Consider the following 57,671-nt stretch of genomic DNA (forward strand, 5'->3'; position numbering starts at 1 on the left):
AAAAGAAATTAAATAACCTGAGTCCATATAAATATAGAACTCAGGTTGCTTAGTTGCGCTTTTTAAATACTGTCTACTTGACAGGGGTCACTGCAGTCGGCATTCTCTTTTTTATTAAGCTTGTGGCTTACGGCTATGATGTTTTCTTTCGCCGCGTCCATTTGAAGATCCAGGGCGACCTTGACCTTCACCTCTACGGCCACGGTTGCCATCACGGCTACCATCACGATTGCGGTCACGGTTACCATCGCGATTACGACCATCACGGTTACGATCACGGTTACGACCATCGCCACCGCCGCGTCCATCACGACTACGGTTACGGTTACCATCACGGTATCCGCCTCCGTTGCCGCCGCGTTTTTTAGAACCGCCACCTCTTGAAACAACTGGTGGTTCTGATGTTAAAGCGATTGGAGTTGTATCTGGCTCTTTTGTCATCATTTTTAAAGCAGCAGCTACTACTGTTACAGAGTCATTCTCTTCTAACATTTCTTCTGCAATACGCTTGTAGTATGATAAGTTTTCATTTTCAATTGTGCTTTGAAGTTTTTCTGCGATTAAACGTTGTTGACCTTCTAGTGCCTCGTCAAGTGTCGGTGCATCCATGCGATCCATTTTACGTTTTGTTGTACGCTCGATATTTTTTAATTGTCCTGATTCACGTGGTGTTACAAATAGCATTGCAATACCTTTTTTACCCGCACGACCTGTACGACCAATACGGTGAACATATGATTCTGGATCTTGTGGAATATCGAAGTTGTATACGTGTGTTACACCTGAAATATCAAGACCACGTGCAGCAACGTCTGTCGCAACAAGAACTTCGATAGAACCTTCTTTAAATTTACGTAATACAGACATACGTTTCGCCTGAGTTAAATCACCATGAATACCTTCTGCTGCATATCCACGTAAGTTTAATGCTTCTGATAATTCATCAACACGACGCTTTGTACGACCGAATACAATCGCAAGCTCTGGAGATTGAATATCTAGTAAGCGTGTTAACACGTCAAACTTTTTCTTTTCTTGCACTTCTAAATAGAACTGCTGAATGTTTGGCATTGTTACTTCTTTTGCTTTTACTTTAATATGTTGAGGCTCAGTCATGAAACGCTCAGCAATGCGACGGATTGGGTCTGGCATTGTTGCTGAGAATAGTAACGTTTGATGTGTTTCTGGCACATCTGTTAAAATCGCTTCAATATCTTCAATGAAGCCCATGTTTAACATTTCATCCGCTTCGTCAAGAACAACAGTCTCTACGTTTTGTAAACGAAGTGTTTTACGGTTAATATGATCTAAAATACGACCCGGCGTACCAACAATAATGTGTGGGTGTTTTTTTAGAGCGCGAATTTGGCGGTTAATATCTTGACCACCGTAAATTGGTAAAATACGAACACGCTTATGTTTACCAATTTTGTATAGTTCTTCTCCAACCTGAATTGCTAATTCACGCGTTGGCGCGATAACAATACCTTGAACTGTTTCTTTACGAGTATCTACTTTATCTAATAGCGGTAATCCAAATGCTGCTGTTTTCCCTGTACCTGTTTGTGCTTGCCCAATAATATCTTTACCTTGCAATGCATGTGGAATTGTTTCAGCTTGAATCGGCGTAGCCTCTTCAAAGCCCATACTTTCAACAGATTGCAGTAAAGAATCACTTAATCCTAATTCTCGAAATGTTGTCAATGTTACTTCTCCTTTTCTATCCTATACTTATCATTTAAAAAAAGGCATTTTCCGAATTGGCGGAAAAGCCCTTTTCCTGAATGCTCACGTATATAAACGGGCGTATATTCTACACGAAAATACTTCTAAACGTTATTACACTTTATCAATTATAAGTTTTGTATGTGTAAAAAGCAAACCCAACTGTTACCTTATTTTCATATTCAGAGCTTTTTTCTTCACTTTTATTTTTTAATGTTTACTGTAAGCGCTTATTATAAGTTTCCACTATTTTCGTAGCTATCATCCCTATTTATATACACCAATTATTTCAACATCGTAATAACTTCTTCTAATTTCATGCCACGAGATGCTTTAACTAATACAACATCTTTTTTACTAACTACTTTTTGTAAATCTTTTACAAGTTCTTCTTTATTATCATACGCCTTTACGCGTTCTACAGGGAAATTAATTTTTGCTCCTTCAGCAATTTGAGCCCCTAATCTACCGAATGTAAATACATATGCGATCTTTGCTGGGTCAATTAATTTCCCTACTTCATAATGAAATTGAACTTCTTGATCTCCAAGCTCTAGCATATCACCGAGTACAACGATTTTTTGAGCAAATCCATCTAAACCGTTCATTAAATGGAATGCCGCCTCCATAGCTGTTGGACTTGCATTGTAAGCATCATTGATAATTGTTAATCCACTATCTGTTTTTACAATTTCCATACGCATACCTGTCATTTGAAGTGTTACTAAACCTTGTTTCATCTCTTCCCATGTTACACCAAAATGTTTCGCAATTGCCATAGAAGCTAGGGTATTATACACATTATGTTTCCCTAACACTGGTAAATAGAATGAAATATTTTCATCTCTATTCATTTTAAAATGTGTACCAGTCGCCTGTAATGTTACAGCAGTTGGATAATAATCATTTGCTCTCGCATCACCAAATGTAACTGTTTCAGCTACTAAATTCATTCCAGGAACACGATTCGTTAATAACGGCTCATCTCCGTTATATACAAACACTCCACCTTCTTGTAATCCTGTAACAATTTCTAATTTCGCCTCAGCAATTGCCTCACGAGATCCTAAATCCATTAAATGCGCCTCACCAATATTCGTAATGATAGCTGCATTAGGACGAGCTAACTTAGATAAGAATTCAATTTCTCCTCGGCTTGACATACCCATTTCTAACACAGCAACTTCTGTATTTTCTTCTAGGTTTAAAATAGTAAGGGGTAAACCAATATGATTGTTGAAATTTCCTTCTGTTTTTTGAACTTTGAATTTAATTGCAAGAAGACTTGTTACAATATCTTTCGTAGATGTTTTACCGTTACTTCCCGTTACACCTACAACTTTAACATCCAGTTGATCACGATAGTTTTTCGCTAACATTTGTAACGCTGATAACGTATCTTCTACAAAAATAACAGGAAGATTCTCAGGCGGATTTGCTACATCTTTCATCCATAATGTAGCAACAGCTCCATTTTCAATAGCTTTATCTACAAAAGCATGTCCATCGAAACGGTCACCTTGAATCGGAACATATAAATTTCCCTTTTCGATTTTTCTCGTATCAATAGACACTCCTTGTATAGTAATGCCCTCATACTGCTCTGCTAATCCAGTACCATTTACCATCTGTTCTACTTGTTTTAACGTTCGCTTTATCATACAAACACTCCTTACATAGAGGAAGCACTATTCCTTCGAATAGTGCTTCCTCCTTTTTTGTTAGATTGTATATTTAATTTTTTGTTTTTCTTCGTGACGCTCAAGCGCTAGGCTAATTAGCTCTTCAATTAATTCCGGATACGGTAATCCAGTATGTTGCCATAATAGAGGGAACATACTAAACGGTGTAAACCCTGGCATTGTGTTTACTTCGTTAATATATACTTCTCCATCTTTCGTTAAGAAGAAATCTGCTCGTGTTAAACCCGCACCATCTAAAGATTGGAATGCAATAATTGCATCTCGCTTAATTACATTAGATTCTTCTTCTGTCATTTCAGCTGGAATAATTAACGCTGTGTCACCATCAATATATTTCGACTTGTAGTCATAGAAATCTTTTTTCGGTACAATTTCACCTACAACTGAACATTTCGGCTCATCATTACCTAATACACCAACTTCAACTTCACGACCTACGATATTTTCTTCTACAATAATTTTGCGGTCGAATTGGAATGCCTCTTCAAAAGCACTCTCAAGTTCTTCACGATTTTTACACTTATTAATACCAACACTTGAACCAAGGTTTGCTGGTTTTACGAAGCAAGGATATCCTAGCTTCTCTTCTACTTTATCATAAGCTTCTTCGCGATTTTTCTCCCATGCACTACGTATGAAAGATGCATATTTCGCTTGTTTTAAACCAGCTTCTGCAAAGATATTTTTCATAACAACTTTATCCATACCGGCAGATGATGCTAGAACACCATTTCCTACATAAGGAATGTTCATTAATTCTAATAACCCTTGAACTGTTCCATCTTCACCGTTTGGTCCATGTAGTAATGGGAAAATAACGTCGATAGCATCTTCCTCAGAAGCTGCAGATGGAATAATTTCCGTGCTTAATGATAACGGAGAAATTGCATTTTCTGCACCGCTCATTTTTAAAGCTTCAACATCTGTCACTTCACCTTCAATACGCTCACCGCGTACCCATTGACCTTGTTCTGTAATATAAATCGGATGAATCTCGAATTTATCTTGATTTAACGCTTTAATAGCAGCAAGAGCCGTCTGTAACGAAACTTGATGCTCAGCTGATTTTCCACCATATAATAAACCTAATTTAATTTTCGTCAATGAAATCACCCTAACCAATTGTTTTCATTTTTCTATTTTAGCACTTTTTATAAAAATAGGTAGTTCCTATTTGAAATAAAATGTAACTTCCACAAATAATTAAATGACACCACTTATTGGTTTTCTACACTTTTTTATTTCATTTTCTTCCTAACTACACAAAATGAAATTGCAATCTAATCTAGTTATGTACCTAAAATATGTAGAAATCTCCTTTTTGTGTATGTCATCTATTATTAAGAAGATTGTTTGGTTAAAGTATCTTTTTGTCTTTGTTCAACAAGACGGTCTAAAGAGACATATACAAGCCCTGCCACTACACATCCTACACTTAAAATTGTAAATAGAAGATGTCCAAGCAATCGATCCAATAAAAAACCACCAAGAAGTGGACCGAACGCACTTCCTGTAATCCATTGCAAACTTGCCGCCCCCATGTAAGTTCCTCTTAAATGTTCTGGAGCCAAATTTGCTACAAACGTCATCTGTACAGGCGACATAATCATCTCACCTAACGTATATATGGCATAAACGAACAGTAACGTCATTAAAATAATCGTAGCATTCGCATCGAATTCTCCAAACCACTTCGGTAGCCATCCTATAAAAAACAAACCAATCCCGAACAAACACGCACCGTATAACATTGTCTTTCCGACAGGTTTATCTGTCGCCCATTTTGAAATTTGAAATTGAAATAAAACAACTAATAGTCCATTTAACGCCATTAAATACGGATATGGATTGTTAGTTCCAAAAATACCCTTCATTTCGTTATCAAAGTGGAGCGGCAACATTCCTTCCGTCTGAGAAAAGCCCATAGAAATAACGATTCCTGCTAATAAATAAATCATCAATGCCTTATCTCTCATTACAATTTTCCAAACCGCGCCAGATTCTTTTTCTTTATTCTCTTCTTTATTAATTCCCTTTGGCATTGTCTCTTGAATAAGCAGTAATACGAGTAATGCATAAAACAACATCGTAGACGAGGCAATAATAAATACAAGGTTCTTTGACAAAACAACTACCGATGCCCCCATTATTGGACCAATCGCAGCACCTATATTGTGTCCCATTCGCAATAAACCATATGCTTCTGTTCTTTTTTCCGGTGCCGTTACATCCGCGACCATTGCTGATGCTGCGGGATGAAATAGAGAATTACTTAGTCCTAAAAAAATTGATAAAATGGCGTATGGAATAAACCCTTCTATAAACAAAAAGCCAAGCATTAATACAGCATTACTCGCCATCGAAAATATCATAATTGGCTTTCTTCCATATATGTCAGCAATTCTCCCCCCTATAAGTGATCCAAAACTTGCAGCAATTGGAGAAAGCGCCATAATAACACCAACTTGCAGTAAAGAATCTACCTTATCTTTTAAATACAATGCAAAAAAAGGCATTAACATCATCATCGCAATTCCATTTAACGTCTCTCCAATAAATCGAATCCATACGTTACGATCCATCTCCCTTAACTCACGCCACGTATTTTTCATCATTTCACCCCTTTGGTTAGCCAACAATTATCTTACAATACATTCTGAAAAATGTAAATTTTCAGAACAAAAAATCCATCCTAATAGAATTAGAATGGATTTTCCCACTTATAAATTCGCTACATCATCTTCTTTTTTACTATTATTTAAAGCGCTATGTTTTCGACTATATAAGAAGTAAACCACAATGCCGATAACCATCCATACTCCAAAACTAATCCACGCTGTCCCTGATAATTGAAGCATTAAATATAAACAAAAAATTACTGTTAACGCTGGTAAAAATGGTACAAGGGGCGCCTTAAATGCTCTTGGTAAATCCGGATGAGTCTTTCTCATTACAATTACCGCAACAGCTACGAGCGCAAACGCTGATAATGTCCCCATATTTACAAGGTGCGCTAAAACATTTAAATCTATTAATCCTGAAATCAGTGCCGCAATAATCCCAGTTGTCCATGTATTTAAAAATGGTGTTTTAAATTTAGGGTGAACTTTAGCAAGACGCTTTGGCAACAAACCATCACGGCTCATCGCATATGAAACACGAACTTGCCCATACATCATAACTAGCATTACTGTTGTAATTCCTGTAATTGCTCCTACTGAAATTACCCCCGCTAAACTATCTTGTCCAATAAATTGAAGTGCGAAAGCAACCGGATCTGATATATTTAGCTGTCCGTATGGAACAATTCCTGTCAAAATAAGTGAAACAACGATATAAAGTATAGTACAAATTAATAAAGATGCAATAATGCCGATTGGTAAATCACGTTGCGGACGTTTCACTTCTTCTGCAGCTGTCGAAACTGCATCAAACCCTATAAAGGCGAAAAATACCGTAGCAGCTCCAGCCATTACACCGTCTAAACCAAATGGCATAAAAGGCGTCCAGTTTTCAGGCTTCACATAATTAAAACCAGCAAAGATAAAAATAAGAACAACTGCTAGCTTAATAAATACCATAATATTATTTACACGTGCACTCTCACGAACGCCCCGAGATAAAAGAACTGTCATCACTAAAATAATTAAAACTGCAGGTAAATCAATTATCCCACCTTTCCCTGTACCAGGGGCCGAAGAAAGAATCGTCGGAATATGAATTCCAAATCCCTTTAATAAAGATTGAAAATAAGCGGACCAACCGTTTGCTACAGCAGAAGTAGCAAGTAAATACTCAAGCATTAAGTCCCATCCAATTAAAAATGCGAATACCTCTCCCATCGTCGCATATGTGTACGTATACACACTGCCTGAGACAGGAACTGAAGAAGCAAATTCAGCATAACAAAATGCAGCAAAGGCACAAGCTAACGCGGCTATTGCAAATGATAATATAATAGCTGGCCCAGAATGTTTTGCTGCTACCACGCCCGTTAGAACAAAAATACCCGTTCCAACAATTGCCCCAATTCCAAGCATAGTTAAATCCAGTGCACCCAATGTTCTTGCTAACGTCTTTTGCTTACTCTCTTGCATTAACTTTGCAATAGGCTTCTTTTGAAAAATTTGCTTCATAACATGCTCCTCCAAGTTTTAAATTTTCTGAAAATTTTTAATTCGCTTTTTCATTTTACTCACTACGCTTTTTACAGTCAATACTTTTGTCGAAATAAGTAGAAACCTTTCGGAATATACAATATCCTTATTATTCTTTCTGCGAATCTTCCCATCACCTTTTTTGGTATTATTATACATACAAAAGAGGCATGCTCCCTTATTGAGCATGCCTCTTTTTACTTATTTTACAGTATATGATCCTTCTTCAATCCAGCTATACATATACTTTTCATCTTCCGTTTCATGTGCTTGTTTTACAATACGAAGCGGACGGAATGTATCTATCATAACGGCTAATTCAAGTGTTTCTTTTTTCCCTATACTTGCCTCTGTCTTCCCAGGATGCGGCCCATGGGGAATCCCACTTGGATGTAGTGTAATAGAGCCTTCTTCCACACCTTTTCGGCTCATAAAGTTACCTTCTACATAGTAAAGTACTTCATCACTATTAACATTACTATGATAATATGGTGCTGGGATTGATTCTGGATGATAATCGTATAAACGTGGTACGAAAGAGCAAATAACAAAATTATGTCCTTCGAATGTTTGATGTACTGGCGGTGGCTGGTGAATGCGCCCTGTAATTGGTTCAAAGTCCTCTACATTAAAGACCCATGGATATAAGTAACCATCCCATCCAACAACATCTAACGGATGGTGCCCTAAAATATGTTTATGCATATAGCCTCTTGATTTTGTCATTACGACAAATTCGCCTTTTTCATCATATGTCTCTAATTTTTCTGGGCCACGAATATCTCTTTCACAAAACGGACTATGCTCTAACAATTGCCCATATTCATTGCGATAGCGACGCGGCGTTGTAATTTGGCTATTCGCCTCTACAACAAGAAACTTAGTCTCTCCCTCATCTGGAATAACACGATAAATCGTTCCAATTGGAATCGTTACATAATCACCTTTTCGATAATGAATCGTTCCAAACATCGTTTCAATTTTTCCTGTTCCATAATGAACGAATAACATTTCATCGCCGTCACCATTACGGTAGAAATAGTCCATTTTTTCTGTTGGAGTCACTACTCCAATTAATAAATCCTCATTCCCAAGCATAAAGTTTCTTCCGCTTATCGCATCACCAGTTTTTTTATTTTCTTTCGTACGAAAATGACGATGTGCAAGAGCTACATCTTCTTCATACTGCAACTGACAAGAATGAGATACTGCCGCATGGCCTACTTCCGTTGGCATATAATGATGGTACAAAATAGACTGCGTACCAGAAAAACCTTTCGTTCCCATTACCTGTTCACGATAAAGCGCTCCATCTTTTTTACGAAATTGTACATGTCGTTTATGAGGTAGCTCCCCCATGTGACGATAAAACATGCCCATCACCTGCTTTCATGTCTTTTTTGACCGTATTACGTAACGTACCTAAACCAGTAATCGACAGCTCTACAACATCTCCATCTTGTAGCCACTCTTCTGTACCAAGTTCTAAAATACATCCTGTTCCTACTGTTCCAGAACCGATCACATCTCCCGGATATAAGGTCACGTCTTGTGAAGCACGTTCAATCATTTCAGCAAACGTATAGTAAATATCTTGGAAATTTCCCTTTGATAATAGTTTCCCATTCACGTGAGCAGTCATCTCTAAATCATATCGATTACCATTACGATAAATGTCTAATTCCTCTTTCGTAACGAGATACGCTCCTAATGAAGTTGCAAAGTCTTTTCCTTTTGCTGGTCCAAGCCCTACCTTCATTTCTGTTGCTTGTATGTCCCTTGCACTCCAGTCGTTCATAATACAATAACCAAAAATATATTCCTCTGCTTGCTCACGAGAAATATTTCGTCCTTCTTTTCCGATTACACAAGCAATCTCTAATTCATAATCAAGCTTTTTAGACTTCTTCGGACCAATTACAAAATCATCTGGACCAATAACAGCACGATGGTTAGTAAAATAAAAAACCGGGACATCATACCATTCAGGTACAACATCTAGTCCTCTTCGTCCGCGAGCTGTTTTTACATGCTGTTCAAATGCGTAAAAATCTCGAATGCTACCCGGATTAGGAAGAGCAGCTGTCAATTGTACTTCTTCTAAGGAATATATACCCCTGTTTGGATTCTTACTATTACGCAGCAATTCTACATACTCATCCGCTTTCTCTAAAAAGGCGAGCATAGAGGAAGGGACTTTTCCGTCACTAGCAAGATTCATATCGATTACTTTGTCACCTTCAAGCCACCCAGCTCGCATTTCTTTCGAAGGGAGACGAAATGTAACAAATTTCATCATAATTCCTCCCTATGAAAATGAAATTTCCACCAGCAAAAGAATTCTTGCTGGTGGATACAAATCTTATAAGTTTCCGCGACGCTCTTGTTCTCTTTCAATTGATTCGAATAATGCTTTAAAGTTCCCTTCACCAAATCCACGAGAACCTTTACGTTGAATGATTTCAATAAATAAAGTTGGACGGTCTACAATTGGTTTCGTAAAGATTTGCAGTAAATAGCCTTCATCATCACGGTCTACTAAAATCTTTAATTCTTTTAACTTATCAATTTCCTCATCGATTTTTCCAACTCGCGCAGTTAACTCATCGTAATAAGTATCAGGTGTATCTAAAAACTCCACACCATTTGCACGAAGCGCTTCAACTGTTTTAACAATATCACTCGTTAATAAAGCAAGATGTTGTACACCTGCTCCATTATAGAACTCTAGATATTCCTGAATTTGTGATTTTCTCTTTCCATCTGCTGGTTCGTTAATAGGGAACTTAATACGACTTCCATTCGTCATAACTTTTGACATTAACGCCGAATACTCTGTACTAATATCATCATCATCGAAATGGATCATTTGTTTAAAGCCCATAACATTCTCGTAATAACTAACCCACTCTTCCATTTTCTCAACGTTACCAACTACATGGTCTACAGCAATTAAACCAGACTCTTCAAATGGAATATTAAACTCCACCTTTTGGAATCCAGGCATAAATGTTCCTTTATAATTTTTACGCTCTACAAGCGTGTGAATTGTATCACCATACGTACCAATAACTGCTTTTTTCAATGTACCGTCCTCATCTGTTAACTCCTCAGGTGGAGCAATTGCGACGGCACCACGCTTTACTGCTTCCGAGTATGCTTTATCAACGTCATCGACAAGTAATGCAACATCTTTTACGCCATCACCATGAGTCTTTACAAACTCTGCAATACGGTTATCGCTACTTAAAGCTCCAGACACAACGAAACGCATATTTTTTTGCACAAGAACATAAGATACCTTTTCACGATTTCCAGTTTCTAATCCAGAGTAAGCCACAATTTTGAATCCGAATGCTCTCGCAAGATAATAACTTGATTGCTTTGCATTTCCTACGTAAAACTCCAAATGATCTACATCACGTACCGGAAAAAAGTCCTCCATTTGTGCAGCTAGCGTATCCATAGATTTTTGTTTCATAAAATCCTCATCCCCCTGTAAATAGATTAAATGGTTCATACTTAAACCTAACCGAAAACGCTTCCAACATCGATTAATAGAAATTAGTTAGCAAGCTAACAAATTCTGACTTTTAAAATTTTCTATCTTTTCTGTCAAATTCCTCTTTTTTTCTTACATATAAAATTCGACTTTTTTCTCTTTGAAGTAAAATCAACAGTGGTTTTGTTCAGCCTCATTTTGAGGCGGGAGTCTACTGCCCGCAAATAGCGGGATAAGGGAATAATATTAACACTTAAAGATATATAGGGAGAAAATAAAAAAGACCCTAACATATTAACTACTTATCAATACGTTAGAGTCTTTATTTTTTTTGAATAATTGTATTTATATGTTTCATACTAATACATTTGCAAGGAATAGAATAAATGATGTTAATATTACTGCTCCACCTAATGATCCTAATAAATCTGTTTTTGTTACTTGTAACACTTGTTCACTGTTCATATTCCTCATTCTCCTTTCATTATTTGTATGATTTAAAACTTCTATTATACTAATACGCTTGATAGAAATACGATTAACGCTGTTAATACTACTGCTCCGCTTGCTGATCCTACAAAATCACCTTTTGTTACTTGTAATACTTGCTCTTTCATATCTTTCATTCTCCCTTCTTTTTCTTTTGTTACAAAACTTCTATTATACTAATACGCTTGATAGAAATACGATTAACGCTGTTAATACTACTGCTCCACTTGCTGATCCTACGAAGTCACCTTTTGTTACTTGTAATACTTGCTCTTTCATATCTTTCATTCTCCCTTCTTTTTCTTTTGTTACAAAACTCTTATTATACTAATACACTTGATAGAAATACGATTAATGCTGTTAATACTACTGCTCCGCTTGCTGATCCTACGAAATCACCTTTTGTTACTTGTAATACTTGCTCTTTCATATCTTTCATTCTCCCTTCTTTTCTCTTTTGTTACAAAACTTCTGTTATACTAATACGCTTGATAGAAATACGATTAATGCTGTTAATACTACTGCTCCGCTTGCTGATCCTACGAAATCACCTTTTGTTACTTGCAATACTTGCTCTTTCATATCATTTATCCTCCCTTTGAATAAGTTATCTATATGTAATTTCTAAGAAATGTTTATTTCATAGTTTTTATGTTATCGTTACATTGAAGTTAATAACGTAACGTTTGTAACATTAATGTAACATAACTATTATTACGTTGCAATATAATTACGTAAATTTTATTACACTTTTTTTACGTTTTTTTATAACTACCTCGAAAAACCTTGTTTTAATGCATTTTCTACTAGATTTATGTTTGTAACATTAATGTAACATTACAGACATGAAACGAAATATAATCGTATCCCTTTCTATTTTTGTTATAAACCGAAGTAAAACCCTAATGAATAACGTTGAATTTATTGAACTTTTACTGACAGTTAATGCAGGATAAAATCCTCTCTTTCCAAGATAAGTTTATATGTTTCCTCTATATAACTATGTATAATGAAGACAAAGAGGTGGTCATTTTGAAATTAATCGCATTAGATATGGATGGTACACTACTATCATCTAACCTTGAAATCTCCAAAAGGAACTTACAAGCAATCCAAACTGCACAAGAAGCTGGACATATTGTAATGATTTGTTCTGGCCGTGCGAAAGAGGATGCTTTAAAACTATTGGAAGAATATCAATTATCTCTTCCAGTTGGAGCAAGCAATGGGGCAATTGTTTATGTGGATGGAAAAGTAATTAACTCGCAGTGTATACAAAACGATAAAGTGTACAAGCTTGCAAAATTACTAGAATCTGAAGGTTTTCCATATAAACTATATACGAATAAAGGGGTTTATTCTCCATATACATGGCAAGATCAAGTTATGCAGGCGTTCGAAGAAAACAAGCATGCGCTAGATGTTACGTTAGAAGAGCTTGAGCGGATTACAGAAAAGCAAAAGAAATCCAACCTAATTACAGATTTCCAAAAAATCGAAGATGTTGTAAATAACCGAGAACTAGAAATATCTAAATTCTTCATTTTAACATTTAATGCAGGGCATCGCGCACAGCTATTACGTATATTACAAGAAGACACTGACATTATGGTTACCGCATCGGCTCCTACTAATTTAGAAATTATGGATAGGAACGGACATAAAGGAAATGGACTAAAGCAAATGGCAGTCCATTTTAACATTCCAATTGAAGATACAGTTGCTATCGGTGATAATTTTAATGATGTACCAATGTTAGAAGTTGCTGGTTTATCTATAGCAATGGGGAATGCTGAAGAAGATGTAAAAAAACTATGTGACGTTGTAACATTAACAAACAATGAACATGGTGTTGCCCATGCAATCGAGCAATTTGTATTAAAACAACCTTCATCTAGTAAATAAAGCGAAACTTTAATCAGAGGATGGTTGTCCATCCTCTCTGATTATTAGTTGAACCAATCAGGCTTTTACGAGCAGTTAATGCGGGATAAAAAAGGACTCTTTCAAATTGAAAGAGTCCTTTTCTTTTATACGTGATGACAAGCAACAAAATGATCATCACCAACATTACGAAATTCTGGTACAATTTTTTTACAAACATCTGTTGCAAACGGACAGCGTGTATGAAAACGACAACCTGAAGGTGGATTCGCTGGACTTGGAATATCCCCCTCTAGTATAATTCGTTCTCGCTTCACTGTTGGATCTGGTATTGGCACAGCTGATAACAATGCTTTTGTATACGGATGAAGCGGGTTCATAAATAACTCATCACGCGGTGCCGTCTCCACAATCGTTCCTAAATACATAATCCCGATTTTCGTACATAAATGCTCCACTACACTTAAATCATGTGAAATGAATAAATAAGATAATCCCTTTTTCTCCTGTAATTCACTAAATAAATTAATGATTTGTGCTTGAATAGATACATCTAGCGCTGCCACAGGTTCATCAGCTACAATAAATTCCGGATTTAATACCATAGCTCTTGCGATAACGATACGCTGACGTTGCCCACCAGAAAACTCATGAGGATACCGGTCAATATGATATGGAGCTAAGCCACATAACTCCAACACTTCTATCACTTTTTCACGAGCATTTTCTTTCGTCGCTAGTCCGTGCGCCAACATCGGCTCACCAAGCGCTTCTCCAATTCTCATTCTTGGATTTAATGAGCTAAATGGGTCTTGGAAGACGAGCTGCATATTAGGGCGATGCTTTCTCAATTCCTCCTTAGATAAAGAATAAACATCGTGCCCTTTAAACCTCACTTCCCCCTCCGTTTTTTGGACGAGACGTAAAATTGTTTTCCCTATCGTTGTTTTTCCACTTCCTGATTCTCCAACGAGGCCGAACACTTCGCCTTTATTAATAGTAAAACTTACTCCATCAACTGCTTTTACATGTCCAATCGTTCTACTAAATATGCCACCTTTAATCGGAAAATACGTCTTTAAGTTTTTCACTTCTAATAATGGTTCACTCATTGTTCCGCACGCTCCTCATATAACCAGCAAGCCACTTTATGGTTCTCATCATGTACATTCAGATTTGGTGCTTCTTCTTTACATATTTCCATACAATGCTCACAACGACCGCTAAAATAGCAGAATTCACCTAAGCCAACTAAATTCGGAACTTGCCCTGGAATAGAATATAGTTTATCTATTCGTTTTCCCATTACCGGCTTTGATTTCAACAAACCTTTCGTATACGGATGTTTCGGATTTTGAAATATCTCTAGTACTGGAGCTTCCTCAATAACTTTTCCACCATACATAACAACAACGTAATCCGCCATTTCGGCTACAACGCCTAAATCATGTGTAATTAATAAGATCGATGTTTTAAATTCCTCTTTTACTTGTCTTAGTAAATCTAATATTTGAGCTTGAATCGTAACATCAAGAGCTGTTGTCGGTTCATCTGCAATTAATAATTTAGGATTACAACTAAGCGCAACAGCAATCATAATGCGTTGTAACATGCCTCCACTCAGTTCATGCGGATAAGAATGGACAATTTCATCAGCGCGAGCTATGCCAACTTTACGAATTAATTCAATTGCCTTCTTATATGCTTCATTTTTACTAAGTAATTCATGTTCCCTTAACGTTTCTACAATTTGTTCCCCTACAGTGAAGACAGGATTTAGCGATGTCATCGGTTCTTGGAAAATCATTGCAATATCATTGCCTCGTAAACTACGAAGTTCTTTCTCTTTCATACCTAAAAGACTTTTTCCTTCATATAAAATATCTCCACCTACTACACTTCCTGATTCAGCAATAAGCCCCATAATAGATAAAGCCGTTACACTCTTCCCGCAACCCGATTCACCTACAACACAAACTGTTTCCCCTTCTCGAACTGCAAAGCTAACATGATTAACAGCCTTTACTGTCCCTTCTTCTGTCTGGAAGTGTGTTTGTAAATCTTTCAGCTCTACTACTGCTTTACTCATATTTCCTCACCTACCGTCTCATCTTTGGATCTAACGCATCACGAAGTGCATCACCAAGTAAATTAATTGATACAACTGTTATAAAAATTGCAAAACCGGGCGGGATCCATAACCACGGACGCTTTTGGAAGTCGATTAATGAGTTAGCCGCACTAATCATGTTCCCCCATGATGGTGTAGGTGGGACGACTCCGAGACCTAAGTAGCTTAGTGCGGACTCTCCTAAAATGGAACCTGCTACACCTAATGTGGATACCACAATTAATATCGGTAAAACATTGGGGATTAAATGATATATAATTTTCCGGTAATCTTTTATTCCTAAAACATCGGCAGCTTGCATAAACGCTTGCTCTCGAAGAGATAAAATTTGACCTCTTACAAGACGTGCAAGTCCTGGCCAACCTACTAAACTTAAAATAATCATAATGACATAAAGACGATAATCAGACGGTACTTTCCATTCTGATAAAATAGCTCCCATTATAATAAGCAACGGTAATCCCGGCATCGACATTAAAATATCTGCAAGACGCATAATAATATTGTCTACAATACCACGATAAAAACCTGCGATAGCTCCTAATAAAGCTCCAAGTATAACTGATAAAACCATTGAAGCTAGGCCAATTGTTAATGAAATACGCCCCGCTTGCATAAGTCTCGTTAAAATATCTCTTCCTAATTGATCTGTACCGAGCCAATGAGAAAAACTAGGTGGTTTGTTAATTAACGCAACTTGTATTTTCCCCGATGCATATGGCGAAAAGAATGGACCGATAAAACAAAATAAAAACATAAAAGTTAATGCATAAAATCCTACGAGCGCCATCTTATTTCTCTTTATCCTTTTAAGAGCTTGTCGCCATGGCGACGATTCATTTCTTCTCTTTTTTTCTTTTTTCTCTGTAATTGCTGTAACAGTCTCCATTTCTTTCCCCCTTTACTTCAACCGAATTCGCGGATCAACAACTGCATATACGATATCTGCTAAAAAGTTTGAAACGATTGTTAAACAAGAAAGAAACATCGTAAATGCCATCAATACTGTATAGTCACGAAAATTTAATGCTTCTAATTGAATACCGCCAATCCCTGGCCAGTTAAAAATTTGTTCAATAATAATTGCCCCAGAAAACAATCCAGGTAACTCAAACGCAAGCAATGTAATAGCCGGTAAAATGGCATTTTTTAATGCATGCTTATAAATAACAGTCTTCTCTTTTAACCCTTTTGCTCGTGCTGTTCGTATGTAATCTTGCCTTACAACCTCTAACATACTGGTTCTAAAGTAACGAGTTAATGAGCCCACACCAAGAAGAGTCAAAATAAATACCGGTAACACCATATGCTTTGCAACTTCTATCACATAAACAAACCCGGTTGAATTACTACCAACATCAATCATTCCACCTATCGGTAATAACTTAAGATCAACTGCAAACACCTTAATTAGAAACAGGCCTATAAAAAATGAAGGAAATGACATCGCTGCAAAGATACCAATTGTTACAAGCTTATCGAATAAAGAATGTTGTTTTGTCGCTGAAAATACACCGATAATAAGTGCAATTAGCCAAATAAAAAATAACGCAATAACTGCTACACTGAAAGAATTCCAAATAAATTTATTTAATAATGACGTCACAGACTCTTGATATTGAAGTGAAAAACCGAAATCCCCTTGCAATGCATTACCTAACCAATGAAAATAACGCTCAATAATTGGCTTATTTAATCCATACAATTCCCGAAGCTCTGCCGCCCTTTGCGGTGTAATCTTAGGATTCGAATCAATATAATCTCCTGGAAGAAGTGCGAACAGGAAGAAAATAACAACTGATGTTCCAAAAAGTGTAGGAATCATTTGTAACAACCTACGAACGATATACGTTTTCACCCTTTTTCTCTCCAATCTTATGCTTAAAATAGAAGAACATTTTTTCGAATCAGCATATTACTAGCCGAATGAAAAAATGTCTTCTACTTATACATTCTTCTCGTTATTTTTCAATAGATAATGCTGGCGAGTTCGAACTAATACTGTCATACTTCTCAGGATCAATTCCTTTAATGTTTCCATTGTAAGCTGTGATGATTCTACGATAATTCAATAAAATTACTGGTGGATCATCACTTAGTTCTTTGTACAGTTCTTTATAAATCGGTTTACGTTTCTCAATATCTACAGTTTCAATTCCTTTTCTAATCAATGCATCTACTTTTTCATTTTTATATCCTAGAGTATTATCATCACCTTCTGAGGAGTAACCGCCTACAGTTTCACTGGGATCTGTTGTAATTGGTGTTGCAACAGAAGCTAAATCATAATCTCCTTTTTTCACTTTTGACAGCATCGTATTAAAATCCATAAATTCAGGGTTGAATTCAACACCTAATTCTTTATAGTTCTCTTTTGCTATCGGAATAAATAAATCACCGTCTTTTGCTGAGCTTGCACCATAATACGTTAATTTAAGTTTTTGACCATCCTTTTCACGGATCCCGTCTGAACCAACTTTCCATCCAGCTTCATCTAATAATTTCTTTGCCTTATCTAAGTTATATTCATACTTATTAATTCCCTCTTCTGTATAAGCCCAAGATGTTGGGTGAATTGGAACATTAGCTACTGTACCGTATCCTTTGAAAGCAGTATCTACATATTTTTTACGATCCAATCCATAAATAAGGGCTTGACGAACTTTCTTATCTTTTAAATATGCTTTTTTACTATTCATTCTTATATAACTAAATGAAGCAGCCGTCTCTATTTCAACATTTGCAAACTGTAAACTCTTCACTTGTTCTAAAATTTCATCCCCGTACCCTACTCCTGTATAATCTATCTCACCTGTTTGGAATAATTGGAATTTTGTATCCGGTGAAGTAATCTTATAAATAAAGTTTTGGATTTTTGGTTTACCTGCATAATAATTTTCATTTGCTATAAAACGAACTTCCTGCCCTGGGATATACTTTTCGAACTTATATGGCCCCGCAGCTATCGGTTTTCCATATAACTCTTTTAAGTAATCAAGACTAGTATTTTGTTTATACTCTTTTCCATAATAAGCTTTCGATAATACTGGACCACCTAAAGCAATTAGCGCTTGTGAGTTAACTTTTTCAGTCGTAATTTTAATTGTTTGTGGATCAACAACTTGAATCCCTTCAATAGACGTCGCTTTTCCTTCTTTATATTCTTTTCCACCTTTAATTGCATATTGTGAAATATCATCGCCGCCTTCATACGCTTTATCATGTAGAAGTGTTAATGTAAATGCTACATCGTCAGCAGTTAATGGCGATCCATCACTAAATTTCAAGTCTTTACGTAAATGAAATGTATATGTTAATTGGTCTGAAGAAACATCCCACTTCTCAGCAAGATCTGGTACCGGTTTTCCTTGTTTATCTGTTGTAACAAGGGAAGCAAAAATAACCGATGTCACATTGCCATCCCAACCATTCTCTTGAAAGTAAGGTAAGAAAACTCCTCCAGGCTTTGAGATACCAGAAATAAAAGTATCTTTTCTATTCTTCGCTTTATCTGGTACTTTCGTTTTATCTGTCGCAGCGATCTTTTCAATTTTTATATTTTTTAAATCTTGCTGTTTAACCGGTTCTGTAGAAGCCGTATCCTCCTGTCCCCCACAAGCAGATAACACAAGCGAACTACTCATTAATACCGAAAATACACCAGCCCATTTTTTTGTCTTTTTCTTCATTGTCCCCACCCTAACTTTTTTTAATAATTACACCTTATGAACTGCTTGCCCTATGTATGCCTCCCACAGCAACATTTTATAGCCAATCGGAAAAGTCGGTTTTAACCGTAAAAAAATAGATGTTTTTGAGGGGTAACAATCTTATTCCGACCTTTCCGGTAGACTTTATGGTTATTAGCTTATATCTTCCACTATATTTTGTCAATTCTTTCTATATAAAAATTTTGAGAATTTTTTAAAAATATTGTTTTATCTTTAATTTAGGTAAACTCATCTACATATCGTTTTAGTTATCTTCACTCAACTCCTGATATAGCTTTTTATAAATCTCTTTTCGTTTCTAATGTTTACTTAGTTAATGCATCCACATTTCGTATTAAAAAACATAAAAATTCACTTCTATTTGTTCATCATGAAACATAGAATACTATTAACCAATTACCAAAAAGGGGGCGAAAACATGGACAACCTATTCCAATACGTCCTGCACTACGTATTATTAACAATTATGATAGTCGGGGCGCTATTACTATTCCCGTTCTTCCCAAAGTTCGTCCTCTTTTTAGCCTTTTTTATTATGTTCGGGATCGCTATTATAATTTCAACGAGGGAAGATACCAAACAAAAAGAAAGCAGAGCTCAGCGCGTAAAGCTGTAACTCTGCTTTCTTTTTTCAGTCGTAACGTATTCTTGTTAAACCGATTATGAAAAATACTCCTGCAAATAAAATGAGTATACCAATATATCCTCCTATATCTGCTAATGTACCTCCCCTTACAATTAACTCCGTAAAGCCACGCATCGCCCACGTTTGCGGAACAAAATTTGCCACCGTTTGCATCCACGTCGGTTCAACTTCAATCGGCCAATAAAGACCACTAATCATACATGTTGAAATTACAACGATATTACCTAGTGCTGACTGCTGTTCTGTTGTTTTTACGATACTTGCTAATAATAAGGCTAAACCAATGACAGCTAATAATAATACTGAAACGAGTGTAATAACCCCTAATAAATTCCCCCACTGCACATCAAATAATGAATGCGTTAATATCATTAAAACTCCAAATTGAATCCACCCTATTAAAAAGAAGGAAAGGATATATCCTGCTAGTATTTGAACTTTTGAAACTGGTGCCCCTAATAAACGAGACCAAACACCAAGTTGTCTAGCTTTCAAAATAGTTCCCGTCGCACTTAACATGACAATCATAACGAATAGAATTGAAAAACCTGCAGCTCGCCCTGTAACGTTATTTAACTTTTGATCATCATGTAAAATTGATTCTTTTTGAATCGAAACAGGATCTACTTTTGTATAGATTTCTTTATACATCGGTTCCCACGAAGTGTTACTTTTCTTCTCGAAATCTCTTGCTGCACTAACTTCTATCTCCATCTTTTTTAACGCACTTGTCAATACTTGCTCTACAGAAGTTCCACCAGTAAAATCAGCACTAGCTTGAAATTCGATATTTTCTACCTTTCTATCTAGCATACTCTTTTGAAAGTCTTTCGGAATGATAACTATACCCGATGATTTTTTGTTTTCAATCTTCTGTTTCCCTTCCTTATACGTTACTTTCTCTATAGAAATTAAGTCACTCTTCTTTATTTCCTCATAATACTTGCTAGATACTACAGAACCATCTTCATCTACTAAGCTAACATTTACTTTCTCATTCCCACTTCCACCTAAAAGTCCGCCGAAAATGAGTGTGAAAATAATAGGCATTCCAAACATGAGTATATAACTTTGTGGCTTTATTAAAATTTGTTTTAACTCTAGCCAACAAAGCGCCCAAACCTTCTTCATCATTTCCCCTCCTATCTCGTACGTAAACGTAACGTTCCAATCATAACGGAGATAATTCCTGTACTACATAAACTTAAAATAACAGGGAGCAGCACATCCCAAGATGTTCCCGACATAATATTTAAGAAGCTCGTAAGTGCCCATTTATTCGGAGCAATATTCGCAACTGTTTGAAGTGTATCGGGAAATACATAAATCGGTAACATTGATCCCCCTAATATAGCTAGTATTTGAATACCGATTCCCCCCATTAAATCTGCCGTTTTTTCCTCACGAATAAAGGCTGCAATTAACATAGATAAACCAGAAACACAAATTGCATAAGAAATTCCCAACACTACTATTTGAGGCACGTCTTCGCCCCATTCCACATGAAACATAAAGTGTGTAGCAACTATAAACATTCCAAATTGTATGCAGGCAAATAGTAATGTACCTAAAAACTTCCCGAATAAAATTGAAAATGAGCTCGTCGGTGTACTGAACAAACGCGCCAACGTTTCAGTTCGTTGCTCTGTTACAACTGACTTTGCACCTACTGTTATGTTATATAGTAAAAACATGACTAACATTGCTGCTGCATAATATTGCATCGCTGCAACTGTTTTTTTACCTATCGTTCCTCTTTCAATGTTATCCGCACTTGTAGTTGCTATCGTCTGTAGACTTCCACTTACCTCTTTTGCAACTTGTGCTACATCACCCTGCTGAGATTTTGCTAATTCTGTTACAACACTTTTAGTAGATACTGCGACCGTTTGAACACGTTCTGAAAAAGAGCGGATCATTGACTCTGCAATTTTTGCTTGTATATCTTTTGATGGGTCTATAAGCACCTTTGGTTCTTTTAATTTTCCATCTTGTACTTGTTCGCTCCATTTATTTGGGATGATAATTCCTACATCGATTTTCTTTTCCTTTAACATATTTTCAAGCTCTTCTTGGGAGTTAACTATCTTTACTTTCACATCATCTTTTATTTCTTTAGATTGCAATACATCTTTTTGAAAGACATCTGCAAACTCATCCGTTCCCTCTTGATAATAGCCAATTACTGTTTTCGGTAGTCCACCACTATCAAATACATTACTTAACGCTGAACCTAAAATCGCTGTTAATAAAAGCGGCATAATTAACATCATCATAAATCCGCGGCGATCAATTAAACGGATTTTTAAATCTTTCCATGCAATAATGAAACTTTTCATCTCGCACTAACCTCCTTAATCACGCAGTGAACGTCCTGTTAATTGTAAAAAGAGTGCCTCTAAATTCGGTTCTTGTACTTCCAGTTTTAAAATTTGAGCGTTGTTCTCAACAACTACCGAAACAACTGTGCCAATTGCCTCGCCACCATTTAGTCCAATATCAATCGTGCTAGTATCTTCGTCAAAAATAATCCGTTCAACAATAGGTAGTGCCTTTAGCTTGTGCAGCAGTTCCTTACTATAACGATTTAATTGCAATTTCACTATAAACCCATCTGTCAGACGATTACATAACTCTCTTTTCGTCCCTAGTGCAATTACCTTTCCGTGATCAACGATGGCAATTCGCTCACATAGATACTCAACTTCTTCCATGTAATGACTCGTATAAATGACCGTCATACCTTTTTCATTTAATTTTTTAACAGTCTCTAAAATATGATTTCTCGATTGTGGATCAATCCCGACTGTCGGTTCATCCATAATTAATAACTCTGGTTCGTGCATAAGTGCTGCACCAATATTAATACGTCTTTTCATTCCACCTGAAAATGTTTCAATTTTATCTTTTCCACGGTCCTGTAAACCGACGTAAGCTAACACTTCTTCTGCTCGCTTTTTGGCAACTCTCCCATTTAAACCGTACATCTTCCCCCAGAAAATCAAATTTTCCTTTGCTGAAAGTGTCGGATACAGCGCAATGTCTTGCGGGACAATACCGATTTTCTTTTTCGCTTCTAATGGATACTCTTTTACAGATTTCCCACCAACTTTTATATCACCACTATCGTATGGAATTAACCCGCAAATCATTGATATCGTCGTTGATTTCCCCGCTCCATTTGGGCCAAGCAATCCAAATGTTTCACCTTTTTTCACTTCCAAAGAAACATTCTTTACAATTTCCTTCTTGCCAAATGATTTCGTAATATGATCTATGACTAACATATTGATTCAGCCCCTTTGCATTCATCTACACTTTCATTGTAGAAAAATTCCTTCTTCTCTCCATCACCCTTGAGATAGAAATACAAAATAAAAAAAGCAGCAAATTCTGCTGCTTTTTTACACTTATATATGCCAAAAGTCATGTGTACATTGTGACGCCATACCTTACTGCGTATATCGCTGCTTGCGTTCGATCTCTCAGTTCTAGCTTACTAATTAAATTAGAAACATGATTCTTAACAGTTCCCTCTGTAATAAATAGCTTTTCGGCAATCTCTTTATTATTTAACCCAAGTCCAATTTCTCTTAAAACATCTACTTCTCGCTCAGTTAACTGTTCTAATTGTTCTGGCGGAGGGCACTCTACTGCTACTTTTGTCTTTTTCAATTCCTTTACAATTTGTGCTGTTATATCTTGAGGAAGCACAGCACCTCCACCGTGTACCGTTAAAATAGCCTGAACGATTGCATCCGTCTCCATGTCCTTCAATAAATATCCGCTCGCTCCTTGCTCTAATGCTTCAAAAATAAGCTCACTATCACTAAAAGTCGTTAACATAAGAACCTTTATATGAGGGAACTGTTCTCTCACTAAACGTGTTCCTTCAACACCATTCATACGAGGCATTCGAATATCCATCAAAATAATTTCAGGATGTAACTCTTTCACTTTTTGTACCACTTCGTCTCCATCAGTAGCCGTTCCCACCACTTCAAGTTCCGGACGTAAATTTAATAACATCGCTAAACCATCACGAATGAGTGATTGATCATCAACAATCATAATGCGAATCATACCGTTCCCCCTATTACCCACGTTTTCTCCTGAAGTGGAAATTCAACCTGTAAACGGAAGCCTTTTTCTATCTCGCTCTCAAATTGAATAGTCCCACCATGTTCCTCTACACGTTCTTTCATATTAAGTAAACCAAAACCTGGGCTTACCTCGTTGACGCCCACACCATTATCCGAAATACATAGTGTAACTTGTTTCGTTGAACAAGTTACACTCACTTCATATAAACTCGCTTTCCCGTGACGTTTCGCATTTGTTAAAGACTCTTGCATAATACGAAGCAACGTAGGCTGTAGTGACAACGGAATCAAAACCGGGTCCCCTTGTAATTGAAAAGATACTTGTACTTTCGTCGCTTTAGAATATCCATGTAACATTTCACGTATATTCTCTATTATGTTCCCTAGTTTACTTTCCTCTTTTAAGGCATGCACAGAAGCTCTCACTTCTTGAAGTGATTTTCTAGCTAACCCATGACATGTATGTAAAACTTCTTCCGTAGCGTCCGATTTTTGTTTCCATAAAGCCTCTGCTAGTTGTAACTGAACAAGTAAGGCAGTCATATTGTGACCAACTATATCATGAATTTCTCGGGCAATATCATTTCGCTCCCGAACAGCTGTCAATTCTTCCACCTCTTTGGCATATAGCCTTAATTGTTCATGTGCTTCTTTTAAAGCTGTATGAGATAATGCTAATTTTCCATATTGCTCATCTACCATTTGCCGAGCAGCCGTAAGTTTTTTTATTAAGTTTCCAGCTAAAGCACTGAAAACGATGAACATAAAGTTAATTGCATTACCCTCCAATTCCAGACCTCCTGTATGTTGGTACGTATGCATTATATTTATAAACCAACAAAGAAAGAAAAAAACGATAAAAAAATAAGTCATGCTTTTACGCCAATCACGAATAAATAATCCTACCGCATCAATTCCAAATATAATTAAATACAAACATGTCTCGGGAAATAAAAATCCTAATAACGCTGTGACAATACCGTTTGCGAGCAAGGTATAAAAAATGAGTTTCCTACTCCCTTTTGCTTTTACAAGCAAAATATGATTCACAATATAAATAAAAAGTGCAATGCCGACAAAGATTTGTAAATTTGCTGTTTCACGTGAAACATGATTTGCGTAAACTAAACAAATCATGACAATTGTAGCAATCCGCGCGTATCCTAACATAAAATTCCCCTCACGTTTCCGTAGCATAAAGCTCATTTTCTTATCATGATAACAAGAAAATTATACCAATATTTATCACTTTGTTATACAAAAAAGAGCAAGCCCTCCCTCAAAATATGAGAAAACAACTTGCTCTTTTTCATTCTATTTTCTTTACTCCACAATATTCTCTAACTCATTATATAAATCTGCTCGTAACAACTCTTTTTTCGTTTTTTCTTCATACAATTGTTCAAGCATTTCAACATCAACTACATTTTCCATTTTACATTCAAGGGCATATATATCTTCTTCTATATGCATTAAATCGTTTTCAACTTTCTCTAAATTTCTAGACTCCTGCTTTTTTATAGGTATCACTTCTAACGCTTTACTCCCTTGCTGCTTCTTTTTCACTACTTGTTTCTCAATTCTTTCTTCCCACTTTTGACGAGCCCATGCATAATTCCCTGCAAACTCAAATAATTTGTGCTCATCAATCCAATATGTCTTTTCAAATAATTTATTTAAGAAATAACGATCATGTGAAACAGCTAAAATAGTCCCATTATATTGTTCAAGTGCTTCCTCTAAAACTTCCCTTGATTCAATATCAAGATGGTTTGTCGGCTCATCTAAAATCAAAAAATTGATGTCTTGATACATAAGTTGCGCAAGCCTTAACCTCATTTTTTCCCCACCACTAAGTTGCGTCACTTTCTTAAAAACAGCTGGACCATAAAATAAAAACCGAGCTAATATGTGTCTTGCTTCCCCCTCTGTTACAGCTACACACTCTCTGAAAGCTTCCAATACATTGTCCTTCATATTCCCATACGTATGTTGCGATAAATAACCGATTTTCACACTACTACCAATCCGAATTTCTCCAGCATCTTGCTGGATTTCTTCTAGTAGTAATTTTAATAACGTAGTCTTTCCTGTACCATTACGTCCAACGATGGCTGCGCGCTCCTGAAAACGAATATGCAAATTTGCTTTCTCGAATAAAGATCGGTCAGCAAATCCTTTACTAACTTCTTTCATTACAACGACATCTTTTCCACTTCTCTCTTGCCCTTCAAACTGAAGTCCCATCTGTTTTCTTTCCAAAATAGGCTTCTTTAGTTTCTCCATGCGCTCTAACGCACGTTCCATATTTCTAGCTCTCTTATGCAATCCTTCATTCGGAGGATTCGCTTGATTTGCCCATTCACGTAGACGCTTAATTGCTTCTTTCATTTTCTTTATTTTCTTTTGCTGTTCTTGATAAGCTTGAAATTCCTGAAGCAACCTTTCTTCTTTTTCCTCAACAAACTGTGAATAGTTCGTATGATATACGTGAATTTCTCCATCTTCTAAATCTAAAATTTTCGTTACAACTTCATCAAGAAAATACCGATCATGCGAAATGACCATAACCGTCCCAACATATTCTTTTAAAAACTGCTCTAACCATTCAACTGCAAATAAATCTAGATGATTTGTTGGTTCATCTAATAAAAGTAAATCTGGTTTCTGCAATAGCATATACGCAAGACTTACCTTTGTCTGTTCCCCGCCACTTAATTCCGTAAATAATCGAGAGAATAGTTCTGTCACTTGTAGGCCATTTGCTACCTTCATAATATTTGCTTCTATTTCGTAACCACCGAGGAATGCGAATCTTTCTTGAATTACTCCGTATCTCTCCATTAACTTTTCTAAAGCAAATGGTTCCAGTTCTTCCGCCATATTCTTTTCTAAAGCATGCATTTCTCTTTCTAATTCCTTTTCTGCTTTAAAAGCAGAACTTAATACATCATATACGGTTATTCCATCATCAAACTTTGGAATTTGTGCCACATGACCAATACGTGTTCCTTTCTTCATATGGATAGCTCCTACATCCACACTCTCCATCCCTGTTAAAAGCTGAAAAATCGTCGTCTTCCCACTACCGTTACGACCAACTAACCCAACACGTTCACCATTCTTTATTTCAAACGATATATTTTCAAATATGATGTTTCCACCAAAAGATTTCGTTACATTATTTACACTACAAATTGTCATTTTCCGTACTCCTTTCAATATAAAAAACCATGGGAAAGAAACATTCCCCATGGTTTTCGGCATAGAAAAAGGAAGCCAAATAGCTCCCTTTTCACACGTTTATTAAAAATGGGTGAAGAGATTTCTATCGTTCAATAGCCACTATGCAATTGTTAAAAAAGGGCATACGTATCCCGTTAACAACCACATCATGAAAAATCGCACGACAAAAATAGATAAAATCTAAAAATTTGGCACGTGCAGCTAAAGAACGTTTCATCTCATTCACCCCTTTCGTACGGAATTTAATACTTACTTCTTTATTATACTTCCCTATTTCATGTTTGAATAGTCATTTTTCTGAAAATAATGAAGATAGACTAAACATTTCAATAAGTGACACCAAATCTTACAAAACTGTTATGTTCACGTAATGGAAAGCGATAGTACGAAAAGATGCCTCCCTATACAATAAAGATGTAAACAAGAGAGACAAACAAAAGGAGGAAACAATCATGATGAAAGAAATCGTAAAAGAAATCTTTGAGGTATTAGTGAACGGACAAGCAGTTGTAAAGGAACTAAATGAACTATAAAAAGGAGTGAAGAAATATGATGAACATGGTAAAAATGATTTTACACGCTTTAGTCGATGCAAAAGCAGTTAGCCAAGAATTAAACCAACAATAAAAAGGGGTCCATGAATATGAAGAAAGCCATTATTGTAATCGCAAGTACAGCAATCGCCTTATACACAATAAAAAATAGAAAAAAGAAAAATAATAAAACTGCTCTATATTATCCATACACATTATTAAAAAGAAAATAAAAGACAAGGTACCCTACTGTAATGAGGATATCTTGTCTTTTATTTTTTTCCTATTCCCTTTAAAGGATTTCCTTCTCCTTTTCCCGAATGTATTAAGCGGGATTTTTACACATATTTTAAAGGGGCATATATACAAATGGATACACAACAACTATATTTTTTAAACGATATCGGTAAACAGAAACCAGAAAGCATTCGGAACCGAAGCGCTGCATGTCCTTTTTGCGACAGAGAAAATTTAACGGATATTTTAGCAACTGAGAGTTCTATTATTTGGCTGAAAAATAAATTCCCTACATTGAAAGATACATTTCAAACGGTGTTAATCGAAACAGATAATTGCGAAGATCATATCGCAACATATACAGAAGAACATATGAGAAAACTAATGCACTTTTCCATTCAACATTGGTTACACTTACAGGACAACGAAGAGTTTGCATCTGTGATTTTATACAAAAATCATGGTCCATTTTCAGGTGGAAGTTTGCATCATGCACACATGCAAATTATCGGTATGAAACATGTAGATTATCTCGAAAATATTGAAGAAGAAAATTTCCAAGGGGTAATTGTTCAAAAAAATGAACGCATTGAACTTAATATTTCAGAGCGTCCTATTATCGGTTTTACTGAATTCAACATAATCATTGGTGATACTACATATATAGATGAAATGGCAAGTTACATTCAGCAAACTGTACGTTACATTCTGACAGATTTCCATAAAGGATGTAGCAGTTATAACTTATTCTTCTATCACTTAAATGGAAAAATTATTTGTAAAGTTGTCCCACGCTTTGTAGTTTCACCATTATATGTGGGGTATAAAATACCGCAAGTTTCTACAAAGTTAGAAGATGTGAAAATACAACTAGCGCAGTACTTCATAAGACAAGAAGGCGAAATTATTTATAAGAAAACAGAGTAGGTGTCGAAAACCTACTCTGTTTTCCCTCATTAACGACCAGTAAAAGCCCGATTGGTTCAACTATTAATCAGCGAGGGATGAATAAACTCCCTCGCTGATTAAAGTTTCACTTTATTACGCCTTTATTTCGATAGTATACATCCTCTAATCCGACGTTATACTTCATATTGTTATCCGTCCACTCTGGCCCTAAATTTCCTGGCCATCCAGATGTATTCGCTATATATTTTAGTAATGCAAAATCAGTCAAACCTTTTTGAACCCCACGTTTGTACCCTTTCACTAAATGCGTCATTGCAATTTGTGCATTTGTACGTGGATCTTTCAACTCTTCATCTGTTAAATGATCTGGTGCAAGCCCACCACCGCGATGTAATTGAAACAACCCGAATGAAGTCCCGTTATCTCCAACGCTTCTTGGATTTAACCTACTTTCATGTTCGGCAATTGTAAGAGGTATCCATTCTGGAAGATTTACTTTCTTTGCTTCCTCTATAATGATCTGTTTCATCTGTTTTGCTTCTTCTGAATCAACATAGCTTGTCTCATTCATTAGCTTACCCATTCCTTCAGACTTACCTTGGAAATATAAATACACTCCAAGAACAACTAAAAATCCTACAAAGAATTTCTTCACTACCTCTACCTCTTTCTCCGCTGAAATTTGTCCCCTTTCAGCCTTCCCTCTACAATTACCCACATTCTATCATTCTCTTACTCTTTCATCATAGCAAATAACTATACATATTATCATCATGCTTTGGACCGATTTTGTGAAAAAACATATGGTAAATACGTGCAAAGATGTAACTTTCATAGACTATAACTTATTTTTTGTATATAATTGTAAGCTGAATTCTAAATATAAACTAGGAGAATAATAATATGAAAAAATGGCTATTACTCTTATTCAGTTTACTACTATTAATTCCTGTCCCTATTTCCGCACATAAAACCGAAAAGCCGAAAGTCCTTATTTTATACAGTTCAAATGATGATCAAATTACAAGTGATATCCAAATACTTAATACACAAGTAGGGCATTTTACTAATAATATAACAATTAAAAACATAAAACAGTTAGCTGAAATAACCGATAAATCTTCGTATACACATGTTATTTACGTGGGTGAAAAACAAGAAGAACTTTCTACTGAGGCAAAAGAATTTCTAGAAAGCTTCCCGGGACCACTACTAGTTTTAGGTCAAAATATAGAACAGTTATCTAATCGTTTTTCGTTTATCACACTTAAAAATGAAGATATAAACTCTGATACAATTGAATATCCAACACGTAAACTAAAGAATACATTAGAGGAAGAGAGAGCAATTAAACAACTTGATACAAATGGAACAATTCTCGCCCATGCTTTAAGAGGAAATAATACTTATCCATTAATTGTACAGCAAAACAATTCTTATTATGTTGCAACTTCCAACCTCTTTGATTGGATATCTTATTATATTGGCGAAAGCTTATTTTCTTATTTTCAACAAAAACCTGAAACTAATAAAAATTTAGCCTATTTACGTCTTGAGGACGTTCACCCAGCTGCAGATATAAACCAATTACAGGACATTGCTGAATTATTAAAGAAAAAAAAGATTCCTTATATGATCACTGTTATTCCTGTATATATAGATCCAGAGACAGGTAAAACGCTACATTTAAAAGATAAACCTGAACTAGTCGATCTTTTACGCTCTATGCAAAATGATGGTGCAGCGATTATTATGCATGGTTATACTCACCAATTTTATGACAGCGAAACTGGTGAAGGCTTTGAATTTTGGGACGTAAAAACAGATCAACCAATTCGCCAACCGAAGCATGAAAAACCAAAAACAAAGGATGACTTCCCCAATACAGAAGCATATAACCAGTACATAAAAAAAGGAGAAGCATTTGAAGAAAAATATACGACAGATCATATTGAAAAAGGTATTCAAGAACTTGTAGATGCTAAACTTTATCCTGTCGCATTTGAAGCACCTCATTACACGATGTCCCAAAAAGGATATGAAATATTATCACGATATTTTTCAACTTATGTAGGACAACTACAGTTAAGCGATACAACTTGGAAATCCATGCACTCTCCAGCATACAGAAGTACACCATCATTTTTACATGGAATGAAATTAATGCCTGAAACAGTTGGATTTATTGAAGAAGATAAACCACAAGCTATTGCCCAAATGAAAGAACGTGCTTTATCTGTCGCTAAATTATCCAATGGAGTTATTGGTGCATTCTATCATCCATACTTAGGAGTGAAACCATTAAAAGAAGTATTAAAAGATCTAGAAAGCATTCCAAACATAGAATGGATTGATTTACAAAAGGAAACGAACGAAGTAAGAATGAAAGATATTCATATTACTACTAATAAAGACGGCATTCGCGTTGAAAAAACAACAAGTACAGATGACGTAATTGATTACATAAAACAATATGGATTTTTCCTTATACTTGGCTTCGTTATCATTGTCTTTCTTTTATTATTAAGACGTGCGAAAAAATTAGAATCATAATAAGAACACCAAGCGAGATGCTTGGTGTTTTTTGACCTAAATCAAAACGTGGCATTTTATTAAAAACTCATTGATCATTTTCATTTCCACCATTAACTTTCTTCTTATACACTCCATCCTTTTTTAAATAATAAAAAGGATAAGAGTAACTCTCCTATCCTTACAAATAAAACTGAATTGTATTTTCATATATTGTTTCTGCAACCTTATCAACGGATATGTTTTTTATAACACTGATTTCTTTTAATACCTCTCGAATCATTCTCGGATGCGTCATAACATCCTCTTGAAATTCCCATGGTCCATCTGTTTCTACCATCATATATTCAAGCGGATAATACGAAACGATTTTTCTAATTTTCTCCTTATGTAAAACATCCGGTGTGATAGAAATATAGTAATCGTTCCTTATCATCCGTTTCATTGTCTCTTCACTTCCTTTAAACCAATGAAAGTGCGCGCGTGAAACTTTATATTCTTCCAGTAAATCACATACAATATCCGCATCTTCATACACTGCGTGTAATACAATTGGTAAATCATATGTACTAGCTAGTTCAACAAACCTTTTTAAAACCGCTATGTATGGATCGATAGCAATATTCCCATCTTCTTTCCTTAAATAATACGGCAAGCCCACTTCACCAATTGCAACGATTTCCTCAGCATGCTCTTCAATGAGTTGATAAATCTGCTCACATTCTCCTTTATGAATCGGTTGCTCCGGATGAAACCCTATTGCTGAGTGTATAAAGGGATATTTCTTTGCTAAAGATAAAGTTTCTTTACATGATTGATAATTCATAGATACTGCAACAAGTCCCTGTATCTCCTTGCTATTTTCCACACCTTTAAGTAATCTACTTTTCTCTTCATCTTTGTATTGATCAACATGTATATGGCTATCAATCCATTTCATCTTTACTCCCCCATAAAAAAAACAAGAAAGGGTCTCCCTTCTTGTTTTATCATCTATATTATTTAACAATTAAATTTGTTATGATATCAAATAATCCAATACACACTACGGCAACAGTAAAGTAGCTACAGAAATCTTTAATTGGAAACTTCACTACTTCTTCTTTATGCATCCCACTTTTCTCCCTTCTTATTATCTCCCTAATTATTTTCTCTATTTGTATCTATTATGCAAAAAATATGACAAATTTACTATCGAATTAACTTACGTAAACCTTACAATATTGTAAGGTTTAAAAAAGAGCCTCATCTAAATAAAGATGAGGACTATTAAAAATTAGTTGGTTTTTCATTCTTCATTCACATTACAAACAGAAAGTAATACATTGAGACTTTCTAGTTACACTATATGAAATTTACTATCTTTTAACCATCGAATTACATTACAGAAGGCTTACATGTTTGTAAGCTATGTGTAATGTAATTCGATAGTTCCCCTTACCTATATTTCGTACAATAAGGTTAGAAAGTAAGCCAAATAAGAAGAACAATCACATAACCAAATTACATTGCTAGTAGCCTACTCTTCTTATACCTTTCACTCATGCTACTACAATGTGTCCCCTTCCCCTTTATATAATAAAAAATGCCTTAGTCTCTATATGGACTAGGGCATTTTTTTACGAAAAATAAAATACCCCCATCTGGTATTTTCTCTTTCGACAAAAAATAGACGGGGGTATATTTTACTATCTTATCGCTAAAAGTTTACTCTTCGCATTTATAGGAATACTTGCAGCCTCAACTTCTTCAATCGACTCACCGTAACGTCCTTTCGCGAACACCTTTAACGTTTCATCTCTCTTTAACATATGTTTAACCGTTTTCTTTATTTTTTGTTCTCTTCCACGTTCATCAAATGCAACAAATTCATATTCGTACCATTCATCGCCAACATGCTGACCAATCGTATTCACAATCGTATAGTATTCTTTCGTCTTATAAAGCGGATTATATTTATCGATAACCGGTCCAAGTTTCGTAGGTAGTAATACTACTACTATCGCTATCATCGCTATTACAGTAGCAATCATTTTTTTCTTCATAATAAACCTTCCTCCTTTACAGGATATCTATACATCCATTTTAAAAAGAAGGAATAAAATCTACCATTGAATCCCATTACATTACTCTTACATTTTTGTAAGAATAAAGTGAAACTTTAATCAGAGGGGGTTTTGTCCATCCCCCTCTGATTATTAGCCCACACCAATCGGGCTTTTACGGGCAGTTAATGCGGAATAAAAAAAGATGAACGAAGTTACTCGTTCATCTTTTAGCTTGCTTTAAAGCCACCGCCAAGTACATCACGTACATCATGGATAACAACGAAGGCATCCTCATCTACTCGGCTAATAACTTGTTTTAACTTAACAAGCTCTTGTTTATTAATAACAACATATAGAACTTCTTTATTTTTACCAGTATATCCGCCGCGTCCTTCTAATACAGTAACACCGCGTGTCATGTTTTTCGTAATAGCCTCACGAATTAAATCTGGTTGATTCGAAATAATCGTAACAGCCGTTTTTGTATCCATTCCTTCTACAATGAAATCAATCACTTTCGCCCCGATGAATACAGCAACAAGTGTATACATTGCTTTTTCTTGCCCTATTATAAATACAGAACCAGCAATTACAACAATATCAATAATAAGTACACCCTTGCCTACACTCCAACCTAAATATTGATTTGCTAACCGAGCTAAAATTGCTGATCCCCCTGATGTACCTCCAGCTTTGAACATACAACCTAATCCAATACCTACAAATACTCCAGCAAATAAGGCCGCTAATAATGTATCACTATTTACATGATACTCAATGTGTTCTGTAACATATAAAAACAAAGATGTTTCTACAATCCCTAAAATTGTATAAACCATCGTTTTCTTATCAAAAAATTTATAACCAATAGCCAGTAAAACTGCGTTTAAAGCAAAGTTCACAATCCCTGGCGACCAATCAAATAAATAGTAAGTAACAACCGTTAAACCAATAATTCCACCTTCTGATAAACGGTTTGGAATTGCAAAGTAATTAATGCCGATTGCGAATAATAATGAACCAATTGTAATTAATGTTATCTCTTTTATACGTTGATTAACCATAGTTCATACCTCCCCCCCATTTGACATTGTATCACTATCTCTTAGAGGTTTAGAAGTGGTTTTTATTCCGCATTTTTTCTCATAATAATCATGATATTATGTTTAAACAAAGGGGTGATTAATTATTCATATTTGCTCTAACTGTACGAACAAAGCGCTCCACATTCCCTTTCTGAATATACTTAGCTCTAACCATTTCATGATTACAAGTAAGTTCGAAACATGGACGAAAATCTATGTCATCTATATGCAAATACGAATACTCTTCAAATATTGCAGGATAGCACGAAAATTTCCCGTAAAAAAGGAGACGTCTAGTAGTGGCAGCGAAAATCCCATGTCGGTAAGCCAAAGTGAAATCATCCTTCTCAAATATCCCTACCACAAAAGCTAAAATCTTTTCATCATCCTCTACATATTTTTTCATACTCAACAAAAGTTCATTCATGCATATTCCTCCAAATTCTATTCATTGTTTTAACACTTGAAAAGAATCCATGGATTATTACAGACCGGTGTAACTCCTTTATAAAGTATGAAACGCGTTTCCTGTCAAAGATATTTCAAAAAAATAATCCGTTATGCGATCATACGCATAACGGATTAAGGCTAAACTGTAGAGCGTTCCACAAGTTTATAAGGGACCTCCACCTTTTCTTGTTTAGAGCTCTCGTCAGTTATTTTTCGATAAAACATTTCAAAAGCTGTTTTGCCTATCCCTTTTAAATCTTGGTCAATAGTTGTTAGTTGTAACACTTGTGAAATAGGTTGATTATCAAAGCTAATAATCGCTAAATCCTCAGGAACTTGAATACCTAATTTTTCAACTTCTGTCATAATCCCAATCGCAACTTCATCTCCTGCTACCATTAACGCTTCAGGACGACTCCGCATTCCCTTTAACCTATGAGCCACTCTCAAACCATCTTCTAACGTGAAACATTCTGTAAAAATCCATTCTTTATTAACTTCTTCATCTATGGATTGCAATTGCTTTTTATAAACATCAAAACGCTTTTGACTACTCGGCCCTAACTTTCTTCCCGTACAATAACCGATTTTTTTATAACCTTTTTTAATAAGATAATTCATTCCTAATTGGAAAGCTGCCGAATGATTTGTATATACACTTGAGATATTTGAAATATCATTATCTTCACAAGCAATTATTGTGCCATAGGAAGCATACGGCTCTATCGTTTCCCAATCATTTGCCCGTGAACAAATAATAAGACCATCTAATTGTTTTGTCTTCAGCATATGTAGGCTCTTCATTTCTTCTTTTTTACTATAATTCGTTTGGCAAAGTAGCACTCTGTAATTATGAGCTAACGCCCCCTCCATCATCCCTCCTACCATTGCATCGAAGCTTGGATGATTAATATAAGGTAGAATTACACCAACAATATTCGTCTTCCCCTTCGATAAATGAACAGCATTTGCATTTTGGGAGTAATTCAACTTCTCAACTATTTCTAAAACGACCTTCCTTTTGTCTTCACTTACATACGGATGATCATTCAATACTCTCGAAACCGTCGTAACCGAAACCCCAGCCATCTTTGCGATATCTTTAATATTAGCCATACACTCACCTCTCCTTTTAACTTAATGAATCCCATGAACATATGTCAAATCTTCTTATCATTACACCTACATTCGTTTTTCTTACAAAAGTGTAATTTTCCCGTAAGCTAATTCGATAGTGAACCTCCGCAATATTTCATACAATTAAGTCAGAAGCAGAGCAACAACTATTCGAAAAGGAGCGGATCAATATGATGAACAAAATGAAAACGAACAAATTTATGAATACAATGGGCATGGTATTTTCCGCTCTTATCGATGCAAAATCTGTTGCTTCTACATTAAACAAGTAAGGAGAATGTATTATGAATAACATCACTTTTAACAAATTAGATTTTTTAGGACTAGCTAGCGGCTCTCTTCTTCTTACTGCTTTTATTTACGCTGCTACGCTTGTATAAACTCTGTGTCCCCTTTATATAAATAGTAATAGAAAAGACGACCGTCTATGCCCGGTCGTCTTTTCTTACTTTTGATTTGATTGAAGAGCTTCCTTTAGCTCTTCAAACTTTTCATTTAATTGATCTGTCATCATTTTCATAGCCGTTTTTCGATCTATTTGTTCTTCAGCATCAATTTGAATTGGGTCTCCAAAAACTAATTGCGCTTTTTTTCCTTTTATCAATTCTTTTACACTTGATGGACCAATATAAGCTGCCGGTACTAACGGAACGTTAGAACGCAGTGCAATCGTAACAGCCCCAGCTTTTAATGAAACATCTTCTGTTGATCTCGTCCCACTCGGGAAAATCCCTACTACTTTTCCTTCTTTTAATAGGCGTGATGGAATTTTGAGTGTACTTGGCCCTGGGTTCGCACGGTCTACAGGGAATGCATTTACATTTTTAAAGAACCAATTTTTAAATTTACCTTCAAACAATTCTTTTTTTGCCATGTAATGAATTTGGGTTGGATACATCCCCGTTGCTAACATTAAAACATCCATAAAACTTGTATGTGTACATGCAACAACGTAAGGGCCACCTTCCGGCAATTTCTCTCTTCCTTGCACTTCTACCTTCCCAGCCATTTTAAATATATATTTCAACGAAAATGTAATTGGTTTATACATTTGTTTCGTTCCTTTCTGAATATCCGAAGTATAATTATTTTCTTACAATGATTATAACACTAAGTTTTAGGAGTTGGTAATAAAAATAAGTATTTATTGTTAAATTTCAATTCTTACAAAAGTGTAATTTTCTTGTAAGCTAATTCGATAGTTACTTCTTGCGATATTTCATACAATTGAGTCAGAAAGAAACAACAACTACTCGAAAAGGAGCGGATCATTATGATAAATGAAGTAAAAATGAACAATTTCTTAACTACAATGAGCATAGTATTTTCCGCCCTTATCGATGCAAAATCTGTTGCTTCTACATTAAACAAGTAAGGAGAATGTATTATGAATAACATCACTTTTAACAAATTAGATTTTTTAGGATTAGCTAGCGGCTCTCTTCTTCTTACTACTTTTATTTACGCTGCTACGCTTATATAAACTTTGTGTCCCCTTTCCCCTTTATATAGAAAAAGACGACCGTCTATGCCCGGTCGTCTTTTTAAATTTTTCTTTCTTTTAACTCTTTTAAAAGCTGTATCAGTTCAGCTTGTTGTTTTATCTTCTTACGACCGTTTCGATTAATTGCTGCAAGCTCGCAAGCAACTCCGACGGCGAAGAAAAACAATAAACTTTCTAACATGTGAAATCCTCCAATTGGCTATTAAACAGCTTGGCGTAATTGCTCTTCTTGTAAAACTTGCTTACTTATATTTTCTTCTTTTCTCTGACAAACGTTATTGCGAATAAGCGCTGCAATAACAAGTAATGTTCCTACAATATCAAACATTGTTATTTGATATCCTTGCATCATCATAATAATCAAAGTCGTAATGGGTACAAAATTAATAAATAAAATGCCGTTAATCGATGATAAGATTTTCACACCGTAATTCCAAGCGAGTAGCGCTACGATACCTGGTAATGTCATCATAAATAATAAATCATATTTCACAATAGAAATCGTTCCCATACTCGGTACCGATACATATCCAAACGATGTGATGATTACAGTTATAATCCCTGTAACAGCAGTGCCAAATACGCATGTCAACGTAGAATAACGTAACGTTGACCAATCGCTACACGTTTGACCACCCATCGTATAAATAACCCATCCTACAACACCAATAAATATAAATGCTAGCGAAAACATGTTATCTTTCAATGTTAAAAAGAAACTCATGTCACCTTTCGTAATAACAAATACAGCTCCTACAAAAGCGATAATCATACTCGTTATCATATACTTTTTCGGTTTTATATGCTTATATCCCCATAAAATACAAATGGAAATCATCGGCATAAGTGCTTCCATAATAGAGGCTACCATTACACCTGATTTTCCCATTAACATTTGTCCTAAAAATACGAGTACATTATATACAGTAAACGCCATCGTTCCAAAAAAGACGAGTAACTTTCCTCTTCCTTCTAAACGAAATGCCTGTTTTCCTTCTTTCATTAACAATAATACAATCAGTACTATCGCCACTGCTCCATATCGAATAAGTGAAAAATAAAATGGATCTATGTATTCTAACGCATGATCAGCAACCGGAAACATCGCTCCCCATGACATACTTGCGATTAAACATGCCAAAGCTCCTATTATCATTTGACCTCTTCTCACCACAATCCCCCGCTTCTTTCTATTTGCACAAAGAGAATTGTAAAAGAAAAAATATATCACGTAAAATGATTCAAAATGATGTTAACTATCATTTATAATGATAGTTAACATCAAGGGGGAGCATAAAATGGAATTACGAGACTTACAAATCTTTCAAAGCGTCGCCGACAGAGGTAGTGTAAGCGGCGCAGCAAAGGAATTAAATTATGTACAATCTAATGTAACTGCACGTATTAAGCAACTAGAAAACGAGCTGAAAACACCGCTCTTTTACCGTCATAAACGAGGGATGACTTTAACGGCTGAAGGAAGAAAAATGCTCGTTTATGTTAATAAAATTTTGCAAGATGTTGAAGAGCTAAAACAAGTGTTTTTAGATAGTGAAACACCATCTGGTATATTAAAAATCGGTACAGTCGAAACAGTAAGTACATTGCCTACCATTTTGTCTTCTTACTATAAAAGCTATCCAAACGTTGATTTATCATTACAAGCAGGACTAACAGAAGAACTTATTAGAGAAGTACTTGACCATCAATTAGATGGTGCTTTTATATCAGGCCCAATAAAACATCCAATTATTGAACAATATGATGTCAGTACAGAAAAGCTTGTACTTGTTACACACAACAAAGCCTTTCATATAGAAGAATTCACCACAACTCCTCTTCTAGTTTTCAATCAAGGATGCGGGTATCGTTCTAAACTCGAACGTTGGCTTAAAGATGAAGGATTACTTCCAAAAAGAATTATGGAATTTAACATATTAGAAACAATATTAAACAGTGTTGCACTTGGCCTTGGAATTACACTCGTACCACAATCTGCCGTTCAACATCTTTCTAAAGCTGGCAAGGTACATTGTCATGCAATTCCTGAAAAATATGGTAGTATTTCAACAGTTTTCATACGCCGTAAAGATAGCTACATGACGAATTCAATGCGTAGCTTTTTAAAAACAATTGAAGAGCATCATCATATCAATATGCTTTAAAAGACATTCTTACACGAATGTCTTTTTTTCTTACAAAAGTGTAAGTCTTCCGTAAGCTAATTCGATAGTTGTAATCCATTATTTTTCCTATAATTAAGACATAAAGCAGGGCAACAACTATTCGAAAAGGAGCGGATATGCATGATGAACAAAATGAAATCAAACAAATTTTTTAACACAATGGGCATGGTGCTATCCGCACTTGTCGATGCAAAAGCAGTTGCAACTACATTAAACAAATAAGGAGAGATTATGATGAACAACATTACTTTCAACAAATCAGACTTTATCGGACTTGCAAGTGGAGCGACTCTTCTTACAGCTTTCATTTACACACTTGCTCAAAGTCTTGTTTAACAATTCGTTTCCCCAACCCCCTTTATATATAGAAAAAGCTGCTCGTCTTATAGACAAGCAGCTTTTTAGTTTGTTTCATATATAATTTGACCCGTTTTAGTCATATCATATCCGCCAATCACTTTTAATTCGTTATGAAAATCTTCCGATTGCAGTATTTCTTTTATAACCTCAATAAGTTCCTCATTTTCTTTATTCTTTAGAAGCACTAGATCATACTGTTCTTCCATTATCGGAATAAAGTCTACATTTACAATTTGTGAAACCTTTTCTGACCCTACTCCAACATCTGCTTTCCCGTTCGCCACTTGCGTGGCAACACCGAGATGATTCGATTCTTCCCATTCATATCCGCTAATATCATCTTTATTTAATTTTTGGATTCGTAATTGCTCATCCACTAAAACTCTAATACCAGAACCTTTTTCTCGATTTACAAATCTTATAGAGGATTGGGATATGTCAGCCCATGTCTTTATTTTCTTTGGATTTCCTTTTTGGACATAAAACCCTACGTTTCTTGCCAATAAATTAATCATAATACATGGCTGTCCCACTAAAATACGTTTTACGTAAGGAACATTATATGTACCTGTTTCCCCATCAAACAAGTGCAAACTAACGATATTTCCTTCACCTTGATACATTTTCACTAAACTAGTCAAACTACCTTGATATGCTCTTAATATATTAGAGCTTGGCAGACGCTTTTCTATACGTTTTGCTAACATATCTAACGTTAGTTCTTGCCCACTAATAATACACGTATTCAAGATACTACTATCGTTTTTTACAGGAGTAACTTGTACCTTTCCTGTTTTCATTTGTTTTATATATTGTTCTAAATCTGCTGCATCAATACGCATCTGTCTACCAACTCTATAAGAAGGAAGTTCTCCTTTTTTAATTAAGTCGTATACAGTTAGTTTTGATACTTTTAATCGCTTCGCTACTTCTTCCGTTGTGTAGGAATGATGATCCATAGACGATTCCTCACTTTCTTCTTTCATTGTAACAAAGAAAAGAATATTTCTCCTATTTTTTAAAAACAACCATATCGTTCAAATTATATTCAATTATAACTAGTTATATTTAGTTATATTTAGTTATAATTAATTATGTCAAAACGAAAGGGGATTTTTTTATGAACAAATTCACATTACGATCTATTGGGGCACTTATACTTTCTTTCCTTCTTATATTTAGTGCTGCTTGTACAAGCAAGGAAAAAAAAGAAAAGTCAGTTGCTAAAGAGGGAAAAACAGTCGAACTGACTATATCAGCTGCTGCTAGCTTACAAGATGCATTAAAAGAAATTGAAACACAATATAAAGAGAAAGAGCCTAATATTAAGCTTTCTTTTAACTTCGGTGCTTCTGGTGCACTTCAACAACAAATTGAACAAGGCGCACCTGCCGATTTATTCTTCTCTGCAGCAGAAGATAAATTCCAAACTCTTGTAAAAAAGGGGGTCATTAATGAAAAAGAAGGGAAAAATCTTCTTGGAAATGAACTAGTTCTAGTCGTCCCAAAAGATAGTTCTCTTACAAAATTTCAAGATTTAAAAGATGAGAAAATCAAGAAAATCGCACTTGGTACACCTGAATCTGTACCTGCTGGAAAATATGCAAAAGCTTCTCTCACACATGAAAATCTTTGGAATGACATTCAAAATAAAATCGTATTTACAAAAGATGTTCGCCAAGTGTTAACATATGTAGAAACAGGTAATGTCGATGCTGGTATTGTATACAAAACAGATGCTCTCATTTCAGACAAAGTAAAAATTGGCGAGACGGCAGCAGCTACTTCTCATGAGCCAATCCACTATCCTTTAGGCGTTATAAAAGAATCGAAGCATAAGAAAGAGGCGACTTCATTTTATGAATATTTGCAGTCAAAAGATGCACAATCTATCTTTAAGAAATATGGATTTACAGTCCTATCATAATTGCCATGAGCTTTGATGCTATTTTGTCACCCGTCTTTCTATCTTTACGAGTAGCTGCATGCGCCACCATTATCGTCACAATTTTAGGAACGATTATCGGCCGGTCGCTAGCACGCTCCTCATGGCGATATAAAGTAATACTAGAAACTATTTTCTTATTACCAATGGTACTTCCGCCAACTGTAATCGGCTTTTTTCTCATTATCATTTTTGGAAAAAACAGCCCGATTGGAATGTGGATCGAATCATTATTTCAGCAGTCCATTATGTTCACATCTACTGCTGCTATCATCGCTTCTACCGTTGTTGCATTTCCGCTCATGTATCAATCAGCGAAAACAGGATTTTCTGTCGCAAATATACAAATTGAAGAGGGTGCTCGCGATCTTGGCGCAAGTGAATATCAAGTTTTTCTACACGTTACACTTCCGCTTGCATTTCCCGCACTACTAAGCGGTATGATTTTAAGCTTTGTTCGTGCACTAGGAGAATTTGGTGCTACACTCATGTTTGCTGGGAACATTCCAGGGAAAACACAGACAATCCCAACAGCAATTTACATGGCCATTGATGCAAGTAATATGCAGCTCGCTTGGACACTTGTAATTATCACTATTAGTATGTCACTCCTATTTCTGCTATGTATTCAGCTTATTAATAAAAGAATTACTAACCCTTAAAACAGCTTTCGACAAAGGCTGTTTTTTTATTTCTTAGGAAATAAAAACTACCGTCAAAAAATGACTGAATTTTACTTTTTATTTAAATATACATTCTATTTGAATTTACTTTCTAAAATGGGTGGTTTCCTGTTATTATATGGAGGTGTTTGAAAAGATGAAGAAATGAAAACGCATTTATAACGTGAAATTCTTCATTCGGTTTTAGCGATCGGTAATCTTCTACTCTATTAGTGGGAAATTACCGATCGTTAGAACAATATGTAATTATATTGGTATAGCAAAATGAAGGGAGTCTTGTAATGGACATTTTATTAGCGCTTCTTCCTGCAATTGCATGGGGAAACATCTTATTAGTAAGCGTAAAAATGGGCGGTGGTGCATATAGCCAAACGGTAGGTATGACAATCGGTGCTCTATTCTTTGCAACAATTATGTATGTATTTACTCAACCAGCTTTAACAATGACAATCCTAATTGTCGGTTTTATTTCAGGTTTATTCTGGGCTTTAGGACAAGTAAACCAATTAAAAACAGTTGAGAAACTAGGTGTTTCAACGACTGTAACGATTTCTACTGGTATGCAACTTGTTGCAACTTCTATCTTTGGGGTTATCGCTTTCCGTGAGTGGACTACTACAACAACGATCATTCTGGGAACGATTGCAATCCTATTAATTGTAGTTGGTGTTGTATTCACATCATTAGATGATAAAGAAAATGCACAGCCACCAGGACAATTGAAAAAAGGACTTCTAACTTTAATTGTTTCTACTTTCGGCTATCTTGTATATGTAATTATTATTCGTTGGTATAATATCGATGGTTGGTCTGCTATTTTACCACAAGCAGTTGGTATGTTTGTTGGGGCAGTTGTACTGACATCTAAACATAAACCTTTTAACAAATATGCAATTCGTAATGCTTTATCTGGTTTACTATGGGGAACAGGAAACTTATTCTTACTTCTTTCCTTACCACGTGTCGGAGTTGCGACAAGCTTCCCATTATCTCAAACTGGAATCGTTATCTCAACATTCGGTGCGATTGTCTTCTTAGGTGAAAAGAAAACAAAACGCCAAATGATCTTTATTGCACTAGGTAGTGTTTTAATTATCGGTGGCGCTGTATTGCTTGGTATGACAAAATCATAAACTTATAATCTATTAACCCCTGAAGTATAACTACTTCAGGGGTTTTTAATTACAACTATTTTTCAAATATAATAATCTTTATAACCTTTTTGTATCAATCCTCCTCCCTCCAATTTCATTCTTTTCGCTATAAGCCTTTTCTTTTTACAAAATTCTCTTGAAAATGGTATCGTTTTTTATAACATATCTCTACTAGAAAGGAATAAAGGATATGCTTAATAAACATCGAATTTTATTTATTGGTGCCGGTCGTATGGCAGAAGCTATATTTTCCGGATTACTTAAAACAAGCAAAGAATACATCGAAGAAATTATCGTTTCCAACCGAAGTAACGCAGAAAAGCTAGAGCAATTACAACAACGATATAATGTGTCCATCACTACAGATTGGAAGCAGCATATTGCATCTGTTGATACGATTGTTTTAGCGATGCCACCTGCTGCACATGAACAGTTATTAAAGGAGTTATCTCCTCTTCTAACCAACCAATTTGTCGTAACAGTAGCTGCCGGAATCGGACCATCTTATTTAGAAGAAAGACTTCCTCAAGGCACACCCGTTGCTTGGATTATGCCAAATACAGCTGCTGAAATCGGAAAGTCTATCTCCTTATATACGACGGGACAATCCGTAAACGAGATGCATCAAGAAACTTTACAACTGCTTGTAAGAGGCATTGGTACTTCACAACTTTGCACTGAAGAAGAAGTTCATCAACTTACTGCAGTTACTGGAAGTGCACCAGCCTTCCTTTATTACTTTGCTGAAAGCTTAATTGAAGCAACAAAAAGTTATGGAGTCGATGAAGCAACCGCAAAACACCTTGTCATTCAAATGATCTCTGGCTCTGCTTCTATGCTTGAACAAACACAAGATCCAGCTAACCTCCGTGAACAAGTAACAACACCAGGAGGTTCAACAGCTGAAGGTCTTAAAGCTTTATATGAATATAATTTTTCAGAAGCAATTCAACAAGCGGTAGAAGCAACAAATAGAAAAGCTAGGGGGAAATAATATGAGTTTAGCTAGTTTAAAAGACTATACAACATTACATAATGGTGTGAAAATGCCTTGGTTCGGTTTAGGTGTTTTTAAAATAGAAGATGGATCAGAAGTAATTGATTCTATAAAAGCAGCAATTAAAAATGGATACCGCAGCATCGATACAGCTGCAATCTATAAAAATGAAGAAGGCGTTGGTCAAGCAATTCGCGAATCTGGTATTCCTCGTGAAGAGTTGTTCATCACTTCAAAAGTATGGAATAGCGATCAAGGTTACGAATCAACACTTCAAGCATTTGAAACTACTTTAGAAAAATTAGGCCTAGAATATTTAGATTTATATTTAGTACATTGGCCTGTAAAAGGAAAGTATACTGAATCGTGGAAAGCACTAGAGCAGCTTTATAAAAATGGCCGTGTTCGTGCTATCGGTGTGAGCAATTTCCATATTCACCATTTGCAAGACGTATTTAAAATCGCTGAAATTAAGCCAATGGTTAACCAAGTAGAATACCACCCACGTTTAACGCAAGAAGAATTGCATACTTTCTGTAAAGAACATAACATCCAGCTTGAGGCTTGGTCACCATTAATGCAAGGGCAACTACTGGATAACCCAACATTACAAGAAATTGCAACAAAATATAATAAATCAACTGCACAAGTTATTTTACGCTGGGATCTACAAAATGAAGTTGTAACAATCCCTAAATCTATTAAAGAACATCGCATTATTGAAAATGCAAATATATTCGATTTTGAATTAAGTGCTGATGATATGAGTACAATTCAAGCTTTAAATGAAAATCATCGCGTTGGTCCGGATCCAGATAACTTTAACTTCTAGTAGGAAAACCACTGCCATATGCAGTGGTTTTCTATTTCAAAAAAACTGAAAATTTAAATTATATTTCATTCGATTGACACTTCATTCTTCAAGGTGTAAGATTTTGAATTATCAAAGAAACACAAAAATTTAATAAAATTTATTCGTTTACTCATTGTATCAAGAGAGGTGGAGGGACTGGCCCTTTGAAACCTCGGCAGCAGGTTCATTTTGAATACTGTGCCACTTCCTGCAAGCTTTATGCTTGAAAGATAGAATGAGGGACTTCGTTTATATACGGGTGCATAACTTGTACGTAAAAATCCCTCTTTCTCAATACGAAAAGAGGGATTTTTTATTTTTCATTTCCCTCATCATCATCCAATCTTATTAATTATTTAGGAGGAAAATCAAATGAAAAAGAAGTTTGTACCCGGTATCGCATCAGTTGTAGGAGTAAGTATTTTATTAACTGGTTGCGGTAGTTATAAAAACGAAGCTAGCGGAGCAAATGCAAAAGACGAGGTACCTAGTAAACAGGTTTTAAACTTATCTTCACCTACTGAAATACGAACAATGGATACAGCTCGTGCTACAGATACTGATTCTGGTCAAGTAATGAGAAACGTATTTGAAGGTTTGTATAATCTTGGTGAAGGTAACAAACCTGTCCCTGGCGTTGCAAAATCTCATGAAGTAAGTGGTGATAAAACGAAATACACATTCCATTTACGAGATTCAAAATGGTCAAACGGTACTCCTGTTACAGCGAAAGATTTTGTCTTTGCTTGGCAAAGAGCTGTCGATCCAGCAACAGCCTCTGAATATGCATTTCTATTCTTTGATATTAAAAACGCAACAAAAATTAACAACAAAGAGCTTCCAGCCGATCAACTTGGTGTAAAAGCAGTTGATGACCATACGTTTGAGGTAGAATTAGAGCGCCCTGTTCCATATTTTATTAGCTTAACAGCGTTCCCAACATTTCTACCAATTAACGAAGAATTCTTTAAAGCACAAGGTGATAAGTACGCTTTAGAAGATAATACAATTTTGTACAACGGGGCTTTTACACTAAGCGATTGGAAACATGAACAAAGTTTTAAATTTAAGAAAAATCCTACCTACTGGGATAAAGATAATGTCAAACTGGAAGAAATCAATTTTAACGTCGTAAAAGAAAAATCAACCGAAGTGAATTTATTCGAGTCAAAACAATTAGACCGTATAAAACTAACATCTGACTTCGTTGATAAATATAAAAAGGATGCTAACTTTAAAGAACGTCCGAACGTAGGAGTACAATTTTTACGTATGAATCAACAAAACAAAGTACTTCAAAACGTTTCTGCACGCCAAGCAATTGATCAAACAATTGATCGAAAATCCTTTGTAAATACGTTATTAAATGACGGCTCTACACCAACTTATAGTCTCGTTCCAAAAAACTTTGCAAAAGGTCCTGATGGAAAAGACTTCCGTACTGCAAACGGCGATTTAACAAAGGTTGATACAAAATCTGCACAAGAATTATGGAAAAAAGCAAAAAAAGAACTTGGTTCTGAAAAAATCACATTAGAATTATTAACAAGTGATGGTGACCTTGAGAAGAAAACTGGTGAGTTCCTAAAAGGACAATTAGAAAAAAATTTAGATGGCTTAACAGTAAATATAAAACCTCAACCACGTAAGCAACAAGTTTCACTTTTATTAAAAGGTGACTACGAAATTGGAATTGATGGTTGGAGCCCTGACTTTGCTGACCCAATTACATTCCTTGAATTGTTTACAACGAATAACCCTTACAACTTAGATCACTACTCTAATAAAGAGTTCGACGAAACAATTGAAAAAGTTAAAACTACTTTAGCTGGTGATGAAAAAGCTCGCTTTAATGCATTACTAGCATCAGAGAAAATATTATTTAAAGACTCTGTTATCGCTCCTCTTTACCAAAAAGGAGAATCCTATTTAGAACGTTCTTATGTGAAAGGAATTGTACAAGTGGACTTTGCAGGTCAATTAAACTTCAAATGGGCAAAAGTTGAAAAATAAAATACAACTTTAATTGGAGTTTTTCCACCCACGCCAATTGTTTTTTGCAAAATATATTAAAAGTAGATCCCTTAATATGAGGGAGTCTACTTTTTCAATATATTATTCCAAGAAATTAACACTCTATTTTCATTATTGACATATAGTTATTTCTAGTGTTAATATTCTAAATAATCAAAGAGACGAAATATTACACTATTAAAATATAATGTCTACTACGTTGAAACATATAACGATAGATTACAATTCAACATGTATATACATATAGAATACCTGATTACCTATAAACAAATATTCATAATAGGTTTTATCTCCTTCTATAGCTACTTCAAGCCATGGACATTATGACGTTACGAACAACACATTTAGGGAGGAACGAACAATGAAGAAAAAAGTTGTACCTGTTGTTGCATCTGTTTTAGGGGCAAGTCTACTACTAACTGCTTGCGGGGGGAATAAAGAAAATGCAAGCGGAGCGAAAGCAAACGATAAAGCACCTGATAAACAGGCAATTAACTTATCATATGCTTCAGAAATTCCAACAATGGATGTTGCGAAAGCAACGGATGGGGAATCCATGAACGTAATGCGAAATGTTTTTGAAGGTTTATATGCAATGGGAGAAGATAATAAACCTATTCCTGGTGTCGCTGAGTCGGTTGACATTAGTCCCGATAAAACAAAATATACATTCCATCTTCGTGATTCAAAATGGTCAAACGGTACTCCTGTTACAGCAAAAGACTTTGTCTTCGCTTGGCAACGTGCCGTAAATCCCGAAACAGCTGCCGAATATGCATTCCTATTCTTCGATATAAAGAATGCGAAACAAATAAATCAAAAACAATTACCAATTGATCAATTAGGCGTCAAAGCTCTTGATGACAAAACTTTAGAAGTACAACTAGACCGTCCTATTCCCTACTTCTTAAGCTTAACGACATTTGCAACATTCTTACCAATTAATGAAGAGTACTTAAAATCTCAAGGTGATAAATACGGTTTAGAAACAAATCATTTAATTTACAATGGGGCTTTCACATTAGATAACTGGAAACACGAACAAAGCTTCCAACTGAAGAAGAACCCTAACTATTGGGATGCTAAAACTGTAAAATTAGAAGAAATCAACTTCAATGTCGTTAAAGATAAATCTACAGAAGTTAACTTATATGATTCAGGACAAATTGATCGTGTTGCTTTAACTGCGGAATTTGTTGATAAATATAAGAGCGATCCAAACTTCAAAGAACGCGCTGAAGTCGGTATTCAATTTTTACGACTAAACCAGAAAAATGCAGTATTAAAAAATCAACATGCACGCCTTGCTATTAACGGAGCAATGAATAAAAAAGCGTACGTAGAAACCATTTTAAATAACGGTGCTGTTCCAGCTGAAGGAATGGTTCCTGCGAAATTCGCAAAAAGCCCAGAAGGCAACGACTTCCGTAAAGAAAACGGAAACCTAGTCAAAGATGATGTGAAATTGGCGAAAGAAAACTGGAAAAAAGCGAAACAAGAACTTGGTACTGACAAAGTAACACTTGAACTATTAACAAGTGATAATGCTTTAGCTAAAAAGACTGGTGAATATTTAAAAGGTGAATTAGAAAAAAATCTAGATGGATTAACAGTGAATTTAAAACCACAACCACGTAAACAACAGTTGAAATTACTATTAAGTGGTGATTATGAAATCGGAATTGACGGCTGGGGCCCTGATTTCGCTGACCCAATTACATTCTTAGATTTATTTACAACAGATAGTGCTTATAACTTCGATAAATACTCTAACAAAGAGTACGACGAGCTAATTCATAAAGTAAAAACAGATTTAGCCGGTGATGAAAAAGCACGCTGGGATGCAATGAAACAAGCTGAAAAAATCTTATTACAAGATGGTGCTGTCGCTCCTTTATATCAACAAGGTCGTTCTTACTTACAACGTGGATTTATTAAAGGACTTGTAACAACTGACTTCGGCGGTGAATTTAACTACAAGTGGACAGAAGTTGCAAAATAATAAAATCTAGTAAAAAAGGTATCCCACGAAGGATACCTTTTTTACTTTATACTTCTTTAGCTACAGAACTTCTTCCCTTTACCATTCCTCTTGTACCTATAGTGATTCCCACTACCAATTGTGTAACTAATATAATAAGTAATAATGAAATAATATTCCCCTCTAGACTAACTCCACCAAATATTATTGTATAATAACCATTCGTTGCGTATGTTGCGGGAAATAACCCACCGATTGTTTGATATATTTTAGAAAGCATCTCACGCGGTACTATTACACCTGAGCTTACAAGTTGTAATGACAGAGAAATAATATTAAAAATCATACCTGCATTTCCAAAGACAGTAATAAACATTTGTGTTAATGAAAGAAATGCAAAGAAGACGATCGCTTGAAACAACCATATATTCCATACAGTTTCTTGCACTTCTATCTGGAACCCTTTCATCAAGCCAATTGTAATACAAGCAAGCAAGATTGATACTGTACCGTTAATTACTTGTCGTGATAAGAAATTACTCCAACCGCCCTCCACTTCTTTTGCAACTTTTGATAATTCCATACTCATAATCATTGCTCCTACAAATGAAGCTAATACAATCATAAGTGGTACCATATTAACTGAAAATCCTTTTGCATCATTTACTTTATGGACTGTAAAGCCAATTGACTCTTCTGTTAAGCCTTTTATCACTTCTAGATTTCCCGTCCCTGCCACTTGAAATTTCCCAATAATCGCTTGTTCCTTATAACTTGCTATCTCTTTATTTACGTTATCTCGAATTTGTTTTGCTGCTCCTTCCATCATTTGCTTTGCCATCATGGCACTCGCTTGATTAATGTGGAAGTTTAAATTTGTTTTTCCCACCTCATTTATATCTTTTGAAAAAGAAGCGGGAATTTCAATAATCATATCATAGACATGGTCATTCATTTTTTCATTTGCTTTTTCCATAGACCGTTCTTTCTTCACTTGAAATGGTAGATTTCTCTGTAAGCCTTCTGCTATTTTACTCCCTATATTTCCATCCTCATTCACAATAGCAATACGCATTTGATCTGCTCTTTCGTTCACTCCATCATACGCCGTTAACCACACACAAAAGAAAATAAGTTGGAACGATAACGCCACTACCACTCCTACATACGTACCAGGTAATTTTAAAAATTGTTTTAATGTATTCATCTTCTCGCTCCCCATTTAGCAAGCAAGTACTTACTTGCATTTCATTTTAAATAAATACTAGGGTCTTAAAGCCCTAGCATATAAAACTATATTATTCTCAATAAATTTCTCATCATCAATTTCCATAAGTCGGTTTTCAAAACGCAATTTAGATAGGAAATAACCAAAATTAATCCATATAAAATTCATTACTTGCGCTTCAATATTTGTATGAATAATCTTGCCCTGTTCCTGCATCTTGGAAAAATAAATTATTAATTCCTCTTTTAATCCTTGTGGAATTTTAGCAATTTCCTCATCTAATTCAGGAAATTCTCTCGCCTCACGTATACCGATAGAAATAATATCTTTTATGCTATTCAAAAATTTATGATAATGCCTTGCTAAGTTTTTTAAATCCTTTTCTAATTCCCACACAATTTCTGTTTGCAAAAACTGTTTTAAATGCGGTACATATGAAAACTCTGCAACGGCTGCTTCAATAACACCCTTTTTACTTTTAAAATTACGAAATATCGTTACTTCGTTAACACCAGCACGCATTGCAATTTCTTTCGTCGTTGCTGCCGTATATCCTTTTTCTTTTACTAATTCAATCGCCGCTTGAATAATTTTTTCTGCTGTCTTTGAGCGCGCCATAAAACCCTCTCTTCCTTATGCAAGTGATCACTTACATTTTGATTATATTACTTTTCTAATAATTGTCAATAATTCTCTTTCACTTCTTTTTGCATTTCAGTACCTCCTCACAACTTCAATTTACCATATACATACAAATCATTTTTGATTTAAATTGCGGATTAACCCTTGAAGCTATAAGCAAAAAATTTATTTTCAACACATACATAATTACATGATTTTGGGAAAAACTTGTATAGAACAAATTTACATAAGGAGGAATTTATAATGAGAAATTTACTATCAGTTTTATTAGCTCTTATGCTAGTACCTGCATTAACAGGATGTAAAGCTCCTGCAAAACAAGATACAACTTCTAATAAAAAGACGACAGAAGAGGCAAAGAACGAGGCTCCTGCTGATTTAAAGCTAAACTTCAATGAATTCGATTTAAAGGCAGACTATCAGGATACAAAGAAAGACTACGAAGCTGATTATAAAAATGTAGCAGCAGATAAAAAAATGGAAGCAAAAATTGAAGACCATAAAACAGATGTAAAGTTCACAGGCGACGAGGCTATTACAAAATTAAGCCCTCTTCTACAAGAATTAAAATTTGATAAAAATACACCAGATCAAGAGGTAATTGATCAAGTAGTAAATGTATTCAAACTTGATAAAGACTATCAAAAATTCCATTTAGAAGTTGTCTTCTCTGATGGAACGAAAAAAGAATATAAAAGAGAAATAAAATAAAGAAGTAGGCGGTTGCCTACTTCTTTATTTTTGCATATCTTAAATCTAGCTTCGATCCCAGCATAATATTGAAGCCCCAATACTGATCCTTTTTGTAAGTAGGAATCAGAAGGGAATATAATTGGGATTAACGGTGAATCTGTAAACATGATATCTTCTGCTTTGTGCAATAAATCAAAGCGTTTATCTTCATTTCGTTCAACTTCTGCTTCTTTTACTAAAGCGTCAAATTCTTTATTATGCCATTTTGCATAGTTATTCGGGCCATCCCCTGCATATAAATCTAGTTTAATAATTGGATCTAAAAGAGAACCTTCCAAACAATTTCAGAATTTCACGAAGAGCAGAAAGTATTAGTATGCGAAGACGGAGATGGTAAGAAGAAAAAATAACCTTGCATGCGCAAGGTTATTTTTTCGCTTCTGTTTGAAAACGTTTATAATATGTCGATGCTGTTGAAAAATTAATGTCTATATCACGAATCAGCGATGAATCTTCTTCTTTAGCTAACTTCTGTAATTTTTTCATCGCTTGTTCCGATTCATTTAAGAAACCAACATACAATTCATGCTCTTGCTCTTTCGACTTCGGCACACGAATTTCTTTACGTATATTATCAATATCTTCTAACATACCCGTTGTTACCTTTTGCACGTCTTCCTTATATTTAGCATTAGTTATTTCCTTACCGCCCTTTTCTTTTGCCACTTCAAATAACTGTAACGCGTTATTAATTTCTTTGTTCATCTTCACATCATACTTTTCATGTACCTCGCGATATACTTTCATCTCTTCTGTCTGTTCAGTAGATTGCTCTATCTTTTCTTTTGGTTCTTTCGCTTCTTTATTCCCATTACACCCTGCTAGAAGGATCATACTTCCCATTACAGCAATACCCAAAACCTTCTTCATCTCTTCTTCTCCTTTTATCTACAGCTACTACTAATTATAGTTTTTTTATCTCCACTTGTTATTATACCGAGAACGCCCTGCTTTTTACACTTAAGACGCTATCGTAATATATATACCAACATTTTTGTCACAGTATCGTCACTTTATGCAAATAACTTTTGCATCGCTTTACTACATCACCTTACAAAACTGTAAGCACATATAGACGACTAAGATATAGATATAAAAAGACCCGGTAATAAGTTTACCAGGTCTTTTTAAACGGAAAATTTACTATGTATCTTTACCGCTTCTTATTTATTCACATTCATACGACTACGTTTATATACGAGAACACTTCCCGCCAGCATAACAACACCCACTAATGTAAGTAAATTATCATTTTGTGAAGCACCCGTTTTTGGCAAAGATACTTTATCACTCACTTTTACTGGTGTTGGAGTTACTTTTGTTGGCGTAACTGGTGTCGGTGTAATTTGATTCGGTTTATCGATTACTTGATTTGAATTTGGTCCTTTTGTATTAGGTGTATTATTTCCGGTTCCTTTCCCTTCACTATTATTATCTCCTGCTGTATTTTTATCATCTTGCTTTTTACAATCGTTATTTTCTACTTTTTCAATCGCTACTTGTTTCTTTACAGTTTGATCTCCACGTTTTGCAGTAAAGGTCACTTTTAAATCTTTTAAATTCTTAGCCGTTTCGCCAACAATTTGGAAGTACAATACGGATCCTTCTCCTGCTTTCATTGCTTGCACTGGGATTGTCGCTATATTTCCATTCCATTTAATATCTAGATTCATTGCCCCTTCACGAAGCCCTCCTTGTAAAGAAGCATCCTTTAAATAATCAGGAATTTCTGCTTGCTTATAATGATCAGGAATTGTTAATTTAATATCTTTTGGAACATCAATTTCCACATCAAATCCCTTTAAATCCTCAATTGTTAAATTCTGAGTTGTTAATAAGAAATCTAGTGTAAATTGATTTTCCTTTAAATTCTGTACACATGTTGTTGCCTTTACTTTCCCGTCAAAACGTATATCTTTGTTCATTTCTGAGAAATCAATATTAGCACTCCCTTTAATTTTCCCAAGAGGCTCATATTCATTATTCGCATGATCAATTAAATATAATTCGATATCTTTACTTACTTTTTCACCTGCTACATTTCCTAGAACAGGAATCTTAATATTTTTTGTAACTGTTTTGCCAGCATCCATTTCTGGCAATTGAATTGCAATCGCCTCAGAACCATCCTCAAGTTCTACTCCATGGACATCTTTAAAATCTCCATCTAACCCCTTTGGTATAGCTATACCAAGATAAAGATCACTTGCTTTTTCCTTAGAATTATTTGTTACTGTTGCTGTTATATCTAATACATAATGATTTTCTTTCGGATCCCATTTCGCTTTCCCTACTACATTCCCACTAAAATTAGATATATCTATTGCCTCCTCTTCATCTACTTTTGAAGAAGGTGGCGCTAACGGTTTATTAGTAACTTGCCCTGACGGTGTTACCGGTTTTGCAGGTGTTACATTTTTTTGTCCTACATTCTCTTTCTTTTGCTCTTGTTTATTTTCTTCTACTGGTTCCAATTTCTTTTCTACACTAGGTTTTGATTCTTTTAATTCTTTCTTTTCTTCTGGTTTTATAGTCTGCTCTATTTCTTTAGAAGCTTCTTTATTTCCTTGATTCTGATCTTTCTTTTGTTCTGGTTCTTTTAATTTCGCGTCCTTATGTTCATTTCCAGTTTCCTTATCTACTTTTTCCACATTTACTTGCTTCACATTATTACCTTCCGGTGCTGCTAACGCTACAACCGGAGATAAAGCTAAAAGTGATACAAGAGTTACTGCGCTTACCTTCTTAAACATAAAAAATATTCCTCCCCTATTATTGATACCATTCTATTATCTATACCACCCTATACTCTTTATAGAATATAAGACAGACCCAATATCCATTATAAGTAAAAAATAGACTGAAAACAATAAAATTACAGAATAATTAGATTTATAACTTTAAAATAAAAAGCTATGACAACATGTCATAACTCTTTATTTTCCTATACTTCTATATTTGATCCTTTTTGTAAATCAAATTGTTTTTCACTTCGTTTCGCCATAAATAGATAACATAACACGGCTCCCACTTCACAAAGCGCAATAACAACACCCATCGGCAATGCTGTATTACTTCCACCAATACCTACTAGCGGTGCAACAAGTGCTCCTGAAATAAACTGTAATAAACCTAGTAAAGCTGATGCTGTTCCTGCAGCTTGTTTCTGATTTCTCATTGCTAACGAGAAGCCAGTTGTTGATACAACCCCAACACTTGATACAACAAGGAATAGCGAGCATAAAACACCAATTAAACCTATTCCTAATACGATTGTAAGTAGTAGAGATAAACCACCAACGGTAGCAATAATAATACCGGAAACAAATAAAGTTTTCTCATTAACTTTCCCTGCTAAGCGGCCAGTAATTTGGCTAGCAATAATAATACCGATACCGTTAATCGCAAAGAACAAACTAAACTGCTGTGGTGATGCTCCGTATATATTTTGCAACACAAATGGTGAACCAGAAATATAAGCAAACATTGCCGCCGTTACTAATCCTTGCGACAATGCATATCCCATAAATAAACGATCTTTCAGGAGTTTTCCATATGTTGCCATAGTTCCTGACAATCCACCTGTCTCTCTTTCTTCAGGCGGTAATGTTTCACGTAATACGAAAGTAGCTGATATTAGCATGAATACACTAATTGCTCCAAGAACAATAAAAACGCCGCGCCATGTTGTAAACTGTAACAATTGTCCTCCAATAATCGGTGCCAAAATAGGCGCTGCTCCGTTTACTAACATAAGTAGTGAGAAAAACTTCGTCATTTCAGAACCTGAATACATATCTCTTACCATTGCACGAGATATAACGATGCCGGCAGACCCTGAAGCACCTTGTAAGAAACGTAAAAGTACTAAAGTCCAAATAGACGGTGCTACAGCACAAAGTAATGAAGAAGCAACATAAATAATAAGAGCAATAATAAGAGGTTTGCGCCTTCCGTAAATATCACTAATTGAACCGACGAATAATTGCCCTACCGAAAGCCCAAGCAAACAAGCTGTCAATGTAAGCTGTGCGAGAGATGCACCTGTTTGTAAATCATCCGTTAATTTCGGCAACGAAGGCAAGTACATATCAATAGATAATGGCCCAATTGCCGTAAGTGTCCCTAATACAAGAATCATCCATAACCTGTTTGTCTTTACAGGTTTATATACTTCGTGATTAACTCCATTCACTTTTTCCATTCACCCTTTCATATAAATGTCGAATCGTAACAATTATAGTTACAACATAAATATACGTCAAGTATCCCGTATTTTCCTGTTTAATAATGTAAAAAAGCGATAGAATCTCTATCGCTTTACTTTTTCAAATTGCTATTTGTAAATTTAGATACGGATGACATCGCCTCTCCTGTATCTAAATATGTGATTTGAATTGGATCCCCCACTTCTGTAAACATAGCATATGGGAATTTTTTCACAGGTATCATAAATACTTTTTGTTCGTTCTCTAACAGTACATACACAATTGTATTTTCACCTGATTTTTCTTTATATACGCGTTGTACAATACCTTCTTTTTGCGCCTCTTTTCCATTTGAAGTCGGTCTAAATGAATCTCCACTTCCGCTTAGCGCATTTTTATAATTCTCAAGTGCTTCTTTTTGCGTCGAGCCTGTTGCAAATATCTTCGCATTGGAAGCATAGATGACAGTATGAGCACGTACTAATCCTCCGTCATCAATAACAGGTACAATCCAAGAAGGTTTACCATACACATTATAAATAACTGGCATCGTCCCATGCCATTTCTCTCTCTTAAAGGAATTATCCACTACTTCCGAAGCAGCTGAACCGTCCATAATTCCTTTTACTTCTTTTCCGTTATAGTAATACAACTTACCTGTACGCGCATCAATGAGTGAGTAACCTAACGCAGAATCTACTCCTTCTTTCGGAGAAGTGAAATCAGTAAAGTAATATAGCGTTCCATCCTTACCGAAGATTGGTGTAACGCCTTCTTTCGTTCCCCACTCAGTTGGAATCTTCATATCAGTTTGTGAGAACTTCGTATTCCAAAATCCGTGAATATATTTACCGAAGTACGTATTTAACGTAGATGCAGTCTCATGATTTAATAC

Annotated in this window: 58 protein-coding genes, 2 pseudogenes and 1 riboswitch (1 of these 61 running past the window's edge); of the genes and pseudogenes, 18 read left to right on the forward strand and 42 right to left on the reverse strand. The window is 35.4% G+C overall.

Annotated features, from left to right (window positions below):
* Positions 1-114: 114 nt before the first annotated feature.
* The 13 genes from ACQKNR_RS24050 to ACQKNR_RS24110 all read right to left on the reverse strand — a co-directional run bounded on the left by ACQKNR_RS24050 (position 115) and on the right by ACQKNR_RS24110 (position 12,158).
* The gene (locus tag ACQKNR_RS24050) at positions 115-1,704 is read right to left on the reverse strand and encodes a DEAD/DEAH box helicase (protein ID WP_427321296.1); all 1,590 of its coding nucleotides are present in this window, start codon (positions 1,702-1,704) and stop codon (positions 115-117) included.
* A gap of 305 nt (positions 1,705-2,009) precedes the next feature.
* Positions 2,010-3,386 (reverse strand): UDP-N-acetylmuramoyl-tripeptide--D-alanyl-D-alanine ligase, encoded by a 1,377-nt coding sequence (gene murF / locus ACQKNR_RS24055; RefSeq protein WP_427321298.1) that lies wholly within the window; start codon positions 3,384-3,386, stop codon positions 2,010-2,012.
* A 60-nt stretch (positions 3,387-3,446) separates the two neighbouring features.
* Positions 3,447-4,532: a D-alanine--D-alanine ligase gene (locus ACQKNR_RS24060; protein ID WP_427321300.1), complete on the reverse strand. Its 1,086-nt coding sequence runs from the start codon at positions 4,530-4,532 to the stop codon at positions 3,447-3,449.
* A 236-nt stretch (positions 4,533-4,768) separates the two neighbouring features.
* Positions 4,769-6,040: an MDR family MFS transporter gene (locus ACQKNR_RS24065; protein ID WP_427321302.1), complete on the reverse strand. Its 1,272-nt coding sequence runs from the start codon at positions 6,038-6,040 to the stop codon at positions 4,769-4,771.
* 108 nt (positions 6,041-6,148) lie between these two features.
* Complete coding sequence (locus tag ACQKNR_RS24070; RefSeq protein ID WP_427321304.1) at positions 6,149-7,564, reverse strand: amino acid permease; 1,416 nt, start codon at positions 7,562-7,564, stop codon at positions 6,149-6,151.
* A gap of 222 nt (positions 7,565-7,786) precedes the next feature.
* Positions 7,787-8,959 carry a homogentisate 1,2-dioxygenase gene (locus ACQKNR_RS24075; protein WP_427321306.1) on the reverse strand — a complete coding sequence of 391 codons (1,173 nt, stop codon included), beginning with the start codon at positions 8,957-8,959 and terminating at the stop codon, positions 7,787-7,789.
* Positions 8,925-9,881 carry a fumarylacetoacetate hydrolase family protein gene (locus tag ACQKNR_RS24080; protein WP_427321308.1) on the reverse strand — a complete coding sequence of 319 codons (957 nt, stop codon included), beginning with the start codon at positions 9,879-9,881 and terminating at the stop codon, positions 8,925-8,927. Before ACQKNR_RS24080 ends, ACQKNR_RS24075 begins: the two co-directional genes overlap by 35 nt.
* Before the next feature lie 66 nt (positions 9,882-9,947).
* A complete protein-coding gene (gene hppD, locus ACQKNR_RS24085) occupies positions 9,948-11,066 on the reverse strand; it encodes a 4-hydroxyphenylpyruvate dioxygenase (RefSeq protein WP_259416654.1) in 1,119 nt (372 codons plus the stop codon).
* A 375-nt stretch (positions 11,067-11,441) separates the two neighbouring features.
* Positions 11,442-11,552 (reverse strand): DUF3948 family protein, encoded by a 111-nt coding sequence (locus ACQKNR_RS24090; protein ID WP_325785686.1) that lies wholly within the window; start codon positions 11,550-11,552, stop codon positions 11,442-11,444.
* 44 nt (positions 11,553-11,596) lie between these two features.
* Positions 11,597-11,704, reverse strand: coding sequence for a DUF3948 family protein (locus ACQKNR_RS24095; RefSeq protein WP_000664237.1), 108 nt, complete (start codon positions 11,702-11,704; stop codon positions 11,597-11,599).
* A gap of 43 nt (positions 11,705-11,747) precedes the next feature.
* Positions 11,748-11,864, reverse strand: a complete 117-nt coding sequence (locus ACQKNR_RS24100) for a DUF3948 family protein (RefSeq protein WP_000654250.1) — start codon at positions 11,862-11,864, stop codon at positions 11,748-11,750.
* A gap of 34 nt (positions 11,865-11,898) precedes the next feature.
* Positions 11,899-12,015 (reverse strand): DUF3948 family protein, encoded by a 117-nt coding sequence (locus tag ACQKNR_RS24105; protein ID WP_000654250.1) that lies wholly within the window; start codon positions 12,013-12,015, stop codon positions 11,899-11,901.
* Positions 12,016-12,050: 35 nt separating this feature from the next.
* Positions 12,051-12,158, reverse strand: coding sequence for a DUF3948 family protein (locus ACQKNR_RS24110; protein WP_000664237.1), 108 nt, complete (start codon positions 12,156-12,158; stop codon positions 12,051-12,053).
* Between the two features lie 450 nt (positions 12,159-12,608).
* Between ACQKNR_RS24110 and ACQKNR_RS24115 the strand changes: the two genes are divergently transcribed.
* Positions 12,609-13,481, forward strand: a complete 873-nt coding sequence (locus tag ACQKNR_RS24115; RefSeq protein WP_427321311.1) for a Cof-type HAD-IIB family hydrolase — start codon at positions 12,609-12,611, stop codon at positions 13,479-13,481.
* Positions 13,482-13,606: 125 nt separating this feature from the next.
* On the opposite strand, the gene ACQKNR_RS24120 is transcribed toward ACQKNR_RS24115, so the two are convergent.
* The 5 genes from ACQKNR_RS24120 to ACQKNR_RS24140 all read right to left on the reverse strand — a co-directional run bounded on the left by ACQKNR_RS24120 (position 13,607) and on the right by ACQKNR_RS24140 (position 19,280).
* Positions 13,607-14,572, reverse strand: a complete 966-nt coding sequence (locus ACQKNR_RS24120; protein WP_427321313.1) for an ABC transporter ATP-binding protein — start codon at positions 14,570-14,572, stop codon at positions 13,607-13,609.
* Positions 14,569-15,549, reverse strand: coding sequence for an ABC transporter ATP-binding protein (locus ACQKNR_RS24125; RefSeq protein WP_427321315.1), 981 nt, complete (start codon positions 15,547-15,549; stop codon positions 14,569-14,571). Before ACQKNR_RS24125 ends, ACQKNR_RS24120 begins: the two co-directional genes overlap by 4 nt.
* Before the next feature lie 10 nt (positions 15,550-15,559).
* Positions 15,560-16,480: an oligopeptide ABC transporter permease gene (gene opp4C, locus ACQKNR_RS24130; protein WP_427321317.1), complete on the reverse strand. Its 921-nt coding sequence runs from the start codon at positions 16,478-16,480 to the stop codon at positions 15,560-15,562.
* Between the two features lie 12 nt (positions 16,481-16,492).
* On the reverse strand, positions 16,493-17,449 hold the full coding sequence (locus tag ACQKNR_RS24135) for an ABC transporter permease (protein WP_427321319.1): 957 nt from the start codon (positions 17,447-17,449) through the stop codon (positions 16,493-16,495).
* A 103-nt stretch (positions 17,450-17,552) separates the two neighbouring features.
* The gene (locus ACQKNR_RS24140; RefSeq protein ID WP_427321321.1) at positions 17,553-19,280 is read right to left on the reverse strand and encodes an ABC transporter substrate-binding protein; all 1,728 of its coding nucleotides are present in this window, start codon (positions 19,278-19,280) and stop codon (positions 17,553-17,555) included.
* 460 nt (positions 19,281-19,740) lie between these two features.
* Between ACQKNR_RS24140 and ACQKNR_RS24145 the strand changes: the two genes are divergently transcribed.
* Positions 19,741-19,938, forward strand: coding sequence for a hypothetical protein (locus ACQKNR_RS24145; RefSeq protein ID WP_427321323.1), 198 nt, complete (start codon positions 19,741-19,743; stop codon positions 19,936-19,938).
* 15 nt (positions 19,939-19,953) lie between these two features.
* Here the strand turns inward: ACQKNR_RS24145 and ACQKNR_RS24150 are convergent, their stop codons facing one another.
* The 7 genes from ACQKNR_RS24150 to ACQKNR_RS24180 all read right to left on the reverse strand — a co-directional run bounded on the left by ACQKNR_RS24150 (position 19,954) and on the right by ACQKNR_RS24180 (position 27,534).
* On the reverse strand, positions 19,954-21,099 hold the full coding sequence (locus ACQKNR_RS24150) for an ABC transporter permease (RefSeq protein WP_427321325.1): 1,146 nt from the start codon (positions 21,097-21,099) through the stop codon (positions 19,954-19,956).
* 11 nt (positions 21,100-21,110) lie between these two features.
* Positions 21,111-22,307, reverse strand: coding sequence for an ABC transporter permease (locus ACQKNR_RS24155; RefSeq protein ID WP_427321327.1), 1,197 nt, complete (start codon positions 22,305-22,307; stop codon positions 21,111-21,113).
* 15 nt (positions 22,308-22,322) lie between these two features.
* Positions 22,323-23,255, reverse strand: coding sequence for an ABC transporter ATP-binding protein (locus ACQKNR_RS24160; RefSeq protein WP_427321329.1), 933 nt, complete (start codon positions 23,253-23,255; stop codon positions 22,323-22,325).
* 139 nt (positions 23,256-23,394) lie between these two features.
* A complete protein-coding gene (locus ACQKNR_RS24165; RefSeq protein WP_427321331.1) occupies positions 23,395-24,051 on the reverse strand; it encodes a response regulator in 657 nt (218 codons plus the stop codon).
* Positions 24,048-25,241 (reverse strand): sensor histidine kinase, encoded by a 1,194-nt coding sequence (locus ACQKNR_RS24170; RefSeq protein ID WP_427321333.1) that lies wholly within the window; start codon positions 25,239-25,241, stop codon positions 24,048-24,050. The genes ACQKNR_RS24165 and ACQKNR_RS24170 overlap by 4 nt, the downstream gene beginning before the upstream one ends.
* Before the next feature lie 153 nt (positions 25,242-25,394).
* Positions 25,395-27,326 (reverse strand): ribosomal protection-like ABC-F family protein, encoded by a 1,932-nt coding sequence (gene abc-f / locus ACQKNR_RS24175; protein WP_427321420.1) that lies wholly within the window; start codon positions 27,324-27,326, stop codon positions 25,395-25,397.
* 73 nt (positions 27,327-27,399) lie between these two features.
* Positions 27,400-27,534: an RAxF-45 family protein gene (locus tag ACQKNR_RS24180; protein WP_098268924.1), complete on the reverse strand. Its 135-nt coding sequence runs from the start codon at positions 27,532-27,534 to the stop codon at positions 27,400-27,402.
* Between the two features lie 420 nt (positions 27,535-27,954).
* Here ACQKNR_RS24180 and ACQKNR_RS24185 point away from each other — a divergent pair, with 420 nt between their 5' ends.
* On the forward strand, positions 27,955-28,083 hold the full coding sequence (locus tag ACQKNR_RS24185) for a spore coat protein B (protein ID WP_427321336.1): 129 nt from the start codon (positions 27,955-27,957) through the stop codon (positions 28,081-28,083).
* 136 nt (positions 28,084-28,219) lie between these two features.
* On the forward strand, positions 28,220-29,014 hold the full coding sequence (locus ACQKNR_RS24190) for a DUF4931 domain-containing protein (RefSeq protein WP_427321337.1): 795 nt from the start codon (positions 28,220-28,222) through the stop codon (positions 29,012-29,014).
* Positions 29,015-29,120: 106 nt separating this feature from the next.
* On the opposite strand, the gene ACQKNR_RS24195 is transcribed toward ACQKNR_RS24190, so the two are convergent.
* Positions 29,121-29,651, reverse strand: a complete 531-nt coding sequence (locus ACQKNR_RS24195; RefSeq protein WP_193414354.1) for a transglycosylase SLT domain-containing protein — start codon at positions 29,649-29,651, stop codon at positions 29,121-29,123.
* Between the two features lie 248 nt (positions 29,652-29,899).
* Between ACQKNR_RS24195 and ACQKNR_RS24200 the strand changes: the two genes are divergently transcribed.
* Positions 29,900-31,549 carry a DUF2334 domain-containing protein gene (locus ACQKNR_RS24200; protein ID WP_427321340.1) on the forward strand — a complete coding sequence of 550 codons (1,650 nt, stop codon included), beginning with the start codon at positions 29,900-29,902 and terminating at the stop codon, positions 31,547-31,549.
* 160 nt (positions 31,550-31,709) lie between these two features.
* On the opposite strand, the gene ACQKNR_RS24205 is transcribed toward ACQKNR_RS24200, so the two are convergent.
* The 5 genes from ACQKNR_RS24205 to ACQKNR_RS24225 form a co-directional block, all read right to left on the reverse strand.
* Positions 31,710-32,468 (reverse strand): TatD family hydrolase, encoded by a 759-nt coding sequence (locus ACQKNR_RS24205; protein WP_427321342.1) that lies wholly within the window; start codon positions 32,466-32,468, stop codon positions 31,710-31,712.
* A 748-nt stretch (positions 32,469-33,216) separates the two neighbouring features.
* Complete coding sequence (locus ACQKNR_RS24210) at positions 33,217-33,573, reverse strand: YxeA family protein (RefSeq protein WP_427321344.1); 357 nt, start codon at positions 33,571-33,573, stop codon at positions 33,217-33,219.
* Positions 33,574-33,803: 230 nt separating this feature from the next.
* On the reverse strand, positions 33,804-34,640 hold the full coding sequence (locus ACQKNR_RS24215) for a YitT family protein (RefSeq protein WP_427321346.1): 837 nt from the start codon (positions 34,638-34,640) through the stop codon (positions 33,804-33,806).
* A gap of 118 nt (positions 34,641-34,758) precedes the next feature.
* Positions 34,759-35,088: a PH domain-containing protein gene (locus ACQKNR_RS24220; RefSeq protein ID WP_427321348.1), complete on the reverse strand. Its 330-nt coding sequence runs from the start codon at positions 35,086-35,088 to the stop codon at positions 34,759-34,761.
* A 161-nt stretch (positions 35,089-35,249) separates the two neighbouring features.
* Positions 35,250-36,227: a LacI family DNA-binding transcriptional regulator gene (locus ACQKNR_RS24225; RefSeq protein ID WP_427321350.1), complete on the reverse strand. Its 978-nt coding sequence runs from the start codon at positions 36,225-36,227 to the stop codon at positions 35,250-35,252.
* A gap of 305 nt (positions 36,228-36,532) precedes the next feature.
* Here ACQKNR_RS24225 and ACQKNR_RS24230 point away from each other — a divergent pair, with 305 nt between their 5' ends.
* On the forward strand, positions 36,533-36,628 hold the full coding sequence (locus ACQKNR_RS24230; RefSeq protein ID WP_001060007.1) for a DUF3948 family protein: 96 nt from the start codon (positions 36,533-36,535) through the stop codon (positions 36,626-36,628).
* A gap of 65 nt (positions 36,629-36,693) precedes the next feature.
* On the opposite strand, the gene ACQKNR_RS24235 is transcribed toward ACQKNR_RS24230, so the two are convergent.
* Positions 36,694-37,299 (reverse strand): lysophospholipid acyltransferase family protein, encoded by a 606-nt coding sequence (locus ACQKNR_RS24235; protein WP_427321352.1) that lies wholly within the window; start codon positions 37,297-37,299, stop codon positions 36,694-36,696.
* A 336-nt stretch (positions 37,300-37,635) separates the two neighbouring features.
* On the opposite strand from ACQKNR_RS24235, the gene ACQKNR_RS24240 reads away from it, so the two are divergent.
* A complete protein-coding gene (locus ACQKNR_RS24240; RefSeq protein WP_427321353.1) occupies positions 37,636-37,731 on the forward strand; it encodes a DUF3948 family protein in 96 nt (31 codons plus the stop codon).
* A gap of 61 nt (positions 37,732-37,792) precedes the next feature.
* Here ACQKNR_RS24240 and ACQKNR_RS24245 read toward each other — a convergent pair whose 3' ends face one another.
* Both ACQKNR_RS24245 and ACQKNR_RS24250 read right to left on the reverse strand, forming a co-directional pair.
* On the reverse strand, positions 37,793-37,933 hold the full coding sequence (locus tag ACQKNR_RS24245; protein WP_002115427.1) for a YrzO family protein: 141 nt from the start codon (positions 37,931-37,933) through the stop codon (positions 37,793-37,795).
* Between the two features lie 21 nt (positions 37,934-37,954).
* The gene (locus ACQKNR_RS24250; RefSeq protein ID WP_427321355.1) at positions 37,955-38,923 is read right to left on the reverse strand and encodes a DMT family transporter; all 969 of its coding nucleotides are present in this window, start codon (positions 38,921-38,923) and stop codon (positions 37,955-37,957) included.
* A gap of 127 nt (positions 38,924-39,050) precedes the next feature.
* On the opposite strand from ACQKNR_RS24250, the gene ACQKNR_RS24255 reads away from it, so the two are divergent.
* Entirely contained in the window at positions 39,051-39,917 is an 867-nt protein-coding gene (locus tag ACQKNR_RS24255) for a LysR family transcriptional regulator (RefSeq protein WP_427321357.1), read from the forward strand.
* A 255-nt stretch (positions 39,918-40,172) separates the two neighbouring features.
* Positions 40,173-40,274: a DUF3948 family protein gene (locus ACQKNR_RS24260; protein ID WP_001060020.1), complete on the forward strand. Its 102-nt coding sequence runs from the start codon at positions 40,173-40,175 to the stop codon at positions 40,272-40,274.
* A gap of 65 nt (positions 40,275-40,339) precedes the next feature.
* On the opposite strand, the gene ACQKNR_RS24265 is transcribed toward ACQKNR_RS24260, so the two are convergent.
* Positions 40,340-41,284 (reverse strand): substrate-binding domain-containing protein, encoded by a 945-nt coding sequence (locus tag ACQKNR_RS24265; protein ID WP_427321422.1) that lies wholly within the window; start codon positions 41,282-41,284, stop codon positions 40,340-40,342.
* 134 nt (positions 41,285-41,418) lie between these two features.
* Between ACQKNR_RS24265 and modA the strand changes: the two genes are divergently transcribed.
* From modA to ACQKNR_RS24300, 7 genes are all read left to right on the forward strand, one after another.
* Positions 41,419-42,225 carry a molybdate ABC transporter substrate-binding protein gene (gene modA / locus ACQKNR_RS24270; RefSeq protein ID WP_427321359.1) on the forward strand — a complete coding sequence of 269 codons (807 nt, stop codon included), beginning with the start codon at positions 41,419-41,421 and terminating at the stop codon, positions 42,223-42,225.
* Between the two features lie 5 nt (positions 42,226-42,230).
* The gene (gene modB / locus ACQKNR_RS24275; protein WP_427321361.1) at positions 42,231-42,905 is read left to right on the forward strand and encodes a molybdate ABC transporter permease subunit; all 675 of its coding nucleotides are present in this window, start codon (positions 42,231-42,233) and stop codon (positions 42,903-42,905) included.
* A 302-nt stretch (positions 42,906-43,207) separates the two neighbouring features.
* The gene (locus tag ACQKNR_RS24280; RefSeq protein ID WP_193414339.1) at positions 43,208-44,059 is read left to right on the forward strand and encodes a GRP family sugar transporter; all 852 of its coding nucleotides are present in this window, start codon (positions 43,208-43,210) and stop codon (positions 44,057-44,059) included.
* Between the two features lie 211 nt (positions 44,060-44,270).
* A complete protein-coding gene (gene proC / locus ACQKNR_RS24285; protein WP_427321364.1) occupies positions 44,271-45,074 on the forward strand; it encodes a pyrroline-5-carboxylate reductase in 804 nt (267 codons plus the stop codon).
* A gap of 1 nt (position 45,075) precedes the next feature.
* On the forward strand, positions 45,076-45,909 hold the full coding sequence (locus tag ACQKNR_RS24290; RefSeq protein ID WP_427321366.1) for an aldo/keto reductase: 834 nt from the start codon (positions 45,076-45,078) through the stop codon (positions 45,907-45,909).
* Positions 45,910-46,062: 153 nt separating this feature from the next.
* Positions 46,063-46,167, forward strand: a riboswitch (SAM riboswitch).
* Positions 46,168-46,302: 135 nt separating this feature from the next.
* Complete coding sequence (locus ACQKNR_RS24295; RefSeq protein WP_427321368.1) at positions 46,303-47,943, forward strand: peptide ABC transporter substrate-binding protein; 1,641 nt, start codon at positions 46,303-46,305, stop codon at positions 47,941-47,943.
* 382 nt (positions 47,944-48,325) lie between these two features.
* A complete protein-coding gene (locus tag ACQKNR_RS24300) occupies positions 48,326-49,966 on the forward strand; it encodes an ABC transporter substrate-binding protein (RefSeq protein WP_427321370.1) in 1,641 nt (546 codons plus the stop codon).
* 46 nt (positions 49,967-50,012) lie between these two features.
* Here ACQKNR_RS24300 and ACQKNR_RS24305 read toward each other — a convergent pair whose 3' ends face one another.
* Both ACQKNR_RS24305 and ACQKNR_RS24310 read right to left on the reverse strand, forming a co-directional pair.
* Positions 50,013-51,152, reverse strand: coding sequence for a YhgE/Pip domain-containing protein (locus ACQKNR_RS24305; RefSeq protein ID WP_427321372.1), 1,140 nt, complete (start codon positions 51,150-51,152; stop codon positions 50,013-50,015).
* Positions 51,153-51,209: 57 nt separating this feature from the next.
* Positions 51,210-51,791, reverse strand: coding sequence for a TetR/AcrR family transcriptional regulator (locus tag ACQKNR_RS24310; RefSeq protein ID WP_427321374.1), 582 nt, complete (start codon positions 51,789-51,791; stop codon positions 51,210-51,212).
* 267 nt (positions 51,792-52,058) lie between these two features.
* On the opposite strand from ACQKNR_RS24310, the gene ACQKNR_RS24315 reads away from it, so the two are divergent.
* The gene (locus ACQKNR_RS24315) at positions 52,059-52,526 is read left to right on the forward strand and encodes a YusW family protein (RefSeq protein ID WP_427321376.1); all 468 of its coding nucleotides are present in this window, start codon (positions 52,059-52,061) and stop codon (positions 52,524-52,526) included.
* Positions 52,527-52,542: 16 nt separating this feature from the next.
* On the opposite strand, the pseudogene ACQKNR_RS24320 reads toward ACQKNR_RS24315, so the two are convergent.
* Positions 52,543-52,840: pseudogene (locus ACQKNR_RS24320) on the reverse strand (peptide ABC transporter substrate-binding protein); the annotation flags it as partial.
* Between ACQKNR_RS24320 and ACQKNR_RS24325 the strand changes: the two are divergent.
* A pseudogene (locus ACQKNR_RS24325) lies at positions 52,838-52,918 on the forward strand (DUF3951 domain-containing protein); the annotation flags it as partial. The pseudogenes ACQKNR_RS24320 and ACQKNR_RS24325 sit on opposite strands and share 3 nt — an antisense overlap.
* A gap of 16 nt (positions 52,919-52,934) precedes the next feature.
* On the opposite strand, the gene ACQKNR_RS24330 reads toward ACQKNR_RS24325, so the two are convergent.
* The 4 genes from ACQKNR_RS24330 to ACQKNR_RS24345 form a co-directional block, all read right to left on the reverse strand.
* On the reverse strand, positions 52,935-53,438 hold the full coding sequence (locus tag ACQKNR_RS24330; protein WP_427321378.1) for a hypothetical protein: 504 nt from the start codon (positions 53,436-53,438) through the stop codon (positions 52,935-52,937).
* 293 nt (positions 53,439-53,731) lie between these two features.
* A complete protein-coding gene (locus ACQKNR_RS24335) occupies positions 53,732-55,321 on the reverse strand; it encodes an LPXTG cell wall anchor domain-containing protein (protein ID WP_427321380.1) in 1,590 nt (529 codons plus the stop codon).
* Between the two features lie 191 nt (positions 55,322-55,512).
* Positions 55,513-56,772 (reverse strand): multidrug effflux MFS transporter, encoded by a 1,260-nt coding sequence (locus tag ACQKNR_RS24340; RefSeq protein ID WP_427321382.1) that lies wholly within the window; start codon positions 56,770-56,772, stop codon positions 55,513-55,515.
* Positions 56,773-56,888: 116 nt separating this feature from the next.
* On the reverse strand, positions 56,889-57,671 hold the end of the coding sequence (locus ACQKNR_RS24345) for a DUF3981 domain-containing protein (RefSeq protein ID WP_427321424.1). The gene runs 939 nt beyond the window's last position; the window shows 783 of its 1,722 coding nt (coding positions 940-1,722); its start codon lies off the right edge, out of view; the stop codon is at positions 56,889-56,891.

This window comes from Bacillus sp. NPDC094077 (genome assembly GCF_050279465.1).
Classification (GTDB): Bacteria; Bacillota; Bacilli; order Bacillales; family Bacillaceae_G; genus Bacillus_A.

Coding starts and splice junctions, on each gene's coding strand:
- murF (WP_427321298.1), bottom strand. CDS start 3,386: ATGATAAAGCGAACGTTAAAACAAGTAGAACAGATGGTAAATGGTACT.
- ACQKNR_RS24065 (WP_427321302.1), bottom strand. CDS start 6,040: ATGAAAAATACGTGGCGTGAGTTAAGGGAGATGGATCGTAACGTATGG.
- ACQKNR_RS24070 (WP_427321304.1), bottom strand. CDS start 7,564: ATGAAGCAAATTTTTCAAAAGAAGCCTATTGCAAAGTTAATGCAAGAG.
- ACQKNR_RS24075 (WP_427321306.1), bottom strand. CDS start 8,959: ATGTTTTATCGTCACATGGGGGAGCTACCTCATAAACGACATGTACAA.
- ACQKNR_RS24080 (WP_427321308.1), bottom strand. CDS start 9,881: ATGAAATTTGTTACATTTCGTCTCCCTTCGAAAGAAATGCGAGCTGGG.
- hppD (WP_259416654.1), bottom strand. CDS start 11,066: ATGAAACAAAAATCTATGGATACGCTAGCTGCACAAATGGAGGACTTT.
- ACQKNR_RS24090 (WP_325785686.1), bottom strand. CDS start 11,552: ATGAACAGTGAACAAGTGTTACAAGTAACAAAAACAGATTTATTAGGA.
- ACQKNR_RS24095 (WP_000664237.1), bottom strand. CDS start 11,704: ATGAAAGAGCAAGTATTACAAGTAACAAAAGGTGATTTTGTAGGATCA.
- ACQKNR_RS24100 (WP_000654250.1), bottom strand. CDS start 11,864: ATGAAAGATATGAAAGAGCAAGTATTACAAGTAACAAAAGGTGACTTC.
- ACQKNR_RS24105 (WP_000654250.1), bottom strand. CDS start 12,015: ATGAAAGATATGAAAGAGCAAGTATTACAAGTAACAAAAGGTGATTTC.
- ACQKNR_RS24110 (WP_000664237.1), bottom strand. CDS start 12,158: ATGAAAGAGCAAGTATTGCAAGTAACAAAAGGTGATTTCGTAGGATCA.
- ACQKNR_RS24120 (WP_427321313.1), bottom strand. CDS start 14,572: ATGAGTGAACCATTATTAGAAGTGAAAAACTTAAAGACGTATTTTCCG.
- ACQKNR_RS24125 (WP_427321315.1), bottom strand. CDS start 15,549: ATGAGTAAAGCAGTAGTAGAGCTGAAAGATTTACAAACACACTTCCAG.
- opp4C (WP_427321317.1), bottom strand. CDS start 16,480: ATGGAGACTGTTACAGCAATTACAGAGAAAAAAGAAAAAAAGAGAAGA.
- ACQKNR_RS24140 (WP_427321321.1), bottom strand. CDS start 19,280: ATGAAGAAAAAGACAAAAAAATGGGCTGGTGTATTTTCGGTATTAATG.
- ACQKNR_RS24145 (WP_427321323.1), top strand. CDS start 19,741: ATGGACAACCTATTCCAATACGTCCTGCACTACGTATTATTAACAATT.
- ACQKNR_RS24150 (WP_427321325.1), bottom strand. CDS start 21,099: ATGAAGAAGGTTTGGGCGCTTTGTTGGCTAGAGTTAAAACAAATTTTA.
- ACQKNR_RS24155 (WP_427321327.1), bottom strand. CDS start 22,307: ATGAAAAGTTTCATTATTGCATGGAAAGATTTAAAAATCCGTTTAATT.
- ACQKNR_RS24160 (WP_427321329.1), bottom strand. CDS start 23,255: ATGTTAGTCATAGATCATATTACGAAATCATTTGGCAAGAAGGAAATT.
- ACQKNR_RS24165 (WP_427321331.1), bottom strand. CDS start 24,051: ATGATTCGCATTATGATTGTTGATGATCAATCACTCATTCGTGATGGT.
- ACQKNR_RS24170 (WP_427321333.1), bottom strand. CDS start 25,241: ATGTTAGGATACGCGCGGATTGCTACAATTGTCATGATTTGTTTAGTT.
- abc-f (WP_427321420.1), bottom strand. CDS start 27,326: ATGGGGAATGTTTCTTTCCCATGGTTTTTTATATTGAAAGGAGTACGG.
- ACQKNR_RS24180 (WP_098268924.1), bottom strand. CDS start 27,534: ATGAAACGTTCTTTAGCTGCACGTGCCAAATTTTTAGATTTTATCTAT.
- ACQKNR_RS24185 (WP_427321336.1), top strand. CDS start 27,955: ATGAATATGAAGAAAGCCATTATTGTAATCGCAAGTACAGCAATCGCC.
- ACQKNR_RS24190 (WP_427321337.1), top strand. CDS start 28,220: ATGGATACACAACAACTATATTTTTTAAACGATATCGGTAAACAGAAA.
- ACQKNR_RS24200 (WP_427321340.1), top strand. CDS start 29,900: ATGAAAAAATGGCTATTACTCTTATTCAGTTTACTACTATTAATTCCT.
- ACQKNR_RS24205 (WP_427321342.1), bottom strand. CDS start 32,468: ATGAAATGGATTGATAGCCATATACATGTTGATCAATACAAAGATGAA.
- ACQKNR_RS24210 (WP_427321344.1), bottom strand. CDS start 33,573: ATGAAGAAAAAAATGATTGCTACTGTAATAGCGATGATAGCGATAGTA.
- ACQKNR_RS24215 (WP_427321346.1), bottom strand. CDS start 34,640: ATGGTTAATCAACGTATAAAAGAGATAACATTAATTACAATTGGTTCA.
- ACQKNR_RS24220 (WP_427321348.1), bottom strand. CDS start 35,088: ATGAATGAACTTTTGTTGAGTATGAAAAAATATGTAGAGGATGATGAA.
- ACQKNR_RS24225 (WP_427321350.1), bottom strand. CDS start 36,227: ATGGCTAATATTAAAGATATCGCAAAGATGGCTGGGGTTTCGGTTACG.
- ACQKNR_RS24230 (WP_001060007.1), top strand. CDS start 36,533: ATGAATAACATCACTTTTAACAAATTAGATTTTTTAGGACTAGCTAGC.
- ACQKNR_RS24235 (WP_427321352.1), bottom strand. CDS start 37,299: ATGTATAAACCAATTACATTTTCGTTGAAATATATATTTAAAATGGCT.
- ACQKNR_RS24240 (WP_427321353.1), top strand. CDS start 37,636: ATGAATAACATCACTTTTAACAAATTAGATTTTTTAGGATTAGCTAGC.
- ACQKNR_RS24245 (WP_002115427.1), bottom strand. CDS start 37,933: ATGTTAGAAAGTTTATTGTTTTTCTTCGCCGTCGGAGTTGCTTGCGAG.
- ACQKNR_RS24255 (WP_427321357.1), top strand. CDS start 39,051: ATGGAATTACGAGACTTACAAATCTTTCAAAGCGTCGCCGACAGAGGT.
- ACQKNR_RS24260 (WP_001060020.1), top strand. CDS start 40,173: ATGAACAACATTACTTTCAACAAATCAGACTTTATCGGACTTGCAAGT.
- ACQKNR_RS24265 (WP_427321422.1), bottom strand. CDS start 41,284: ATGAAAGAAGAAAGTGAGGAATCGTCTATGGATCATCATTCCTACACA.
- modA (WP_427321359.1), top strand. CDS start 41,419: ATGAACAAATTCACATTACGATCTATTGGGGCACTTATACTTTCTTTC.
- modB (WP_427321361.1), top strand. CDS start 42,231: ATGAGCTTTGATGCTATTTTGTCACCCGTCTTTCTATCTTTACGAGTA.
- ACQKNR_RS24280 (WP_193414339.1), top strand. CDS start 43,208: ATGGACATTTTATTAGCGCTTCTTCCTGCAATTGCATGGGGAAACATC.
- proC (WP_427321364.1), top strand. CDS start 44,271: ATGCTTAATAAACATCGAATTTTATTTATTGGTGCCGGTCGTATGGCA.
- ACQKNR_RS24290 (WP_427321366.1), top strand. CDS start 45,076: ATGAGTTTAGCTAGTTTAAAAGACTATACAACATTACATAATGGTGTG.
- ACQKNR_RS24295 (WP_427321368.1), top strand. CDS start 46,303: ATGAAAAAGAAGTTTGTACCCGGTATCGCATCAGTTGTAGGAGTAAGT.
- ACQKNR_RS24300 (WP_427321370.1), top strand. CDS start 48,326: ATGAAGAAAAAAGTTGTACCTGTTGTTGCATCTGTTTTAGGGGCAAGT.
- ACQKNR_RS24305 (WP_427321372.1), bottom strand. CDS start 51,152: ATGAATACATTAAAACAATTTTTAAAATTACCTGGTACGTATGTAGGA.
- ACQKNR_RS24310 (WP_427321374.1), bottom strand. CDS start 51,791: ATGGCGCGCTCAAAGACAGCAGAAAAAATTATTCAAGCGGCGATTGAA.
- ACQKNR_RS24315 (WP_427321376.1), top strand. CDS start 52,059: ATGAGAAATTTACTATCAGTTTTATTAGCTCTTATGCTAGTACCTGCA.
- ACQKNR_RS24330 (WP_427321378.1), bottom strand. CDS start 53,438: ATGAAGAAGGTTTTGGGTATTGCTGTAATGGGAAGTATGATCCTTCTA.
- ACQKNR_RS24335 (WP_427321380.1), bottom strand. CDS start 55,321: ATGTTTAAGAAGGTAAGCGCAGTAACTCTTGTATCACTTTTAGCTTTA.
- ACQKNR_RS24340 (WP_427321382.1), bottom strand. CDS start 56,772: ATGGAAAAAGTGAATGGAGTTAATCACGAAGTATATAAACCTGTAAAG.